The sequence below is a fragment of the Candidatus Stoquefichus massiliensis AP9 genome, from assembly GCF_000455285.1.
Classification (GTDB): Bacteria; Bacillota_I; Bacilli_A; order Erysipelotrichales; family Coprobacillaceae; genus Stoquefichus; species Stoquefichus massiliensis.
In genome coordinates this window covers 225,814-282,053 of the sequence record NZ_HG005290.1, presented here as the reverse complement: position 1 = coordinate 282,053, position 56,240 = coordinate 225,814, and the positions used below count along the sequence as shown (strand labels likewise).

The 56,240-nt window shown below is 31.3% G+C and carries 56 protein-coding genes, 2 tRNA genes, 1 pseudogene and 1 other annotated feature; of the genes and pseudogenes, 51 read left to right on the top strand and 8 right to left on the bottom strand.

Annotation, left to right across the window (positions count from 1 at the left end):
* From BN350_RS19180 to BN350_RS12590, 3 genes are all read left to right on the top strand, one after another.
* The coding region (locus BN350_RS19180) for a homoserine O-succinyltransferase (protein WP_044600306.1) at positions 1-833 on the top strand (833 nt) is incomplete at its 5' end.
* Between the two features lie 145 nt (positions 834-978).
* On the top strand, positions 979-2,748 hold the full coding sequence (locus tag BN350_RS19175; protein ID WP_049945570.1) for a glucosaminidase domain-containing protein: 1,770 nt from the start codon (positions 979-981) through the stop codon (positions 2,746-2,748).
* Positions 2,749-2,760: 12 nt separating this feature from the next.
* Entirely contained in the window at positions 2,761-4,116 is a 1,356-nt protein-coding gene (locus BN350_RS12590) for a cadherin-like beta sandwich domain-containing protein (protein ID WP_028043928.1), read from the top strand.
* Here BN350_RS12590 and BN350_RS12585 read toward each other — a convergent pair.
* Both BN350_RS12585 and BN350_RS12580 read right to left on the bottom strand, forming a co-directional pair.
* Positions 4,113-4,382 (bottom strand): TfoX/Sxy family protein, encoded by a 270-nt coding sequence (locus tag BN350_RS12585; protein WP_028043927.1) that lies wholly within the window; start codon positions 4,380-4,382, stop codon positions 4,113-4,115. The genes BN350_RS12590 and BN350_RS12585 overlap by 4 nt on opposite strands.
* Complete coding sequence (locus BN350_RS12580) at positions 4,379-4,807, bottom strand: NUDIX hydrolase (RefSeq protein ID WP_028043926.1); 429 nt, start codon at positions 4,805-4,807, stop codon at positions 4,379-4,381. Before BN350_RS12580 ends, BN350_RS12585 begins: the two co-directional genes overlap by 4 nt.
* A gap of 97 nt (positions 4,808-4,904) precedes the next feature.
* Between BN350_RS12580 and pepV the strand changes: the two genes are divergently transcribed.
* The 14 genes from pepV to BN350_RS12510 all read left to right on the top strand — a co-directional run bounded on the left by pepV (position 4,905) and on the right by BN350_RS12510 (position 18,695).
* Entirely contained in the window at positions 4,905-6,275 is a 1,371-nt protein-coding gene (pepV, locus tag BN350_RS12575) for a dipeptidase PepV (protein ID WP_028043925.1), read from the top strand.
* A gap of 63 nt (positions 6,276-6,338) precedes the next feature.
* A tRNA-Leu gene (locus tag BN350_RS12570) sits at positions 6,339-6,424 on the top strand.
* A 10-nt stretch (positions 6,425-6,434) separates the two neighbouring features.
* Positions 6,435-6,520 (top strand) — tRNA-Leu (locus BN350_RS12565).
* Positions 6,521-6,569: 49 nt separating this feature from the next.
* A complete protein-coding gene (locus BN350_RS12560) occupies positions 6,570-8,714 on the top strand; it encodes a Tex family protein (RefSeq protein ID WP_028043924.1) in 2,145 nt (714 codons plus the stop codon).
* 23 nt (positions 8,715-8,737) lie between these two features.
* Positions 8,738-9,940, top strand: coding sequence for a C39 family peptidase (locus BN350_RS12555; RefSeq protein WP_028043923.1), 1,203 nt, complete (start codon positions 8,738-8,740; stop codon positions 9,938-9,940).
* Between the two features lie 10 nt (positions 9,941-9,950).
* Entirely contained in the window at positions 9,951-10,298 is a 348-nt protein-coding gene (locus BN350_RS12550; protein ID WP_044600305.1) for a Spx/MgsR family RNA polymerase-binding regulatory protein, read from the top strand.
* 101 nt (positions 10,299-10,399) lie between these two features.
* On the top strand, positions 10,400-10,852 hold the full coding sequence (locus BN350_RS12545; protein WP_028043921.1) for a LytTR family DNA-binding domain-containing protein: 453 nt from the start codon (positions 10,400-10,402) through the stop codon (positions 10,850-10,852).
* Positions 10,849-11,259 carry a hypothetical protein gene (locus BN350_RS12540; RefSeq protein ID WP_028043920.1) on the top strand — a complete coding sequence of 137 codons (411 nt, stop codon included), beginning with the start codon at positions 10,849-10,851 and terminating at the stop codon, positions 11,257-11,259. The genes BN350_RS12545 and BN350_RS12540 overlap by 4 nt, the downstream gene beginning before the upstream one ends.
* 79 nt (positions 11,260-11,338) lie before the next feature.
* On the top strand, positions 11,339-12,277 hold the full coding sequence (locus BN350_RS12535; RefSeq protein ID WP_028043919.1) for an ABC transporter ATP-binding protein: 939 nt from the start codon (positions 11,339-11,341) through the stop codon (positions 12,275-12,277).
* Between the two features lies 1 nt (position 12,278).
* Positions 12,279-13,394 carry an ABC transporter permease gene (locus BN350_RS12530; RefSeq protein WP_028043918.1) on the top strand — a complete coding sequence of 372 codons (1,116 nt, stop codon included), beginning with the start codon at positions 12,279-12,281 and terminating at the stop codon, positions 13,392-13,394.
* On the top strand, positions 13,381-14,532 hold the full coding sequence (locus tag BN350_RS12525; protein WP_028043917.1) for an ABC transporter permease: 1,152 nt from the start codon (positions 13,381-13,383) through the stop codon (positions 14,530-14,532). The genes BN350_RS12530 and BN350_RS12525 overlap by 14 nt, the downstream gene beginning before the upstream one ends.
* Positions 14,533-14,638: 106 nt before the next feature.
* Positions 14,639-15,571, top strand: a complete 933-nt coding sequence (locus BN350_RS12520) for an AAA family ATPase (RefSeq protein ID WP_028043916.1) — start codon at positions 14,639-14,641, stop codon at positions 15,569-15,571.
* Entirely contained in the window at positions 15,568-16,539 is a 972-nt protein-coding gene (locus BN350_RS12515; protein WP_028043915.1) for a DUF58 domain-containing protein, read from the top strand. Before BN350_RS12520 ends, BN350_RS12515 begins: the two co-directional genes overlap by 4 nt.
* Positions 16,536-18,695: a transglutaminase-like domain-containing protein gene (locus BN350_RS12510; RefSeq protein WP_028043914.1), complete on the top strand. Its 2,160-nt coding sequence runs from the start codon at positions 16,536-16,538 to the stop codon at positions 18,693-18,695. The genes BN350_RS12515 and BN350_RS12510 overlap by 4 nt, the downstream gene beginning before the upstream one ends.
* Before the next feature lie 19 nt (positions 18,696-18,714).
* On the opposite strand, the gene BN350_RS12505 is transcribed toward BN350_RS12510, so the two are convergent.
* Positions 18,715-19,956 carry a 6-phosphofructokinase gene (locus BN350_RS12505; RefSeq protein ID WP_028043913.1) on the bottom strand — a complete coding sequence of 414 codons (1,242 nt, stop codon included), beginning with the start codon at positions 19,954-19,956 and terminating at the stop codon, positions 18,715-18,717.
* Positions 19,957-20,151: 195 nt separating this feature from the next.
* On the opposite strand from BN350_RS12505, the gene nifJ reads away from it, so the two are divergent.
* From nifJ to BN350_RS12390, 22 genes and pseudogenes are all read left to right on the top strand, one after another.
* On the top strand, positions 20,152-23,670 hold the full coding sequence (gene nifJ, locus BN350_RS12500) for a pyruvate:ferredoxin (flavodoxin) oxidoreductase (RefSeq protein ID WP_028043912.1): 3,519 nt from the start codon (positions 20,152-20,154) through the stop codon (positions 23,668-23,670).
* A gap of 147 nt (positions 23,671-23,817) precedes the next feature.
* Positions 23,818-24,579, top strand: coding sequence for an ABC transporter ATP-binding protein (locus tag BN350_RS12495; protein ID WP_028043911.1), 762 nt, complete (start codon positions 23,818-23,820; stop codon positions 24,577-24,579).
* Between the two features lie 2 nt (positions 24,580-24,581).
* Complete coding sequence (locus tag BN350_RS12490) at positions 24,582-26,210, top strand: ABC transporter permease subunit (protein WP_028043910.1); 1,629 nt, start codon at positions 24,582-24,584, stop codon at positions 26,208-26,210.
* A complete protein-coding gene (locus BN350_RS12485) occupies positions 26,207-27,193 on the top strand; it encodes an extracellular solute-binding protein (protein ID WP_028043909.1) in 987 nt (328 codons plus the stop codon). The genes BN350_RS12490 and BN350_RS12485 overlap by 4 nt, the downstream gene beginning before the upstream one ends.
* Before the next feature lie 2 nt (positions 27,194-27,195).
* A complete protein-coding gene (gene phnW, locus BN350_RS21005) occupies positions 27,196-28,287 on the top strand; it encodes a 2-aminoethylphosphonate--pyruvate transaminase (RefSeq protein WP_028043908.1) in 1,092 nt (363 codons plus the stop codon).
* Positions 28,288-28,290: 3 nt separating this feature from the next.
* Complete coding sequence (phnX, locus tag BN350_RS21000) at positions 28,291-29,082, top strand: phosphonoacetaldehyde hydrolase (RefSeq protein ID WP_028043907.1); 792 nt, start codon at positions 28,291-28,293, stop codon at positions 29,080-29,082.
* Positions 29,083-29,182: 100 nt separating this feature from the next.
* On the top strand, positions 29,183-29,536 hold the full coding sequence (locus BN350_RS12470; RefSeq protein ID WP_028043906.1) for a VOC family protein: 354 nt from the start codon (positions 29,183-29,185) through the stop codon (positions 29,534-29,536).
* A 13-nt stretch (positions 29,537-29,549) separates the two neighbouring features.
* Positions 29,550-30,215: a hypothetical protein gene (locus BN350_RS12465; RefSeq protein ID WP_028043905.1), complete on the top strand. Its 666-nt coding sequence runs from the start codon at positions 29,550-29,552 to the stop codon at positions 30,213-30,215.
* Positions 30,216-30,230: 15 nt separating this feature from the next.
* Positions 30,231-30,674, top strand: coding sequence for a hypothetical protein (locus tag BN350_RS12460; RefSeq protein ID WP_028043904.1), 444 nt, complete (start codon positions 30,231-30,233; stop codon positions 30,672-30,674).
* Positions 30,667-30,915: a helix-hairpin-helix domain-containing protein gene (locus BN350_RS12455; protein ID WP_028043903.1), complete on the top strand. Its 249-nt coding sequence runs from the start codon at positions 30,667-30,669 to the stop codon at positions 30,913-30,915. Before BN350_RS12460 ends, BN350_RS12455 begins: the two co-directional genes overlap by 8 nt.
* Before the next feature lie 135 nt (positions 30,916-31,050).
* Complete coding sequence (locus BN350_RS12450; RefSeq protein WP_028043902.1) at positions 31,051-31,773, top strand: hypothetical protein; 723 nt, start codon at positions 31,051-31,053, stop codon at positions 31,771-31,773.
* Positions 31,770-32,462 carry an RNA polymerase sporulation sigma factor SigK gene (gene sigK, locus BN350_RS12445; protein WP_028043901.1) on the top strand — a complete coding sequence of 231 codons (693 nt, stop codon included), beginning with the start codon at positions 31,770-31,772 and terminating at the stop codon, positions 32,460-32,462. Before BN350_RS12450 ends, sigK begins: the two co-directional genes overlap by 4 nt.
* A gap of 43 nt (positions 32,463-32,505) precedes the next feature.
* On the top strand, positions 32,506-33,285 hold the full coding sequence (locus BN350_RS12440; RefSeq protein ID WP_028043900.1) for a sigma-70 family RNA polymerase sigma factor: 780 nt from the start codon (positions 32,506-32,508) through the stop codon (positions 33,283-33,285).
* 27 nt (positions 33,286-33,312) lie between these two features.
* Complete coding sequence (locus tag BN350_RS12435; protein WP_028043899.1) at positions 33,313-33,558, top strand: YlmC/YmxH family sporulation protein; 246 nt, start codon at positions 33,313-33,315, stop codon at positions 33,556-33,558.
* Positions 33,559-33,805: 247 nt separating this feature from the next.
* Positions 33,806-34,294, top strand: a pseudogene (locus tag BN350_RS21860) (DUF7309 domain-containing protein).
* A gap of 60 nt (positions 34,295-34,354) precedes the next feature.
* Positions 34,355-34,627, top strand: a complete 273-nt coding sequence (locus BN350_RS12420; protein WP_420885239.1) for a DUF6930 domain-containing protein — start codon at positions 34,355-34,357, stop codon at positions 34,625-34,627.
* Between the two features lie 83 nt (positions 34,628-34,710).
* On the top strand, positions 34,711-35,154 hold the full coding sequence (locus tag BN350_RS12415) for a cell division protein SepF (protein ID WP_028043896.1): 444 nt from the start codon (positions 34,711-34,713) through the stop codon (positions 35,152-35,154).
* 38 nt (positions 35,155-35,192) lie between these two features.
* On the top strand, positions 35,193-35,945 hold the full coding sequence (locus BN350_RS12410) for a YlmH family RNA-binding protein (protein WP_028043895.1): 753 nt from the start codon (positions 35,193-35,195) through the stop codon (positions 35,943-35,945).
* 10 nt (positions 35,946-35,955) lie between these two features.
* Positions 35,956-36,408, top strand: coding sequence for a DivIVA domain-containing protein (locus tag BN350_RS12405; protein ID WP_028043894.1), 453 nt, complete (start codon positions 35,956-35,958; stop codon positions 36,406-36,408).
* Positions 36,380-36,579, top strand: a binding site (T-box leader). (Overlaps the previous gene by 29 nt.)
* A 37-nt stretch (positions 36,580-36,616) precedes the next feature.
* Entirely contained in the window at positions 36,617-39,349 is a 2,733-nt protein-coding gene (ileS, locus tag BN350_RS12400) for an isoleucine--tRNA ligase (RefSeq protein ID WP_028043893.1), read from the top strand.
* Positions 39,350-39,396: 47 nt separating this feature from the next.
* On the top strand, positions 39,397-40,293 hold the full coding sequence (locus BN350_RS12395) for a DMT family transporter (protein WP_028043892.1): 897 nt from the start codon (positions 39,397-39,399) through the stop codon (positions 40,291-40,293).
* Positions 40,277-41,488, top strand: a complete 1,212-nt coding sequence (locus BN350_RS12390; protein ID WP_028043891.1) for a D-alanyl-D-alanine carboxypeptidase family protein — start codon at positions 40,277-40,279, stop codon at positions 41,486-41,488. The genes BN350_RS12395 and BN350_RS12390 overlap by 17 nt, the downstream gene beginning before the upstream one ends.
* Here the strand turns inward: BN350_RS12390 and BN350_RS12385 are convergent, their stop codons facing one another.
* The gene (locus tag BN350_RS12385; protein WP_028043890.1) at positions 41,489-41,695 is read right to left on the bottom strand and encodes a hypothetical protein; all 207 of its coding nucleotides are present in this window, start codon (positions 41,693-41,695) and stop codon (positions 41,489-41,491) included. It lies immediately after the preceding gene.
* Between the two features lie 89 nt (positions 41,696-41,784).
* Between BN350_RS12385 and BN350_RS12380 the strand changes: the two genes are divergently transcribed.
* From BN350_RS12380 to BN350_RS12360, 5 genes are all read left to right on the top strand, one after another.
* Positions 41,785-42,441 carry an HAD family hydrolase gene (locus BN350_RS12380; protein ID WP_028043889.1) on the top strand — a complete coding sequence of 219 codons (657 nt, stop codon included), beginning with the start codon at positions 41,785-41,787 and terminating at the stop codon, positions 42,439-42,441.
* Positions 42,425-42,916, top strand: coding sequence for a 2-thiouracil desulfurase family protein (locus tag BN350_RS12375; RefSeq protein WP_028043888.1), 492 nt, complete (start codon positions 42,425-42,427; stop codon positions 42,914-42,916). The genes BN350_RS12380 and BN350_RS12375 overlap by 17 nt, the downstream gene beginning before the upstream one ends.
* Complete coding sequence (locus tag BN350_RS12370) at positions 42,882-43,817, top strand: type I phosphomannose isomerase catalytic subunit (RefSeq protein ID WP_028043887.1); 936 nt, start codon at positions 42,882-42,884, stop codon at positions 43,815-43,817. The genes BN350_RS12375 and BN350_RS12370 overlap by 35 nt, the downstream gene beginning before the upstream one ends.
* Positions 43,818-43,828: 11 nt before the next feature.
* The gene (locus BN350_RS12365; RefSeq protein ID WP_028043886.1) at positions 43,829-44,905 is read left to right on the top strand and encodes a DUF4261 domain-containing protein; all 1,077 of its coding nucleotides are present in this window, start codon (positions 43,829-43,831) and stop codon (positions 44,903-44,905) included.
* Positions 44,906-44,985: 80 nt separating this feature from the next.
* Positions 44,986-46,164 carry an NAD(P)-dependent malic enzyme gene (locus BN350_RS12360; protein ID WP_028043885.1) on the top strand — a complete coding sequence of 393 codons (1,179 nt, stop codon included), beginning with the start codon at positions 44,986-44,988 and terminating at the stop codon, positions 46,162-46,164.
* A gap of 168 nt (positions 46,165-46,332) precedes the next feature.
* On the opposite strand, the gene groL is transcribed toward BN350_RS12360, so the two are convergent.
* Both groL and BN350_RS12350 read right to left on the bottom strand, forming a co-directional pair.
* A complete protein-coding gene (groL, locus tag BN350_RS12355; protein WP_028043884.1) occupies positions 46,333-47,952 on the bottom strand; it encodes a chaperonin GroEL in 1,620 nt (539 codons plus the stop codon).
* 12 nt (positions 47,953-47,964) lie between these two features.
* A complete protein-coding gene (locus BN350_RS12350) occupies positions 47,965-48,225 on the bottom strand; it encodes a co-chaperone GroES (protein WP_028043883.1) in 261 nt (86 codons plus the stop codon).
* Positions 48,226-48,395: 170 nt separating this feature from the next.
* Here BN350_RS12350 and BN350_RS12345 point away from each other — a divergent pair, with 170 nt between their 5' ends.
* Positions 48,396-48,752 (top strand): MmcQ/YjbR family DNA-binding protein, encoded by a 357-nt coding sequence (locus BN350_RS12345; RefSeq protein ID WP_028043882.1) that lies wholly within the window; start codon positions 48,396-48,398, stop codon positions 48,750-48,752.
* Between the two features lie 42 nt (positions 48,753-48,794).
* Entirely contained in the window at positions 48,795-49,163 is a 369-nt protein-coding gene (locus BN350_RS12340; protein ID WP_028043881.1) for a VOC family protein, read from the top strand.
* Between the two features lie 77 nt (positions 49,164-49,240).
* Here BN350_RS12340 and BN350_RS12335 read toward each other — a convergent pair whose 3' ends face one another.
* Together BN350_RS12335 and BN350_RS12330 are read right to left on the bottom strand one after the other, a co-directional pair.
* Positions 49,241-49,906 carry an MBL fold metallo-hydrolase gene (locus BN350_RS12335; protein WP_028043880.1) on the bottom strand — a complete coding sequence of 222 codons (666 nt, stop codon included), beginning with the start codon at positions 49,904-49,906 and terminating at the stop codon, positions 49,241-49,243.
* A gap of 27 nt (positions 49,907-49,933) precedes the next feature.
* Positions 49,934-50,674, bottom strand: a complete 741-nt coding sequence (locus tag BN350_RS12330) for a YebC/PmpR family DNA-binding transcriptional regulator (protein ID WP_028043879.1) — start codon at positions 50,672-50,674, stop codon at positions 49,934-49,936.
* A gap of 313 nt (positions 50,675-50,987) precedes the next feature.
* Between BN350_RS12330 and BN350_RS12325 the strand changes: the two genes are divergently transcribed.
* The 5 genes from BN350_RS12325 to BN350_RS12305 all read left to right on the top strand — a co-directional run.
* On the top strand, positions 50,988-51,251 hold the full coding sequence (locus BN350_RS12325; protein ID WP_028043878.1) for a hypothetical protein: 264 nt from the start codon (positions 50,988-50,990) through the stop codon (positions 51,249-51,251).
* A gap of 375 nt (positions 51,252-51,626) precedes the next feature.
* Positions 51,627-52,793 (top strand): aminoacetone oxidase family FAD-binding enzyme, encoded by a 1,167-nt coding sequence (locus BN350_RS12320; protein WP_028043877.1) that lies wholly within the window; start codon positions 51,627-51,629, stop codon positions 52,791-52,793.
* Positions 52,777-54,354 (top strand): NAD(P)/FAD-dependent oxidoreductase, encoded by a 1,578-nt coding sequence (locus BN350_RS12315; RefSeq protein ID WP_028043876.1) that lies wholly within the window; start codon positions 52,777-52,779, stop codon positions 54,352-54,354. Before BN350_RS12320 ends, BN350_RS12315 begins: the two co-directional genes overlap by 17 nt.
* Entirely contained in the window at positions 54,341-55,741 is a 1,401-nt protein-coding gene (locus BN350_RS12310) for a TrkH family potassium uptake protein (protein ID WP_028043875.1), read from the top strand. Before BN350_RS12315 ends, BN350_RS12310 begins: the two co-directional genes overlap by 14 nt.
* A gap of 4 nt (positions 55,742-55,745) precedes the next feature.
* Positions 55,746-56,240, top strand: a 495-nt coding sequence (locus tag BN350_RS12305) for a potassium channel family protein (RefSeq protein ID WP_028043874.1), incomplete at its 3' end; no start/stop codon positions are given.

Genomic DNA, 56,240 nt, shown 5'->3' with positions numbered 1-56,240 from the left:
GACCATTAAAATTATTAATTCTTAATATTATGCCAACAAAAATTGTAACAGAAACACAATTATTAAGATTATTGTCTAACTCACCATTACAAATGGAAGTAGATTGGATTCATATGGCAAGTCATGATTCTAAAAATGTTTCTAAAGAACATCTATTAGCATTTTATAAAACATTTGATGAAATTAAAGAAAACCGTTATGATGGTTTGATTATTACTGGGGCTCCAGTAGAAAAACTTCCTTTTGAAGAAGTTGATTACTGGGATGAATTAACTGAATTATTAGAGTGGTCGAAAACTCATGTTTTTAGCAGTCTTTTTATATGCTGGGCTGCTCAAGCAGCATTACATTATTTTTATGGTGTATCTAAACAATTATTATCACATAAGCTTACAGGTGTTTATCTGCATCATACAAATGTAGATAAAATGAAAAGAAAAATATTAAGAGGATTTGACTATCAGTTTTATGCTCCACATTCTCGTTATACGACAGTATCTAAAGAGGATATACAAAAAATTAATGAATTAGATATTTTAGCTGAATCAGATGAAGCAGGAGTCTATATAGTTGCATCTCAATCCGGTTCACGATTCTTTATTACTGGACATCCTGAATATGATCCAGATACGCTTGATAAAGAATATAGACGTGATCTTGCAAATCCAGATATCATTAGTGAAATGCCTAAAAATTATTATTTAAATGATGATATTCATCAGGAAATACAAGTAAAGTGGCGTTCTCATGCCTATTTAATTTTTGCTAACTGGTTAAATTATTATGTCTATCAAGAAACACCATATGATTTGGAAGAACTGAAGGAAAGATAGGGTGACCTATCTTTTATTATGTGATAAATATGTGATAGAAATTTATCGTTATCAGTCAGAAAATAAGGGTATTTGATTGAATGAATAATAAAAATAATGTATAATTACTAATGACATAACTTATGGGTGTGTAAGGAGGTAAAACATGAATAAATATTTTAAATTTAGGAAAATTATTCCATTACTTATGGTGTTAATATTATTATTAAATGTGATTTATTATCAAGTAAAGATATTTGCTGAAGAAACAGATGATGGTAGTGTTGCTACTGAAACTCTAGGAGAGAATGCAATTTTTACAAATATTGATGAAAATGGCAATGTTATTGAAGTTTCAGATGATGAATTGAATCAATCTGGTATTATTGAATCAAATAAATTAAAATACTATCGTTCTGCACGAAGTGTGTCAATTGAAAATGGTGTTGTTAATTTTCGTACAAAAGATGCAAGTGTGAATACAAAATATACTGAATTAAACAGTGGTAGAGATGGTTATATCAATGGAACATATGGGGCTGATGCGGCATATATAGGGCATAATGATGATGGTTCGAAAGTATATTTTATGATGGCAGGAGTCATTGGAGCAGTTTCAAAGAATGATGTTGAAGTATTATCGTATGATGATAATAGAGTTCAAAAATTTAGTGAGTATTATGTTTCTGATGGACGTTTATATCATGGAATTGTTACAAATTTAAAAAATAGCGATTATTCATCTAGGTTGGATTGTGGTCCTAAGCCTTCCTATCTCAAAGAGGGAGCATCATATTTTAGTTATGATGGACATTATTTTTATTTAGATGATGGTTCAGATAATGGATATGTGAAAATGCTAAAGGATTATCGAAATAATACAAGAGCAAACTCAATTAATCCTAACAATCCATATTATAATTATTATCAATATCTTCCACATCGTAGTAAAACTATTTATACGGCTGATGATATAAACAAGTATTTAAATTACAAAACAAAGTCCTCTTCGAAGATGAGAGGAATGGGAAGTGCCTTTATTTCTAATCAAGATAAATATGGAGTCAATGCTTTATTAATGATTGGTGTTGCTGCAAATGAAAGTGCATGGGGAACGAGCCAAATAGCTCAAAATAAGAATAATTTGTTTGGACATAGCGCATATGACAGTGATCCAAGCGGAAGTAGTAATGCATATTCAACACCAGCATTTAGCATTTACTATCATGCAAGTACGTTCCTTTCTAAAGGATATTGCAATCCTAATGATTGGAGATATGGTGGAAGTTTTTTAGGCGATAAGGCAAGTGGTGTTGGTGTGAAATATGCATCAGATCCATATTGGGCAGAAAAGGCAGCGGCTCATATTTGGGGCATGGATTCATGGCTTGGAGGTAAAGATTCATATAAGTATACTCTAGGAATTAAAGATCCTTTGAATTATCATTTTACCAATTCAGCAATTCGCAATTCATCAAGTAATTCTGGGACTGAGTTGTATAGAACAATTAATAGAAACGGTGGGAAATATGTTATTTCTAACTATGCATTTATCAATTTAGATAATTATAGCAATAATGGGTATTATAAGATTCAGACTGATGCTACTCTTAATTCAACACGAACTGCTATACTAAAACAAGAGGAGTATTCATTTTCAAATAGCTATGGGTACATAGAATCAAAGAATACTATCATATTACAAAAAGGAAGTAACTCTTCTACTGCTGATACAACTTATTTAAAGGGTGATGTCAACGGAGATGGAAAGGTTTCTACCTTAGATTATATCGCAATTGAAAATCATATTATGAATAGAAGTCGATTAACTGGGGATAAAATTACAAGAGCTGATGTCAATGGGGATGGAAAAGTCTCAACATTAGATTATATTGCAATAGAAAATCATATAATGGGAAGAAAACCATTGTTTTAAAGGAGTAAACAAGTGAAAAAAAAGATATATTCAAAATTTATTGCAGTCTTACTAGTTGCTTTGACTGTGTGTTCTTTAAATTTTAAGTCAAGTGTGGCGCTTGGCATGACTGGATCTACTTCTGTAAGTCCAAATCAAAGTTTTAAAGTTACTGTTACAGGGTTATCTAATATACGTGGTAAATTTTTTGTAACTGTTTCAAACGGAACAGCAGATATAAACAGTTTTTTTGCAAATGGAATTTCATCACAAATTATAACAGTCAAAGCAGGAGCGAGTGGAAGTGTAAACGTTGTTGTTTCTCCAGACACTGATTCTGATACAGCAACAATTGATGGGGATTTGATTAAAAATAGCGTATCACATAAAGTTTCGATTAAAATTCCTTCTTCTGGTGGAAGTTCAGATGGTTCTTCTGGAAACAGTGGTTCGTCTGGAAATAGTGGAACGACCCAAACACCAGATGATACAAGATCAAAAATAAACACATTATCTTTATTAACAGTATCTGAAGGTGAACTTTCACCAAAGTTTGATGCTAACAAAACAACATATAACATAAGTTTGGCAGGTACTGTGAAAGAAGTTACAATTTCTGCTAAAGCTAAAGATACAAAGGCAAGTGTACAAGGAACTGGAAAAAAGTCTTTGAAAGCGGGAGAGAATACATTTAAAGTGATATGTAAGGCAGAAAATGGGACAACTAAAACATATACTTTGGTATTTCATGTAGATGAGACTCCACTGGTTTACACAAAATTAGGTGATGTTAATTTAGGTGTTGTACGAAATATGGAAGGTATAAAAGCACCTACTGGATTCAAAGAGACAACAACAAGATTAGAAAAACAAGATGTTGAAGGGTATATAAATGAAAAACTGAATCTTACAATTGTTTATTTGGTGAATGAAGCTGGAGAAAAGGCGTTTTATATAGTTAATGATGAAAAAGTTATACGTAAATATGAAACTATCGAAATTAATGGAAAAACATATGTTTTGCTGGATAGTCTAGATTCAAAAATTACTGATAGCTTAAAAAAGGATAAAGTTAAAATTGGAGATATTGAATTAAATGGATGGACTTTTGAAGATAAAGAACATGCGAATTATTCGGTTGTCTATTTAATGAATGATGCAGGAGAAAAAAATCTTTATTCGTATGAAAGTACTGAAGGAACATTGCAAAAATATATTCCTAGTGTAGAAAAAAATGATATGAATATGATGACATATATTTTCATTGGTACAACTGCTGTATTTGCTGTATCTACTGCTACTGTTGCATATTTGTATATGAGTTTTAAAAAGAAATCTATTTCTGCTATTAGAGATTATTATGCATCAAAAAATCAGGATTTTGATTAATCCTGATTTTTTATTTTATGTTGATTATAAAAATCTTTTAAATATTGTTTATCTTGTTGACTTAAATCTTTTTTCTTTATTCCTTGAATAGCTGCTTCTAACGAATATAATCTATGTATACAAGCAGATGCATCGATGTTTTGTATTTTTAACCATGCTTCTTGACTTCCTATTTCTTGTAATTGATCCATTGTGTCTATTCCTACTTGATGGAGTTGTTCTTCAACTGCTGATCCAATATTTGGATATTCTGATAATTTTTTCATATGTTATTCTCCATATTCATTTTTTCATATTCTTGTAACGTTAAAATAATATCACTATAGATTTTATCATCTAGATATTTTTTTAGATCTTGAATTGTTACAAATTGATAATCGGTATGCTCTTCAGAAATAATAACATGATTATTTGTTGGGATAGTTAAAAAGCCGATACCTACTGTTTGGTATGTAGGTCTAATTGCAGTAAAAGTATAAACAGGTTTAATGATTTTAATATCCAAATTTGTTTCTTCTTTAAGTTCTCTTATTAAGGCTTCATGAGGAGTCTCTCCGTATTCAAGACCACCGCCTGGTAATTCCCAATAACCTAATCCATCACTTGATGGTCGTATTCTTTTTAATATAAGAATTTTATGACGATAAATGACAATTGCTTTCACAGTAATATGAAATGTGATATTTTCCATAGATTTCCATCCTCCATTTATCAATATCATACCACTTTTTCATAAAAAAGTATCGTTTTATCAAAATGTTTGATATAATAGTTCACGAGGTGATTTTATGATCGATTTTTTAGAAGAAGTTAATAAAAGAAAAGAAGATATGATTGCTGATATCGAGAGACTTTGTCGAATTCCATCTGTACTGGATGAAGCGACTGCTAATGATAGACAACCATTTGGTAAAAAGTGTCGTGAAGCTTTAGATGAAATGCTTGAAATTGGTAGAAGAGATGGTTTTGAATGTGAAGATGTTGACGGATATGCTGGTCATATTGATATTGGTGAACAAGAAGAGATATTTGGAATATTAGGCCATTTAGATGTTGTTCCTTGTAATAAAGAAGGCTGGAATACTGATCCATATGAATTAACAATTAAAGATGGAAAACTCTATGGAAGAGGTGTTGCTGATGATAAAGGACCATTAATTGCTGGATACTATGCAGCAAAAATTATTCACGAATTAGAATTACCAGTCAAAATGAAAATGCGTATTATTTTTGGATGCAATGAAGAAAGTGGTTCTCATTGTGTAAAATATTATTTTACAAAAAAACCTTATCCTGCTATGGGATTTACACCTGATGCTGAGTTTCCTGTGGTTTATGGAGAAAAGGCTGGGGTGAATTTTGAAATAACTGGTGAAATTGAGAAAGATAATATTATTGGTATCTATGCTGGAACAAGATCAAACATTGTTCCTGAAGTTTGTGAGGTTTACGTTGTTGGTCATTACAAACAATATAAAGATTCATTTATGCAGTATTTAAGTAGTCATGGATTAAAAGGGTCATTGGAAGAAGAAGGAAATCATACAAAATTAATTTTAATTGGTCGCTCTGCGCATGCTTCAACGCCAGAACTTGGCATTAATGCTGCAACTTATATGTGTCATTATCTAGCAACAATTTCACAAAATAAATTAGTTCAATTTGTTGATCAATGTTTTTATAAAGATCATAATGGTGAAAAATTAGATGTTGCTTATAAAGGGTTGATGGGTGATTTAACAGTTAATTTAGGTGTTTTAAATTATAAGGATGGGCATGTTAAAATGACAGTTGATATGCGTGTTCCTCATGAAGTGACAGATGAACAGTTAACATCTGCAGTTGTAAAGCACTTGAAAGAATATGGATTGATAGAAACACATAAATTAGGGAAAGCATTATATATTGATCCACAAAGTCATTTTGTACAGTCATTACACAATGCATATGTTGAGTTTACAGGTGATCATGAAAATCAACCACAAGCAATCGGTGGGGGAACATATGCTAAAGCAATGCCTAATTGTGTTGCATTTGGAGTTCAGTTCCCTGGTACTGACAATAAAATTCATCAAAACAATGAAGAAATTGCTATTGATGATTTATTAAAAGCAACTGCGATTTTTGCAAAAGCTATCTATGATTTAATCAAGAAATAGGGTGAAGTCCCTATTTCTTATTGCTTAATAATATCAATTTATGTTATAATATATAAGCAATCTGCGGACGTGGTGGAATGGTAGACACGCTATCTTGAGGGGGTAGTAGATGTAAATCTGTGTGAGTTCAAATCTCATCGTCCGCACCATTATATATTTGCAGCTGTGGTGGAACTGGTAGACACGCTATCTTCAGGCGGTAGTGGATTATATCCATGTGAGTTCGAGTCTCATCAGCTGCACCAGTTTATGCAACATTGTTTAACAATGTTTTTTTGTTTTATGGAGGATAAGATGAAAATAGAAATTATAAAAACCATGACAGTAGATCTATCTATTAGTCAGAAACAAATTGAAAATGTATTATCAATGTTAGAAGATGGTGCAACTGTTCCATTTATTGCACGTTATCGTAAAGAAAAGACTGGTGGTCTTAATGAAGATCAAATTAGAGAAATTTCTAAAGTCTATGAATACCAAGTTAATTTACAAGAGAGAAAAGATGATGTTATTCGACTCATTGATGAGAAAGGGCTTCTCACGGAAGAACTTAAAAAAAATATTTTAGCCGCTCACAAATTAAGCGAAGTGGAAGATTATTATCGCCCATTTAAAGAAAAGAAGAAAACGAAAGCTTCTATAGCTAAGGCAAGAGGGTTAGAACCTTTTGCATTAAGTATTCTAAAATTATCAAGAGAATTTTCATTAGAAAAAGAAGCTCTGCAATATATAACTGAAGAAGTTAAAACAGTTGAAGAAGCAATCCAAGGAGCCAAAGATATTATTGCTGAACAAATTAGTGATGAACCTAGGTATCGTAAATTTACTAAAGATATGATCTATAAAACAGGTGTTTTAACATCTACAGTTAAAAAGAAAAATCCAGATGAAAATCATGTTTATGAGATGTATTATGATTATCATGAAAAGATTCAATATATAGCATCACATAGAATACTGGCTATAAATCGTGCTGAAAAAGAAAAAGTTTTAAGTGTTTCTATTCATATTAATGAGGATAAATTTGAAACTTACATACATAATGGTATGATGCGCCGTCGCGAATCAAATTTAAAAGATTTTATATTAGATTGTGTTAAAGATGCATTCAAACGTCTCATTTTTCCATCAGTAGAAAGAGAAATCAGAAGTGAATTGACTGATAAAGCTCAAGAACAGGCATTAAAAGTTTTTTCAATTAATTTAGAAAAATTATTATTACAAGCTCCATTAAAAGATCGTTATGTTTTAGGAATTGATCCTGCCTTTAGAACAGGTTGTAAATTAGCAGCTATAGATCCAACCGGTAAAGTTCTAGATATTGATAAAGTCTATATTACATTGCCAAAAGCAGATTACTCTAAAGATGAAAAAGTGTTATTATCAATGATTCAAAAATATCACATTGAAATTATTGCGATTGGAAATGGAACAGCAAGTCGGGAGACTGAAAGTTTTATAGCACAATTTATTAAGAAAAATCATTTAGATGTACAGTATGTGATTGTTTCAGAAGCAGGTGCAAGTGTCTATTCAGCTAGTTCCATAGCAAAAGATGAATTTCCAACATATCAAGTTGAAGAACGTTCAGCCGTATCTATTGCAAGACGTTTACAAGATCCTTTAGCAGAACTTGTCAAGATAGAACCAAAGGCAATTTCAGTCGGACAATATCAACATGATATGAATCAGAAAAAACTTACAGATCAATTAGATTTCGTCGTTGAGAAGGTTGTTAATCAAGTTGGCGTCAATATCAATACTGCATCACCTTCATTATTACAATATGTTTCAGGTCTTTCTATGACTTTAGCGAAAAACATAGTCAAATATAGAGAAGAAAATGGAAAATTTACTGATCGGGAACAAATCAAGAATGTAAGTAAATTAGGAAATAAAACCTATGAATTATCAGTTGGTTTCTTAAGAATATTATCTGGACAAGAAAAATTTGATGAAACAAGTATTCATCCAGACAATTATCAAGATGCAAGACGACTTTTAGAATATCTCCATTTAACTAAAGAAGATATTGGCACATCTCATGCTCATGAAGTCATCACTAATATCAATCGTCAACAAATTCAACAGGATTTAAATATAGATGGTTATTTAGTGGACGATTTGCTGGATGCCTTTGTTTCACCACATCGTTCACCGAGAGATGAATATAGTGCACCGATTTTAAGACAGGATGTCTTAAAAATAGAAGATTTACAAATAGGTATGGAATTACAGGGTGTTGTCAGAAATGTTGTGGATTTTGGTGCTTTTGTTGATATTGGTCTTAAAAATGATGGGCTTGTTCATATTTCAAAGATGTCTCATCAAAAAGTCAAACATCCTTTAGATGTATGTAATGTTGGAGATATTGTTACTGTCTTTGTTCATGATTTAGATATGGACAGAAAAAGAGTTGGATTAACAATGATTCAATAGCATACAAATAAAGAAAGGTTATTATGAAAAAGAAATCATATATTATTATTTCTATATGTTGCTTAATTGCTTTTGGTATTGGAGTCTATATTTATTTTCAAGAATATCTACTTTTAAAAAATGAGACATTAATTTTAGAATATGGAGAAACAACCTCTTTAAAATTAGAAGATTTATTAGAATTAAAAGATATCAATAAAGAAAGAAAAGAAGATATATTGGCACATACCATTATCAACACAGATTTTGAAAATGAAGAAGCGAAAGATTATCCAGCAGTGGGGGAATATAATGTTTCATTAACATATTTTCGTGAACAAAAAAAGATGAAAATAAAAGTTGAGGATACTATTAAGCCGAAGATTATCAAACCTCAGCATATTCAAGTTCTTGCTGAGGAGACTTTAGATGAGAAAACTTTGCTTTCCTATTTTAAAGTTCAAGACTTAGCGCCTTCAAAAGTTACTTTTGATTTTTCACAATATAATCATCAGAAAAGTGGCTTGCAAAATATTCAAGTTATAGCAATAGATCAAAATGGGAATGAAACAAAAGAAGATTATACAATTGAAACATTGAGTAAACCTGATTTGAGTCGCTATAAGGTTGAAACAGTTATTGAAAAAGATAAAACAGGAAATATTTCCAATGTAAAAATAAAAATGACTGAGAAAAAAGTTGTTTTAGATGTCAAAATTTATTCTCATCATTCTGTTGGAGCGTCAAGAGGTTGTGATCCAGTAGCATTGTATCAGGCGATGAAATATAAAGGGTATTGCCAAAACATAGGGTTGCGTGCCTTTATAGATGATATGCCTCGTTCAAATTCTAATCCATATAAAGGATTTGCTGGTAATCCAAATGGGCCCGATGATCCTGATGTATTAGAGGCTATTTTTCCTTCATCGATGGTTCCATGGGCTAAAAAATATGGTCGAGTTGAAGACTTTTCTGGACATAGTGTTGATGATATCATTGAAGAAATTAGAAAAGGAAATCCAGTTATGGTTTATACGACTTATAATTTTAAACTGCCAAAGTGGAAGAACTGGACCTTTGGGCGAATGTATTCTAATTTGCATTGTTTAACAATTAGTGGATTTGATATAGAAACACAACAAATACGTTATACAGATGCAGGTGGAAACAGAGAGTCATCGTGGGTTTCATTCGCTAAATTCAAAAAGAGTTATGACTATAAAAAATTTGCAATCGTTGTGAAATAAAGGAGATAAAATGATACAATTTATATATTATCCAAAATGCAGTACATGCATGAAAGCATTAAAACATCTTAAAGAAAAAGAATTATCATTTCAGTCACGTGACATTGTTCTTGAAACACCAACAAAAGAAGAATTGAAACAGTGGATTGAAAGAAAAAACGAAGGGATTAAACCTTTCTTTAATACGGCTGGGCAAGTTTATAAGACATTGAAACTGAAAGAAAAAATCAATGAATTATCAATAGATGAAGCAGTAGAATTACTTTCAACTTATGGAATGTTAATCAAAAGACCTTTGTTAGTATTAGATAATCAAATTATTCTAGGCTATAAAAAAGAAATTTATGAGAAATTATAAATTTCTTTTTTTGCATTTGAGAGGGTTATTCATGCATTTGACCTATAGAGCATAGATAATTTAAATGAGAGTTGTTATAATGTGACAAAAGGGGTGGAATGATGAAAATTAAGGTTGAGGAAGATGCAATCAATGATGATATTGAAGTTATTATTCGTTGTCAGTCATATGACGAAAGAGTTCAAAAAATAATTAATCAATTAGGTTATGTTCAAAAGAAATTGAACTGTAAAAAAGATAAAGAACATTGTTCAATATTTTTATCTGATATCTTTTATATTGAATCAATAGATGAAAAAACCTTTATATATGCAATAGATAATGTTTATGAAAGTCAAGAAAAATTATATATGTTAGAAAATCAATTAAGTGATGATGGGTTTATAAGAATATCAAAATCCTGTTTAATGAATCTAGATACGTTAAAAAGTGTAAAGGCTATGCTTAATGGAAAATATGAAGCAACACTTATTAATGATGAAAAATTGATAATTAATAGAAGTTATATGAGGTCATTTAAGAAAGTCTTTGGTATTGAGAGGGGGATTCTATGAAAAATTTAAAGATAGTTTTAGCAACAACATGTTTTTCATTTACCTTAGTTGTTTTGATTAATTGTATTTTTGATATTTTCATATCAATGAATAGATTGAATACAGTTGATATTCTTCAAATAGCGTTAACATGTTTAATGGTTTCTATTGGAATTTATTTAGGTGCATGTCATCCATTTCTAAAAGAACATTTTTATATGATGGGATATATTATGATGTTGATGATTGTTTTTACAATGGAATGGATATTTCGTGGTGTATTTTCTTTAGAGAGTTGTTTGATTGAGACAATTGCGTTGACCTTTGTATATGGTGGAGTTTGTTTCTTGCTTTACCATGAAAACGAAAAAGATGCTTATATCATTAATCAAAAAATTCGAAATAATTATAAGAGAAACCAAAAGTAGTCAATTTGCTACAATTGGTTGGTAGTATAAATGAAGTGAATAAAGGATAATAGAGATATTAATAAATGGAGGATATATGATGAAGAATATAATAGAAATACATGATTTAACAAAACATTATGGGGATTTAGTTGCATTAAATCACTTTGAATTAACTGTGAGAGAAGGAGAAATATTAGGACTGTTAGGACCTAATGGAAGTGGGAAATCAACTTGTATTAATACAATCCTATCGCTTCTTTCTTTTGATCAGGGAAGTATTCAACTTTTTGGAAAGGAAATGACACCTAGTGCATATGATATCAAATCACAAATTGGAGTTGTTTTTCAGGATGTCGCTGTTTTTGAAGAATTAAACGTTTATGAAAATATTGATTATTTCTGTGGACTTTATATCAAAGATAAACAAACAAGAAAACAATATATTCAGGATGCACTTACACTAACTGGATTAGAAGAATTCACGAAGTTTAAGCCAAAGGCATTAAGTGGAGGGCTACTGAGAAGATTAAATATAGCTTGCGGGATTGCTCATAAACCTAAACTTATCTTTTTAGATGAACCAACAGTTGCTGTTGATCCACAGAGTCGAAATCATATTTTAGAGGGAATTAAAAAATTAAATGAAGATGGAGCAACTATTGTTTATACAACTCATTATATGGAGGAGGTAGAACAACTGTGTGATGATATTGTTATTATGGATAAAGGGAAAGTAATTGCAAAAGGAACAAAAGATGAATTGAAAAATATGATTTCTTTAGGAGAAAAAGTGACACTTGTTGTGGAACAAGATGAGAAGGAATTTGTTGAAAAATTAAGGAAAGAAGAGGCAATTATGAGTGTTCATCAAGAAATGGATATTATTCATATTGCATATCAAGGACAAGATAATCATTTGGGACAATTAATTGATATGTTAAGAAGTCATCAAATTCAATATACAAGTTTATTTAGTGAAAGACCTACTTTAAATGATGTCTTTTTAGAACTAACTGGGAAGGAATTAAGGGATTAAAATGCAAATATTTATATATCAATTAAAATTATTATTAAGAAATAAACCTATGTTATTTTGGACATTTGCTTTTCCTTTGATTTTAGCAACATTCTTTAATCTGGCTTTTTCAAAATTAAATAGTGCTGATAGTTTTGATCCTATTGATGTTGCTGTTGTTATCCAAAAAGAAGATCAATCTTTTCAATCACTATTAGATGAATTATCAAAGGAAAACAAAGATCAATTACTCAATATACAATATGTATCTGTTTCTAAAGCTCAAGAAATGCTTAAAGATAAAGTAATTACAGGTTATATGCTTGTTGATGAAGAACTTGAATTAGTAGTTAATGATAATGGCATATCACAAACGATTGTTCAAAGTGTTATGGATACATATTTACAGACCAAACAATCAATGAAAAATATTGCTTCATTCAATCCTCAAGTTATGGGTCAACTTATCCAGCATAATATTCAACAGGACTTCTTTCAAAGTCAAAGAATTTCATCTTTAGATGTTACAGTCGTTTACTTTTATACTCTTATAGGGATGACGTGTATGTATGGTGGATTTTGGGGACTTCGTGTATCAACAAATCAAGAAGCTAATTTATCAAGACAGGGAACACGCGTTCAAGTTTCACCGATATCTAAAATTCGTATAATGTTGACAGGTGTTATTGCTGCTTTTCTATGTCAATATTGTGCAATGATTATTTTGTTTGCATATCTTTATTACGGTTTAAATATAGCATTTGGAGATCATTCACTTTATATATTTATTCTAATGGCAATTGGTAGTTTACTTGGAATTATAATAGGTCAGCTGATTGGAACTTTGTTGAAATGTAAAGAAAATACGAAGATTTCTATATTAACTTCAGTTTCATTGTTTTGTTCATTCTTATCTGGAATGATGATAGTTGATTTAAAATATTTGATTCAGGAATATGTTCCGATTTTAAGTTATATGAATCCTGTTAGTCTCATCACAGATGCATTGTATGCTTTATATTACTATCCAACTTATGAAAGATTCTTTTTTAATATTGCTTTACTAATCGTTATGGTCTTTATTTTAGGAATAACTTCAATACTCATATCAAGGAGGAAAAAATATGATAGTCTTTAAAAATTATCTAAAGGTTACACGTTCTTTTCTTTCTACAATTATTCTTTATACACTTATATTTATAGCGATTGCTATCATGACAACAGTAAGTGGATCACAACAAAGTCAGAGTTTTGTGACAAGTCAAAGTTCTATTGCTCTTATTAATCATGACCAGGATACAGAACTTATTCAGACTTTTCAAAAGTATGTTCAAACCCATGCTCAATATGTTGAATTAGAAGATTCTGATGATCAATTACGGGATGCACTCTTCTTTAGAAAAGTTGATTATATTATGATTATTCCTAAGAATTTTACAGATGATTTTTTAAATGGGAAGGATATTAAAATTCAAACAATGGAAGTTCCTGATTCTACTTCAGCAACTTATTCAAAGACACTCATGAATAGATTCTTGAATACAGCACAACTCTATTTATCTGCTGGTATAAGCAGTCATGATTTAACTCATTATATTCAAGATGATTTGAATATTCATACTCAAGTAACAATGCTTAATGAAAATCATGATGGACAAATAAGTCAAGCAAGATATTTTTATAATTTTTCAAATTATAGCCTTCTTGCGATTATTATTGTTGTCATATCAATGGTCATGATATCTTTTTGTGAGGATAAAATACATCGTCGCCATCTCATATCATGTGTTTCATATCAAAGTTTTAACCGTCAATTATTATTAGGAAATGTTGTTGTTACACTTGGTATCTGGTTGTTCTATGTTATGATAAGTTTTCTATTATATCAAAAAGCAATGTGTTCAATACCTGGTTTACTACTTGTTCTCAATTCATTTGTTTTTACTATATTTGTTTTGATATTTAGTTTTTTCTTAACAAAACTGACTCATGAAAGAGAAGCAATAAGTATGATTTCTACTGTTGTGAGTTTAGGAACAAGCTTTATTGCTGGCGTTTTTGTTCCTCAAGAATTTCTTGCTCCGTTTGTTTTAAATATTGCAAAGTTAACACCAACGTATTGGTTCATAACTGGTAATAATCAGATTGCACAGTTATCACAATATACTATGACTGATCTATTTCCAGTCTTTATGAATATGGGAATAATTGTTTTATTTGGGATAGGTTTTTATTTCTTTACACAATTCATTAGTCGTTTTCAGTTGAAAAAGTAATTTATTTTGAAACCAGAGTGCTCTGGTTTCTTTTGTATTAATTTTCACATAACTATTTTCAAAGCTCCTATTATCGGTTATACTTAAAAGTGTAGGAGTTGAAATTATGGAAGAAATTAAAAATGTTATCAATGAAATAAAAAAAGCAGTTATAGGAAAAGATGAAGTGGTTGAAAAAGTTATAATGACAATGCTTGCAAGAGGACATATTTTATTAGAAGATATTCCTGGTGTGGGAAAAACAAATCTTGCTTTAGCATTATCTAAAAGTGTACAGTTAGATTATCATCGTGTTCAGCTGACAACTGATGTTATGCCTAGTGATATTGTTGGCTTTACTATGTATAATCCGCAAAAAAACGTTTTTGAGTATAAACCTGGAATTGCAATGTGTCATCTTTTGTTAGCAGATGAAATCAATAGAACATCAAGTAAAACACAGGCAGCATTACTAGAACTCATGGAAGAAGGAAAGATGACAGTTGATGGGGTAACTTATGAACTACCGCAACCATTTTTTGTTATTGCAACACAGAATCCGTTTGGGTCAGCAGGGACACAATTATTGCCAGATTCTCAATTAGATCGTTTTATGACTCGTTTAAGTTTAGGTTATCCTTCTATCAATGATGAAGTGGAGATTATGAAGTCTCGACAAACAACTAATCCATTAAATCTCATTCATGCTATTTTGACACCTGAGCGTGTTATAGAATATCAAAAACAAATAGATCAAGTTTATATAAGTGATGAAATCTATTACTACATTGTTGCATTAATTGATGCCACACGCCATCATGAACTTGTTTTACAAGGAGCATCACCAAGAGGATCTTTATCTTTAATGAAATTATCAAAAGTTTGTGCTTTTATGAAATCAAGAGATTACGTTGTTCCAGAAGATGTTAAGGCGGTTGCTGTTATGACTATTGCCCATCGATTAATCTTAAATTACGATGCTAAACTCAAAGAATCATCTGCAGAAGCTATAGTACAAGATATTCTTGAGAGAATCCCAGCACCAGGTATAAAGATATGATCAAAAGTCTTTTGAAATATGTTTGTGTTTGTCTACTTTTATTTGGTTTATGGAGTTTAACACTAGGATATTTTCCGTTTTTATTATTTTTTCTATTTTGTTTCATGATTCTCTTTTTATGGCTAGTTAGTTTAAATGCAATGTATCACACACAAGTGAGTTTACATTGTGATGAACATATTGTGAATCGCAATGAACATATTTATTTAACTTTTCGAAGATTGGATGACTTATATATTCACTGTGGTCAAATTAATGTCGAATATGAAATTATAGATATTTTTCATCAATGTGTTAGTGTAAAGAAAGTAACTTTATTGGATGAAATGGCAATGGATATGCTCACTTTACCACATTGTGGCTATTATACAATTCGTCTTAAAGTTCTTCATTGTTATGATATTTTACGTTGCTTTTCTCATCAGTCTATATCTCATGAATCTTTCTCGCTTTATGTATTTCCAAACTATAAGCAAGTCTCACTATCTTTATTAGAAACTTTTCAGGAACATTATGATGCAGTAGAATATGCTCCGCATCATGGTGGTGATGATTATTCAGAAATTTATGAATTGAGAAATTATAATGAAGATGATTCTTTAAGACATATTCATTGGAAAGCATCTTTAAAGAAGAATGAATTATTAGTGAAAGTGGGAAGTCAGCCAATTATTAAACGTATTACAATTGCTGTACTTTATCAAGAAAATGATGATTATAATGATCAGCAATTTGATCTTTTCTACTCATTATGTCAAGATTTATTGAAACGACATGTGCCATTTGAAGTTCTTATACCTCAATATTTAGATTTGCCAGTACATAATGAATATATAGCACATATAGATCAATTGAAGGATGTATTGAAAAAGATAATGAAAACACCAGTAGATCATTTTGATTTCGTTGAAAAACATCAGAATATTTATATGATTCAAGGAAAGAAAATAGAGGTGTATCAGTCATGAAAACATTGATGATAAAAAAATATCAAACGTCTTTTTTTCAATGCTTTGATTGTTTAATGATTATATTAGGAACAGTTGGAGTCGTAGGAGGTCTTATTCATTCTCTTTATTTTCCACCTCAGTCAATTTTTGCTGTAGGGTTATTATCATTATTAGGTATTTTTTTCTATTTTCATTTTGATAAAGGCATGATTTGGATACGTCGTTCTCTTTTGATGTGTTTTCTATTATTAATGTTTCTTTCTATTCTTTTATTTTCTTCATCAATTCAAGGCGTTATTGATCAGTTAATCACAACGATTAAATATGATTATTTTCTTGAATTTCATATTATTTTTCAGAATGTTCAAGAATTAAATAGTATTCTACCAATGATTATTGCTTTCTTATTAGGCATACCAATTATTTATCTGATCATTTCTTTAATTTGTCAAAGACATCATTCCTTAATAAAAATTTGTATATTGTTATTTCTATTTTTCTTTCCTGTTTTCATTAGACATTCTTTAGAACGTTATACAAGCTATTGTTTTCTTTTATTTATTCTTTATCAGTTTGTTTTTTCATGGATATTACAGTACCAAAAAGGTCAATTGATGCTTAGAGGATTATTATTAGTTGTATTAAGTATTGTTTTACTTTTCTCAAGTATCTTTTTAGAACCTAACCCCATATTTAATCAGAGTTCTGTTTCAGTTTTATCACAAATTAATAATTGGATCAATAATGGAGCCTTGGATTCTTTATTTCATAATCAAAATGTTACTGGAACAAGTTCCAGTGTGGATGGATCTTTACCAACGAATAGCGTTCAAACCAATCAGGGAATTGCTATGACGGTGAAAGCTAGCAAACCTTTTAGTTCATATATAAGAGGATATTCATTAGCTTATTATGAAAATAACAAATGGCATTCTGTTGAAAATGCACCCGAAAATTCAACATCTCTTATTGATTATACAAATTATTTGAAATCGTTTGGAACATTTATGGAACAATCTGTTGAAATAGAGACAACAAAAAATACAGAGTATCAATTCGTGCCGTATTTTCCATCTTTTCAAAGAGAAATTGTTAATGACTCTTATTATCAGAAATTTACAGGCATTATGAATATCTTGACAACTGAACCAACTCAAGTTTATTTGAGAGATGCATCATATCAGCATTCTTCTTATGAAGATTATGTTCGTCGTGAATATTTAGATGTTTCTGATGAATTAAAAGATGATTTAAAAGCATTTTTAGGAAAACATTCTGTAGAAGAACCTTATGCTCCAAGAGGAGAATTGTTAACTGATTATCATAAGAACATTGAGCAAGTCAAAGAGGCTATTTTTAAAGAAGCAAAGTATGATTTAGATGCTGGTGCATTACCTGCTAATACAGATTTTGTTCGATATTTTCTTTTTGAGAATCATCGTGGCAGTTGTACTCATTTTTCAACAGCAGGAGCTTTATTGTTAAGATGTTTAGGGATTCCAACGCGTTATGTGCGTGGATATATCTTAAAAGACAGCGATTTTGAAGATGGTGTTGCAACAATTCGTAATTATCGTTCTCATGCTTGGATTGAAGTCTATGAAAGTGGTAAGGGATGGATTCCTTATGAAATGACACCTAGTGATGGTCAGTCTAATCTCAATGAAGTTGGAACAATGTTAGATCGTATTGTGAACAATGATGGACCACGGTCATCTCAACAGACAAATCCTAATACTCCAGAGGAGGAGACAACATCAACAACGACTACCACAACAAATGAAGGAGAAAGAAAAACTGTCAAAACAGTTCCTTGGTATCAAAAGTTTCTCAAGTATCAAGATGCAATGATTATGCTAGGAATTATTTTTGTTAGTATTTCTTGTTATCGTTTTATAACAAAACATTGGTTGTCTTTAAGATTAAAAAGATATGATAATAATAAAAAAGTTATCTTTTATTATCATCGTATGACGAAAATTTTGAGGTTTGGAGGGATAACTGATTCTACTATTTTAAATATGGCAAATAAAGCACAGTTTTCTCAGTATCATATTCAAGATGATGAAGTAGATCAAATAAAACAAGTCTATCAGATTTTTGTTAAAGATGTGTATCAAAATTTACCATTGTATAAAAAATTAATTTTCAAATATATTTTTGGTTATAAATAAAAGACTGCCCTGCAGTCTTTTAATCTTGTTTAAGATGATTGATATTGGCATATTGAGGAATGCCATTTTCATAACGGATTGTTACTTCACCCTGAATGAGTGGAAAAAGATACTCATAAAGTTCCTGAGTAATATCATTATGTGCACTATTAATCCATTGTACTGGAATCCGCTGTTCTTGATTGGCAATTTCTGTAACATCCTGATACTCGCATTCGATCTGATAAGGATAATTATTCGTACGTTTAAAGACCATCATTACACCTGTTTGACCACTCATTGATGTGTGAACAGCACAACGTCCAATGTCAAATGACTCATCCAAATCAACTGCCGATGCAATATGCATAGCACAACGCTGTAAGACATTTAATTCGATGCTTCTCACTTTACATTTAAATTCCTGATAAACCATTGTTTCTAAAACTTTCCCTGTTCCAGAATGAAGAATATGGCCAAAAGCATCACGTTTTGCATATTTAGAATCAGAATCTAAAAATTGACCATTTTCATTTTTTATACCTTCACTTACAGCAATAATGACACTACGTTTCTTTTTAAAGACTTCACGAATATCATTAAGAAAGTTTTCTTGATTAAAAGGAACTTCAGGTAAATAGATAAGATCAGGAGCGTCATTATACGCTGTTCTTGCAAGTGCACTTGCAGCTGTTAACCAGCCAGCATTACGCCCCATGATTTCAACAATTGTAACAGCATTAAGTTTGTAGATAGAACTATCATAGGCTATTTCTAACATTGAAGTTGCGACATACTTTGCTGCTGAACCAAAACCAGGTGTATGATCAGTTCCCATTAAATCATTATCAATTGTTTTAGGGATACCAATGAAACGTATAGTTGAATGAATTGTACTAGCATAAACAGAAAGCTTAGCAACGGTATCCATTGAATCATTTCCACCAATATAATAAAAATCAGTAATATTTAATTTTTCAAAAGTGTGAAATAAAGATTCATAAGTTTGTGGATCTTCTTGATATGTAGGTAATTTATAGCGACAAGATCCTAAATACATAGCTGGTGAATGTTTGAGATGACGAATTTGTTCCTCTGTATTAAAAACATCTAACAAATCCATGTATTTATGTTCTAATAAGCCTTTGATTCCATTAATCATTCCATAAACATGTTCAAATTGATTACTATCAATACATTCAGCAATAATTCCAGCTAAAGATGCATTAATAGCAGCAGTTGGACCACCAGATTGTCCAATAAAACAGTTTCTTTTTTTCATGAGTTGACTCCTTCGCTTAATTTCCATCATATTCTAACATTTTTTGATATATAAAAAAAGTCTATAATGTAAATTCTTATGATATGTTAGGAAGGTTATGATTTTCAACATATATTTCCAATGGAAAATAAAGAATAGATATGGAAATTTTATTGAAAGAAGAGTATACTATAAGATATAGGAGGAAAGAAAATTATGTCTAAAAAGTATTTATCTATGGATGGGAATACTGCTGCTGCTCATGTAGCATATGCATTTAGTGAAGTTGCAAGTATCTATCCAATTACCCCATCTTCTCCAATGGCTGAAAATGCCGAAACTTGGGCTGCTCAAGGGATGAAGAATATTTTTGGGTCTGCTGTAAATGTTATTGAAATGCAATCTGAAGCTGGGGCTGCTGGAGCTGTTCATGGGGCTTTACAAGGTGGTGCTTTAGCAACAACATTTACTGCATCACAAGGTTTGTTATTGATGATTCCAAACCTATACAAAATTCAAGGTGAATTGTTACCTGGTGTATTCCACGTGGCAGCAAGAGCGCTTGCAACACGTGCGTTAAATATTTTTGGTGATCATCAAGACGTTTATGCTTGTCGCCAAGTTGGAGCACCTATGATTTGTTCTCATAGTGTTCAAGAAGTTATGGATTTAGGTGGTATTGCTCACTTAACTGCAATTAAAGCAAGTGTGCCTGTTATTCATTTCTTCGATGGATTTAGAACATCTCATGAAATTCAAAAAGTTGAGGTTATGGATTATGAAGTTCTTGAAAGTTTACTTGATAAAGAAGCTTTAAAGAAATTTAAAGCAAATGCTTTAAATCCTCACACAAATCCAGTAGAACGTGGTGGTGCTGAAAATGATGATATCTACTTCCAAGGTAGAGAAGCCCAAAATAAACATTATGAAGCTGTTGTAGAAATTGCTGCTGATTACATGAAAAAGGTTTCTGATATCACAGGTAGAGAATATGCTCCATTTACATATTATGGTGCTCATGATGCCGATAGAATTATTGTTGCTATGGGATCAGTGACTGAAACAATTAAAGAAACAATTGATGAATTAGTGAAACACGGAGAAAAAGTGGGATTAGTGAAAGTTCATTTATATCGTCCATTCTCTCCAAAGTATTTATTGAATGTATTACCAGAAACAGTAAAGAAAGTTGCTGTTTTAGATCGTACTAAAGAAATGGGAGCAACTGGTGAACCATTATACTTAGATGTTGTTTCTGTCTTAAAAGATAAAGACATTGAAGTGATTGGTGGACGTTATGGTATGGGTTCTAAAGATACAACACCACGTCAAATTAAAGCTGTTTACGATCATTTAAATGAAGAGAAACCATTTACTTCATTCACAATTGGTATTAATGATGATGTCACTCATTTATCATTAAAAGAAGATCCAGATTTCACAGTGGATGCTGATTATACATCTTGTTTATTCTATGGATTAGGATCAGATGGTACTGTATCTGCTAATAAATCTGCAATTAAGATTATTGGTGATAACACTGATTTATATTCACAAGCCTATTTTGCTTATGATAGTAAAAAAGCTGGTGGAGCAACACGTTCTAATTTAAGATTTGGACATACACCAATTCGTGCAACTTATTATGTTAATAATGCTGATTTCGTTTCATGTTCATTAGACAACTATGTTGTGAAATTTGATATGTTAAAGAATCTTAAAAAAGGTGGAACATTCTTATTAAATACTGAATTTGATGAAAAAGATATTGTTGATTATTTACCAAATCGTTTGAAAAAACAATTGGCTGATAAAAATGCAAAATTCTATATTATCAATGCTAATAAGATTGCTGCTGAAATTGGTATGGGAAGAAGAACAAACACAATTCTTCAATCTGCATTCTTTGCATTAAATCCTCAAATCTTACCAATTGAAAAATCAGTTGAATATATGAAAGCAATGGCTAAGAAAACTTATGGTAAAAAAGGTGATGCTATTGTTGAATTAAACTATAAAGCTATTGATGCTGGTAAAGATGCAATTGTTGAAGTACCAGTAGATGCTGCTTGGTCTCAATTAACTGTTAATGAAACACGTCAACGTACTGGCGATGATCATTTTGATAACTTCGTTTCACCAATTAATTCATTAGATGGATATGATTTACCTGTATCTGCATTCATGGACAAACTTGATGGTACTATGCAATCAGGTGTTGCATTAAAAGAAAAACGTGCGATAGCAGTGGAAGTTCCTCGTTGGGAAAAAGAAAACTGTATTCAATGTAATAACTGCGTGATGGTATGTCCTCATGCAACAATTCGTGCATTCTTATTAAATGATGAAGAAATGAATGCTTTACCAGAAGATATCCATGATGATGTTTTAAAACCAATTGGTAAAAATGTTGAAGGATTGGTATACCGTATTCAAGTTTCTCCTGATAACTGTGTGGGTTGTGGTCTTTGTGTGACTGAATGTCCAGGTAAAGCAGGAAAGAAAGCTTTAACTATGGTACCAGTGAAAGAAGAATTAGATCATGCACCATTGGCTGATTATATGTATACAAAAGTCTCTTATAAAGCTGATCGTTATCCATTAACAACTGTTAAAGGTGTTGGATTCATGAGACCATACTTTGAAGTTTCTGGTGCTTGTGGCGGATGTGGTGAAACACCATATTATCGTTTAGTATCTCAATTATTTGGACAGGATATGAGAATTGCTAATGCAACAGGATGTAGTTCAATCTATTCTGGTTCTACACCATCAACTCCATGTACTGTTGATGAAAATGGACAAGGTCCTGCGTGGGCGAATTCATTATTTGAAGATAATGCTGAATATGGATATGGTATGAAATTAGCTGAAAATTATATGGCTAAACGTATCTTAGAAATTATTAGAGATAATAAAGCAGATTGTGAAGCTGAACTTCAAGAAGTCTTAACACAATATGAAGGTGTTAAAGGACAACGTGTGGAAGAAAGAAAACTTTATGATCAATTGGTATCATTAGTAGAAGCTTCAAAATGTGAAGGTATTAAAGAATTATTAGATATGAAAGGTGAATTAATCACGAAATCTCAATGGATCATCGGTGGAGATGGTTGGGCATATGACATCGGATACGGTGGAGTTGACCATGTTTTAGCAAATGATCAAAATGTTAATATCTTAGTTCTTGATACTGAAGTTTATTCAAATACTGGTGGACAATCTTCTAAATCATCTCAAGCAGGTTCTATTGCTAAGTTTACTGCTGGTGGTAAAGCTGCATCTAAGAAAGATTTAGCTCAAATTGCTATGGCATATGGACATGTTTATGTAGCACAAGTGGCTATGGGTGCAAATCCAATGCAAACAATTAAAGCTATTAAAGAAGCTGAAGCATATGATGGACCATCATTAATTATTGCTTATGCTCCATGTATTGAACATGGTATTAAAGGTGGTTTAGCAAATCATCAACAAGAACAAAAACGTGCTGTTGAATGTGGATATTTCAACTTATTAAGATATGATCCACGTTTAGAAGATCAAGGAAAGAATCCTTTACAAGTTGATTCTAAAGAACCTGATTTTACTAAATTCAAAGACTTCTTGTTAAATGAAAATAGATTTGCTATGTTATCAAAAGTCAATCCAGAACATGCTGAAGAATTAATGGAAAAATGTGAAAAGGATGCTAAAAAACGTCGTGCTCGTTTAGATGTCATGGTAGCTGAATAAAAATATATTGAAGAACATATTTTCGTAAAAGAGAATATGTTCTTTTTTGCGTTTACATATCTTTAACAAACTATTAAAACAAACTGTGTAGATACAAATGTCAAAACTTGGGATAATGTATATGTCGATAAAGACAGGAGGTTAAAAATGTTAAAACTAGAACATATAAAAAAATCATTTGATGGAGTCAATATTTTAAATGATTTATCATTAGACATTCCTAATGGCGAAATTGTTTCTATATTAGGACCATCGGGAAGTGGAAAAACAACATTACTCAATCTTATTTTAGGAATGAGTGATGTTGATAGTGGGCGTATTATCTTTAATAATGAAGATATAACACATGTTCCAATGGAACAAAGAGGTTTCAATATTGTTTTTCAGGATTATGCTTTATTCCCTAATTTAAATGCTTATGAAAATATCATTTATGGATTACAGAATAAACCAAATATTTCCTCAAAAGAAGAAGTTAATGAATTGATTCATTTACTTGGCTTAGAAAAACATTTAGAGAAACGTATTGATCAATTATCTGGTGGACAAAAACAACGTGTAGCCTTGGCTAGAACACTGGTTATGAAACCTCAGATTTTATTACTGGATGAACCATTAAGTGCATTAGATGGTGTCATAAAGGAATCTATTAAAGAAAGAATTAAGATGATTGCTAAAGAATATAACTTAACAACAATCATTGTTACACATGATCCAGAAGAAGCCTTGACATTATCAGATCGTGTCTTAATTATTAATGAAGGTCAAATTTCTCAATATGGAAAGCCAGAAGATATTATGAATCAGCCAAGTTGTGATTTCGTACAAGACTTTATTTTAAATCAATTGGAAATCAAAAGAAGAAATATCTTTGCGCTGTTTCATCCTATGCAAGAACAAATGGTATAAATATGAAAAAGAACTTTGAAATCAAAGCAATCTACTGGTTTATTATTGTTCTCTTTGCTTGTTTCCTTGTTCTTCCACTTGGCTCATTACTTATACAATCTTTTCAGAGTCAAGGAAACTTCTCCTTTGCAAATTACATTCAGGTTATTGGTGAAAAAGGATTTTTAACAGCATTACAAAATAGTTTCCTTGTCTCAGGATTAAGTGCGTTGATCACAACATTTTTAGCTTTTATGATGGCTTATGCTATTCATTATACCAATATTCCTCTTCTCTTAAAAAAGTTTATGAAGAATATGACAATGCTTCCTATGTTGTTGCCAACAATCACTTATGGATTTGCGATTATATATTCATTTGGAAAACAGGGATTATGGACAAAAGTCTTTGGTCATCAGCTCTTTGATATTTATGGCATGAGTGGTTTATTACTGGGATATGTTATTTATACACTTCCTATTGCCTTTATGCTTATTCATAATGCTATGGAATATATTGACAAAAAGTTTATTATTGTTTCTAAGTTGATGGATGATAACTCATTCAAAACTTTTGTCATAACACTCTTAAAACCTATGTTAGGGACTTTGGCAGCAGCTTTTATTCAGGCTTTCTTTCTGAGTTTTACTGATTTTGGGATTCCAGCATCAGTAGGCGGACAGTTTGAAGTGGTTGCGAGTGTCTTATATAATCAAATGTTAGGAAGTATTCCTAACTTTGCCAATGGTGCAGTTGTTGCAATGATTATGTTATTGCCATCAGTCTTAAGTATTGCATTGCTTCATTACTTAGAAAGGTATAACATTCGCTATAACAAAATTTCAACAATTGAATTTAAGAAAAATGCTTTGAGAGACGTTTTCTGGAGTTTGATTGGACTGATGATCAATGTATTTGTATTGGCTATATTCATGGCTATTTTCATTGTTCCATTTATTCAAATGTGGCCTTACGATATGTCATTAACGTTGAATCATGTAGAAGCTGTCTTAATGGACCCCGCGCTTATAGGGGTTATAGAAAATTCGCTGATTGTTGCTATTTTGACAGCAATCACTGGAACATTTGTAGTTTATGGAGCTGCTTTGGCTGTTGCCAGAAGTTCTATTCATCCTAAATTGAAGAAAGTGATTGAAACAATTGCTTTGGTTACAAATACAGTTCCAGGAATGGTTATTGGTATTGCTTATTTATTGATATTTTCAGGATCACCCATTCAAAATACTTTTGTCATTATCATTGTTTGCAATATCGTTCATTTTTTCTCATCACCTTATTTAATGATGAAGAATTCATTAATGAAAATGAATGCTGGCTATGAAACAACAGCAAGATTAATGGGTGATAGTTGGTTCAAGACTATTCTGAGAGTTGTTACACCCAATGCATTATCATCTCTTTTAGAGGTTTTTAGCTATTATTTTATGAATGCTATGGTGACAGTCAGTGCAGTTATCTTTATTGCTGGAGCAAGAACAATGGTTATGACAACAAAAATCAAGGAACTTCAACACTTTGCAAAATTCAATGAAATCTTTGTGTTATCAATCTTTATTTTCATCATTAATTTTATTGCAAAAGGATTGTTCTATTATTTCACACATCGAAAGAAAAGGGAGAAAACAAAATGAAATCAAAATTATTAAAAGGGATATTAGCTTCTGCACTTTTATGTGCAACATTATTGACAGGGTGTCAGTCAGCTACAAATCAGGTGGTTATTTATTCTAATGCGGATGATGAGGCTGTTACAGCAATGAAAAATGCTTTAGATAAAAATGGTTATGAAGGTCAATATATATTTCAAACTTTTGGAACAAGTGAATTAGGAGGGAAACTATTAGCTGAAGGAACAAATATTGAAGCTGATTTGGTCACAATGAGTTCTTTCTATTTAGAGAGTGCACAAGACCAAAATGATATGTTTGTTGATTTGGATTTTGATACAAAATCAATAGAAGAGTATCCAAATTTTTATACACCAATCACTTCACAAGAAGGGGCAATTATTGTCAATACTGAAGAGTTAAAAACAAATCAATTAACTGCTCCAAAAAGTATGAAGGATTTAGCAAAACCAGAATATAAAGATATGATATCTGTGACTGATATTTCATCTTCATCAACAGCGTGGTTACTGATTCAAGGCATTGTGAGTGAATATGGTGAAGAGGGAGCAAAGGATATTTTAAAAGGTATCTACAGTAACGCAGGAGCACATATTGAAGAATCTGGCTCAGGACCTATTAAAAAAGTTAGAACTGGAGAAGTTGCGATTGGATTTGGTTTAAGACACCAAGCAGTCAGAGATAAAACATCAGGATTACCAATTGATTATATTGATCCAACTGAAGGGAATTTTAGTTTGACTGAGTCAGTTGCAGTTGTTAATAAAAAAGGAAGTGACCATCAAAAATTAGCAATGAAGATGGCTCAATGTATTATAGATCATGGCAGAAAAGAATTATTAGAAACTTATCCAAATCCATTATATGATGGAGAAACATCTTCATCAGCATATAAATCTGCCTATCCAAAAGTTTTTAAAGAAAAATTAACAGCTGATTTATTAAAGAAACATCAACAATTATCAGAAGAATGCAAGGAGAAATAAGAATGAAGAACTATAAGTTATTAACACCAGGACCTTTAACGACAACATCTACAGTGAAACAGGAAATGTTATTTGATCATTGTACATGGGATGATGACTATAAAAAAATCACTTTAAAAATAAGAAAGCAACTCTTAGAATTAGCACATGTTTCTCAAGATGATTATACAGTTGTTTTGATGCAGGGAAGTGGAACTTTTGGAGTAGAATCAGTTATCACAAGTGTGGTTGGCAATGATGAAAAACTCTTGATTATAGCTAATGGAGCATATGGTGATAGAATGAGGGATATTTGTGAACATGCACATGTTGCATATGAATTTATATCATTTTCTGAGAACGAAAGTCCAGATGCAAAGAAAGTGAATCAAATATTAGGAGAAGATTCTTCGATTACACATGTTGCTATGGTGCATAGCGAAACAACATCCGGCATTTTAAATGACATTGAAAGTATTGCGAAAGTTGTGAAAGAACATCAAAAAGTCTTTATTGTTGATGCGATGAGTAGTTTTGGTGGCGTTGATATAGAAGTTGGAAAATTAGGCATTGATTTTCTCATTAGTAGTGCAAATAAATGTATTCAGGGTGTTCCAGGATTTTCATTTATTATTGCAAATAAACAATTGTTAATAGAAAGTCAAGGTAAGGCAAGAAGTTTATCATTGGATTTGTATGATCAATGGAAAACAATGGAAAAAGATGGGAAATGGCGTTTTACTTCACCAACTCATGTTGTTCTGGCTTTCTCAAAGGCTCTTGAAGAATTGTTGGCAGAAGGTGGCATTGCAGCCAGATCAAAACGTTATTATAACAACAATCGTTTATTAATTCAAAAAATGGCTGAGATGGGTATGGCAAGTTATGTTGATATGGAATATCAGGGACCAATTATTACAACTTTCTACTACCCAGAAAACAAACAGTTTGCTTTTCCTGATATGTATCGATATATTAAAAAAAGAGGATATGCCATTTATCCTGGGAAGTTAACAACAGCAGAAACTTTTAGAATTGGAAATATTGGAGAAATCTATGAAGAAGATATCTTAAACCTATGTGATATTATTCGTGATTTCTTAGCGGAGGTATAGAAAATGAAAATAGAGGCAGTGATTTTTGATTGGGCAGGAACAACAGTCGATTATGGTTGTTTTGCACCAGTGCAGGCATTTCATGATGCTTTTGAGGCTTATGGATTGCATCCAACTTTTGATGAAATTAGACAACCTATGGGGATGTTAAAGATTGATCATATCAAAACAATGTTAGAAATGGATTCATTAGAAAAAGAATTTCAAGATGTTTATCAGCGTTCATATACTGATGAAGATGTTCATCATATTTATGATATTTTTGAAAAAACATTAATGGAAGGGATAACACAACACACAAGAATCAAACCATACGTCGTGGAGACAGTCCAAAAATTACGTATAAAAGGACTAAAGATTGGATCGACAACTGGTTATACTGATATGATGATGGAACCTGTTTTAAAGAGTGCAAAAGAACAAGGTTATGAACCAGATTGCTGGTATTCACCTGATGCAACTGAACATTTTGGTCGTCCATATCCTTATATGATATTTAAGAATATGATGACACTCAATATTACCAGTGTACATCATGTTATCAAAGTTGGAGATACAGTTTCAGATATACAAGAGGCTGTGAATGCTGGGGTCTATGCTATAGGGGTTATAGAAGGCAGTTCACTTTTGGGGTATAGTGAACATGAATATAAATGTCTCGATTTGAATGAAAAAATGCGTGCAATTGCAAGAGTAAAGAAAACTTATTTCAATCATGGAGCAGATGCAGTTATTATGAACTTTAGTGAATTGCCTCAACTGATTGAAAGATTATTGCTTGAAGAAGACCATTAGGTCTTTTTCTTGTGTTATTCAATATATATTTACTGTTTCTTCATTATCATGTATACTATCTATATAACAATATTGAATAGAAAATGTGAGGAAGTTTATGATGAATTGTTCAATAAAGTCAATGTACTTATGTGTGGATAATATGGAACGAGCGATTTCTTTTTATGAACATTTTTTTGAAAAAAGTGTTCTTGTTCGTGATGATATTTATAGCGTTTTAGATATTAATGATTTTCATTTAGGATTGTTTGCTTATCAACTGATGGGTGAAAGCCATATCTTTGGCAGTAACTGTTTGCCAAGTATAGAGGTTGATTCTCTTGAAATTTTGAAAACTAAAACAAAGGATTTACAAATATGTTTTCCTTTGACACAAATAGGTGAAAACTGGGTTATAGAATTTGTTGACAGTGAGGGGAATCACATTGAACTGACGACCCCTATTCAGCAGTAGGGAGGGAGAGAAAATGAATATAAAATGGAACCGTTATTTGATAATGGCTATCATTTCTTTTTTTGCTTTTATGTTAGAATACTTTTCTATATTTGTGATAGAAAAAATGATATTACATGTTGATATTTGGAATTATACAGCTAATCAAAGAAGTTTGCATTGTTTAATTATGGTTGTATTATGGGGAATTGTGATTGTTAGTCTTTTGACATACACTTATCATCAATATCATTTTCCTCATCAAAACGAACAGTTAAAAAGAATGTCATATCAAGATTATATGATTATAGGTCTATGTCTGATACTTTGTAAAGTCATGACTTTTATCGATTGGCATACTTTAAAAGTCATTGGTGAACTACAGGGAAAAAGCCTTTATCAGTTCTTTGCTCAATATATGTATTATATTTTTGAAGTAGGATTGGTCTGTTTGATTATAATTTATGGACAAAAAGCAATTGAAACTTTACTTAAGAAAGAAACAGAAATTCCATTTGGCGGTTTTCTTTTGGCTTTTACATGGGGTGTTTTTCATTTTGTATCAAGAGGTCAGGGAATAGAAATATGGAATGGGATTTCTTGTATGTTTTTTTCTGTTCTTAGTGGAATAATGTATTTGAAAGTCAAAAGAAAAATAGGATGGAGTTACATTCTCATAGCAATTGGATATTTACTATAGGAAGGAGTGCAGATGATGTGTCAAGAATGTTATAGTGATGATTCAAGAATCACACCATTATTAAATCCGTTAGAATGCTTACAAAATCATACACAATATATTTGTGGAATATGTGGACGATGTATTTGTATTGAAAAAGATCCTAAAAGGGGATTGCAAAGATGGAATTTTCCATTTAAAACTTTAGAAATTGCTAAATTATATTTAAGAACTGCTGATTACACAGTGAAAACAAATTGTGCTATCTATGAAATAGTCAATGAAAAAGGACGGAAATCATATAAAATATTTGTTAATCATGATGAATTGATTAACTATTTAAGTAAGAATAAAGATAAGCAGTGTTTACAAATGAAACCAATATTTCAACAAAATTGTTATCAGGAATTTACCAATACACAAATAAGAAAACTTACATCAAAAGAAATAAGTAAATATATGGAAGAAAGACATGAGTGATTTGCAAAAGATTCCAGGAATAGGCAAGTCTATTGAACAAGGTTTATTTCGCATTGGTATTCATTGCATGGAAGACTTAAAAGATAAAGATCCTGAATTGATGTTCTCACAATCCTGCGATGTGAAAGGTTATCAGGAAGATAGATGTTTACTATATGTTTATCGTCTAGCGGTTTATTATGCGAATAATCAGCAACATGATCGCGATAAGTTAAAATGGTGGTATTGGAAAGATAAATAAAATGATTTAACAGATGGTTTATATCATCTGTTTTTATTTTTGTTGTTTTTCATAAAATAAGATTTATATGTTTGTCATCTTTTCTTTGACATAATTTTCATGAGCTATTTTCTATAATGGAAGAGGGGTGAAATCATGGAGGTCTATTTAGAGGTTACGTATATCGTCAACACATTAATAATTTTATTATCGTTTGAGTTATTATGTTTTTTATTGAATCTACAAATGACAAAAAGAGAATTATTTAAATATGTGCTTACCTATAACATATCTGTCATTTTTCTCTTTGTAGATTTCTTTGATGGGTTCCTCTTGTTATATGACTTATTGCTGACTCTTTTTTATTTTAAACGATTAACGTATATCTATTATCCGCTTTATCTATTTATTTATATTTCTTTAATATCTTTTATGGAATGGGTTTTACCTTCTTCGGTTATTTTTCAAGGTATTCTATTGGTTGAAGGAGTCCATTTTATATCTTTGATGATTATCTCAATGCTTGTTATTTTCATTTTTTATTTTTATATTTCATTTTGTCAACAGCGTATTCATAATGACGAGTATGTAGATGTAAGATTTTTAGATAAGACTTGTCTAGGGTTTGTAGATAATGGGAATAAGGTGTTTTATAAAGGATATCCAGTTATTTTTATTAGAAGGACTTTATTAGAAAATTATGAAAAAATAGATAGTATTGATATAGAGACTGCGAATCAAAAAGAATCAATTGATATTATAATGATGGATGATATTGAAGTAAATCATCAGACATTACATCATGTTTACGTAGGAGTCATGTCATCTAGTGCATATGATTGTATTTTAAATTCTCAGTTATTAGGAGGCTTATTATGATTTTACAAAAGTTAAAAGCAATATTTTTTAAAAAGAAGGTTCTTTTTTATATTGGGAGACATGATGTTCTTAAGGCACCTTTGAAAGGTAAAGAAGAAGAGGCAGCATTGATTCAATTACAAAATGGCGATGAACAGGCAAGAGATTTGTTAATTGAACATAATTTAAGATTGGTTGTATATGTTGCAAAAAAGTATGATTCTGTACAGAATGGAAACATTGAAGATCTTATTAGTATTGGAACAATAGGGTTGGTGAAAGCAGTGAATACTTTTAATATGGATAAAAATATAAAATTAGCAACTTATGCTTCACGTTGTATTGAAAATGAAATCTTAATGTTTTTGAGAAAAAACAATAAATTACGTCAGGAAATTTCTTTGGATGAACCTTTAAATGTTGATTATGATGGAAATGAATTGCTTTTATCTGATATTATTGGAACGGATAAAGATATTGTGCAAGATGAAATTGAACTTAATGATCAAAAAGAAAAATTCTATCGAGCATTACACCATTTAAATGAACGAGAACAAGAAATTTTAATGATGCGTTATGGTCTTATTGGGCATGAAGAACTTACCCAAAAGGATGTGGCAGAAATTTTAGGTATTTCACAATCTTATATTTCTAGATTAGAAAAAAAGATTATAAAAAAGTTAAGGAATAAATTGAATGATGATGAATAATGTCAAATAAAATGGTGAGACTTTATTTGAAGGAGTCGAAACTATGTCAAAGTACAAAGTTGAAATGAATGGTTTACTTAATCAAGAATATGATAAACTATCGCATCAGCAGATGATGCAAATGTTAGATCAATATCATCAAACAAAAGATGAAAACATCAAGGAAAAACTGGTTTTATCTAATTTAAAACTTGTTCTCTCATTGGTTCAAAAATATCATCAAAGAGTCTCTAATTTAGATGATTTATTCCAAGTTGGTGTTATTGGCTTGATCAAAGCAATAGATAACTTTGATACCTCTTTAGATGTTAGATTTTCAACCTATGCAGTTCCACTTATTCTAGGAGAAATCAAACGTTATATTCGAGATAATTCACCAATGAGAATACCACGTTCAATGCGTGATTTAGCATATAAAGCATTGCTGGCAAATGAAGAATATACTAAAAAACACAATCGGGAAGCAACAATGGCTGAACTCTCAAAAATATTAAATGTTGATGAATATCAGTTAGTTGAAGCGTTATCGTCAACAAATGGCGTGACTTCATTATCACAGGAAGTCCAAAATGATGGGAATGGTCCAATTGATTTAGAAAGTCAAATACCTGATCGAAAAAATCAGATGGAAAACATGCAAAACAATATCGATTTATATGAAGCAATGAATTATTTAGATGATAAAGAATTACAAATTATACAAGAAAGATATTTTAAAGGACATACGCAAAGTGAAATTGCAAAAGAACTTTTTATTTCACAGGCACAGGTTTCCAGAATAGAGAAACAAGCATTATCACAATTAAAGAAATATATGAGTTAAAAATGCATATAATGAATTGGTGATATTATGCGTTTTGTAACTTTACAAAGTAAAGATGTCGTGAATGCGGCTACTGGAACAAAGATTGGATATGTTGTAGATGTGGAAATAGATCCATATTGTCGAACAATTCAAGCTTTAATTGTTGAAAGATTTTCAGCATTTAAATTGATTTGTGTTATTAAGGGACCTCCAGCATTCATTATTCCAATAGAAAATATTTTAACAATAGGAGAGGATGTTATTTTAGTCAATGTTGATTGTGAACAATGAGGAGAAATTCCTCTTTTTTCTATATCATAAAATCTTCTATTTTATTTCATTGGAAATCATCATATTATAAAATTTTTTTCTTTGAGAATGAGAGATAATACATAGTAAGATGATTAGATAAAATAATTATAGGGAGAAGAATATGGAAAACAACAAATGGTTAAAGCTATATAATTTAATAAATGAATGGAATCAATGATAATCATAGAGTGGATTATATTGCTGTTGAATTTTCTTGTGAAGAAATATACTATTATTCAGTCATGGGAAACTTGGTAATTGTGTAGGATTATCAATCTATCAAGACCATGAAGAACATGCGATTTTATGTAGTATTGCAAAAGAAGATGATGATATGGCAGTGAGGCAATATATGATGTACGATCAAAATTGTTTGACACTCTCTATGGGTGATAGGGATGAAGTTCCATTCCAACAAAAACAGATAATCAAAGAATTAGGATTAAAATATAGAGGTAGGGGAAAGTGATCATATTTTGTGTCTTTTAAGAAAAAATTTTATCCATATCATATCAACAACGATGAACTGAATGTTTTTATTAAAGCCGTAGAAAGACTGATAGATATTATGCAAAACTATTGTCAACATAATATAGATGTTGATTATGATAAAGAAGAAATGATTTATGAGGCGTGTATTCGAAATGATACCAGTAGAATTCGTGAATCAGTAATATCTTCAAACACTTATAAAACAGTCATAAACACAAAATAGCTCATCGTTGATTTGACTTATCTCTCTAATGGACTGTATGATTAAGATTATTCTAGACCGATGAATCCGTTGGTGTTTATTGTTATGGATTTACAATCACAAACACTATTGGCAATGAATTTATTAAAACCAAAAGAAGATGAAACTCACCACTGTATTCGATTTTTATGTGAATATATTGAAGTTCATGGAAGACCAGATGCCTTATTTATTGGGAACCCAATAATATATTCTGCTATAGTGGATATTTGCAAGAAATGTGATATTGATTTGTATCAAACAAAATTAAATAGGATTAATAATATTTTAGATGATTTAGAAAATAATATTTAATGTTTATAATGAAGATAATTTTCTCTTTTTTTCATAAAGATGTTATGGTATAATAAGAAAAGGAAATATAAGGAGGTTGCCTCATGGGATATGGACAAAAAGTAAAAAAGTGGTTTTTTGAAGAAGAAGATGACGATGATGACGTTTATGAAGATGTAGAAATAGATGCTGAAGAAGAGCCTGTGAAATCAACAAGTATGTTTGAAAAGGCAAAATCAACAAAGACAAGTGATGCAGTAAAAGCTCTTAGTGCAAATAAAGATAGTCATTTGGTATTATTTGAACCTAGAGCATATAGCGAAACACAAGAGATAGCTATTTATTTAAAACAAAAAAGAGCAGCTGTTGTGAATTTACATCGTTTACAAAAAGAACAATCTAAACGTGTGATTGATTTCTTAAGTGGGGTCATCTTTGCAATTGAAGGAGATATTCAACAGATTGGACCAAAGATTTTCTTATGTACACCTAAAAATATTGGTGTTACTGGAAATATTACAATGGATCCAACTGAAGAACAGGAATAATATGAGTATTAGCTAATGCTAATACTTTCTTTTTGATTATGTTAGAACATTATAAAGGCGATGAAATCTTTGTTAAAAAGATTTTAGATTATAAATTTCAAGCCCAGAATCATCAAAGAATGATTTTAACTCCTTTTTTTAATCCCCACGAACAGGATATTGTTAAACAGGTTATTGGACATGAACTTGATATTCATTCATTTGGAGGTTTTATAAATGCGGAAAATCAAAGAATGATTATATGTCCGGATTTTTATGATATTGTCAATGATGATTTTCAGATTATTGTTGTTGAGATTAAATATAATCAGCAGTTTGGTAAACTTCTACATAAAGATGTTTTAGGTGCACTTATGAATTTAGGGATAAAGAGAGAGTGTATAGGTGATATATATGACGATTCTTCTCATTTGTATTTTTCATGTACAACACAAACTTATCCATTTATTAAAGAACAGTTTCATCAAATCAAAAGATCAAAGATTCATTTGAGTGAAACGACAAAAAGTATTGAGATTCAACATCAATATATTTCAAAATCATTGATTTTATCAAGTTTACGCTTAGACAAAGTTGTTTCAGCATTATTCAATGTATCTCGACAAAAAGCTAGTGAGGCTATTCGTGCAGGAAATGTCAAAGTCAATCATAAAGATGTTGAAGAAGTCAGTTTTTTGTGTCATAATAATGATATGATATCCTTCAAACGACATGGAAGAGTAAAGATTGTTGATGAAAATCGACAAACAAGACAAGGGAATATTGTTGTGACTGGATATTTTTATAAGTGAGGTGGAAACTGTGGAAGATTTTGATAAGCAATTTCGAGGGTATAATATTCTTGAAGTTAATGATCGCATTAATGAATTAAAAGAACTTATACAGCAACAAAAGGATACAATACTTTCATTAGAAGATGAAATAGAAATGCTTAAAGAACAAAACACCCTACTGACGAAACAAGTGACAGTACATGAAAAAACAAATGAAGAAATTGCTAGATTAGCACTTAAAGAGGCTAGTGAACTGATTGAAAAAGCAAAAAAGAATGCAAATATGATTCTTAAAGAATCAATGGAGTATGTTCGAGGTTTATCTAAAGATATGGATGTATTTAAGCAAGAAGCTATTGATTTTAGAGCAAATGTAGTAAAAATGAGTGAAGATATGATAGAAACTATTGACAAATCTGAAATTTTTAGTTTAATAAGAGAAGAACAAGAAAATAAATACGATGATAGAGACAGTATATAAGGATAACTTTCAGAGAGTTTGTGGCTGGTGAAAACAAACAAGGGAACTTATATAGAATCACTCTGGAGTAGCACCCTGAAATGAGTAGGGAAGGCCGTTGATCGCGTTAAGATATGAAGTGCATATCGCAAGATATGAATAAAGGTGGTACCGCGTCATCACGTCCTTTAATAGGACGTTTTTTTATTGAGAAAGGAAAGGGATAAGAATGAATTATAAAGATACGTTATTAATGCCAAAAACAGAATTCGAAATGAGAGGTAATTTACCTAAAAAAGAACCTAGTTATGTTGCTCGCTGGCAAGATGCAAACATGTATGAAAAGGTATATCAGCAAAACAAAGGAAAAGATCAATTTGTCTTTCATGATGGGCCTCCATATGCGAATGGCAATATGCATGTGGGTCATATGCTCAATAAAATCATCAAAGATGTTATTTGTCGTTATAAAAATATGGAAGGCTATTACACACCCTATATTCCAGGATGGGATACTCATGGTTTACCAATTGAGAATGCTATTCAAAAATTAGGAGTTAACCGTAAAGAATTAAGTACTGCTGAATTTAGAAAAAAATGTTATGAATATGCTTTAAAACAAGTTGAAATTCAAAAAGAGCAATGTATTCGCGTAGGGACATTTGCTGATTATGATCATCCATATTTAACATTATTGCCTGAATTTGAAGCCAATCAAATTGATGTGTTTGCAAAAATGGCAATGGATGGTTTGATTTATAAAGGATTAAAACCTGTTTATTGGTCACCGTCTAGTGAATCAGCATTAGCAGAAGCTGAAGTTGAATATCATGATGTGAAGAGTCCAACAATCTTTGTGAAGTTTGCTGTTAAAGATGGAAAAGGTATTTTAGATACAGATACAAGTTTTGTCATTTGGACAACAACACCTTGGACAATTCCTGCTAACTTAGCTATCTGTTTAAATCCGGATTATACTTATGCTCTTGTCCAAAGTGAAAAAGGGAAGCTATTAGTTCTTGAAGAGTTAATTGATTCTTTATGGGAAAAATTTGATTTACAGCAAAAAGAAATCTTACAAAGATTTAATGGTAAAGAATTAGAAATGATTACATGTCAACATCCTTTATATGATCGTGAATCATTAGTTATCTTAGGGGATCATGTTACTGCTGATGCTGGAACAGGATGTGTTCATACTGCTCCTGGATTTGGTATGGATGACTTTATTGTAGGTCAAAAATATGGTTTAGATATTTACTGTAATGTAGATGAACATGGAAATATGATGGAAGACTGTGGAGAATGGTTAGCTGGTCAATATGTTGATGATGCTAATAAAACAGTGACAATGAAGTTAGATGAATTAGGAGTCTTATTGAAATTAGAATTTATTACACATAGTTATCCTCATGACTGGCGCACAAAGAAACCTATTATCTTTAGAGCAACTGATCAATGGTTCTGTTCAATTGATAAAATCAGAGAGAAACTATTAAGTGAAATTGATAAAGTGAATTGGTTAAATGAATGGGGACACATTAGAATTTATAACATGATTAAAGATCGTGGAGACTGGTGTATTTCTAGACAAAGAAGTTGGGGTGTACCAATTCCTATTATTTATTGCGAAGATGGAACACCAATTATGGAAGAAGACGTATTTGCTCATATTTCAAAACTATTTAGAGAATATGGTTCAAATATTTGGTTTGAAAAGGATGAAAAATTCTTATTACCAGAAGGATACACAAATGAACATTCACCAAATGGAATCTTTAGAAAAGAAAAAGATATCATGGATGTATGGTTTGACTCTGGATCATCTCATACAGGATGTATGAAGGAAAGAGGATATCCATATCCTGTTGATTTATATTTTGAAGGTAGTGATCAATATCGTGGATGGTTTAACTCTTCATTAATTATTGGAACTGCTGCTCATGGACAAGCTCCTTATAAAACTGTTTTATCACATGGATTTGTATTAGATGGTAAAGGGAATAAGATGTCTAAATCTTTAGGAAATACTGTTGATCCAATTAAAATGGTTAATCAGTATGGTGCAGATATTTTAAGATTATGGGCAACATCAGTAGCATATCAGTCTGATGTTCGTATCTCTGATGAAATTATGAAACAAGTTGCTGAAAATTACCGTAAGATGAGAAATACAATGCGTTTTGTGTTGGGAAATCTATCTGATTTTACATCTCATGATCTTATTGAAACTTCAAAACTTGAAGGTGTAGATCAATATATGATTGTTGAATTAAATAACTTAATGAAAGGATATCATGAAGCCTTTGAACGTTATGACTTTGCAGAAGCGAATCAATTGATTTTAAACTGTTTTACTAATACTTTAAGTGCTTTCTATATGGATTTCACAAAAGATATTCTTTATATTGAAAAAGCTGATAGTTTAAGAAGAAGACAAGTTCAAACTGTTCTTTATCATTATGCAAAAACAATGATGAAATTATTATCACCTGTATTAGTCTTTACAACTGAAGAATTACATGATCATTTCCATTGTGATGATAACAAACAAGAATCTATTTTCTTAGAAGAAAAACCAGAATTATTAGATGTCGAAAATGCTGACGATGTGAAAGCTTATTATGATCGTTTCTTGACATTGAGAAAAGATGTTATGAAATCATTAGAAGATTTAAGAAATGAAAAAGTTATTAAATCAAACATGGAAGCCAAATTAACCATTTGTCTAAAAGATGGTTATCAGGATATGTCAGCTTTAGCAGAAGAATTAAAACAATTATTTATTGTTGCTAAAGTAAGACTTGTAGATAGTCAAGAAGGTTTAACAGAATATGATACAGCTTATATCAAGGCTGAAAAATTCAATGGTGTACAATGTCCAAGATGCTGGAACTATTTTGATGCAGATGAAATGGAAGAGGAATTGTGTCATCGTTGTCATGATGTAATTCATGGATAAAAGAGAAAATGGTACATTTGTACCATTTCTTTTTGGAAAGGAAGCGTATGAGTCAAAAAATGAAAGGTGGCTTGCTGTTATTAACTGCAGCAATGATCTGGGGAAGTTCTTTTATTGTTATGAAAAGTGCAGTAGATTTCTTGACACCAGCGGTTTTATTGCTTGTCAGATTTACTTTAGCTGCTATTTTCTTAAGTATTTTATTTTTAAAAAAAATAAAAACATTTCCTAAACAAAAAATAATAGGAGGGTTATTAACAGGATGTTGTTTGTTTGGAGCTTATTATGTTCAAACATGGGGATTGAATTTTACAACACCTGGAAAGAATGCTTTTCTAACAGCTGTCTATTGTGCTATTGTTCCTTTTTTAGTATGGTTATTTTATCATAAAAGACCTGATGTTTATAATTTTATTGCTGCTTTTATTTGTGTGCTGGGTATTGGATGTGTTTCCATAGACGGAAATTTGACAGTAAATATTGGAGATTTCTTAACTTTATGTGGTGGATTTCTTTATGCTATTCATATCCTTATGATTAAAAAGTTTTCAGAGGGTGTTGATGGTGGAGCATTTACTGCTTATCAATTTGTTGGAGGAGCTATTGTTGCAGGAATCTTTGCTTTCATCGGTGAAGATATAACCTTAGTCACTCAAATAGATTCATCTATCTTTTTACAAATTTTCTATTTAGCATTCTTTGCAACAGCAGTAACAATGGTTTGTCAAACAATTGGTCAAAAATACACAAGTGAATGCAATGCTTCATTGATACTTTCTTTAGAATCTGTTTTTGGAGTGGCTTTTTCTGTTTTGTTTTATGGAGAAGTTTTAACATTGAAAGTTGTGCTGGGATTTGTTTTGATTTTTATTGCAATTATTATTTCTGAGACAAAACTTTCTTTTTTAAAGAGAGGAGTTATTTTAGATGAAGAAAATAATTAGTTGTTTATTAATAACTGTTATTTGTATGTTTCAAATGCAAAGTGTATCTGCTCAATCTATTCAGATTCAATTACACTCAAAATATGCTTATTTGTATGATCGTGAAACATCGCTTGTTTATTATGAGAAAAAAAGTGATGAGAAAATTTTTCCAGCAAGTATGACTAAAATTGTCACTGTTTCATTAGCTCTTGAAAAGATTGATGATCTTTCAGAAACAGTGACAATTCAAGCATCGGATTTAAAAGGTCTAGCAGAATCACATGCAACAGTTGCAGGCTTTTATGTGGGAGAAAGGGTCACTTATGAAGATTTAATTTATGGAGCGTTGTTGCCATCAGGGGCTGATGCATGCAATGCACTTGCAAGAGTAACATATGGATCACTTTCAAACCTGGTTGATGCAATGAATCAAAGAGTAACTGATTTAAATCTTAAAAATACACATTTTATGAATGTAACAGGATTACATGATGATCATCATTATACGACCGTTCATGAAATGGCCATTCTTTTAAATTCAGCTTTATCAAACTCTGAATTTGTTAAAGTATTTGAAACTAGAAAACATACGAGTTCAAAAGGTAATCATCAATGGACTTCATCGTTACAAAGAGGGAAAGATTATAAAAATATAGATATTCAAAAAATCGATGGTGGGAAGAGTGGATTTACAGACGAAGCACAACTGACATTTGCAAGTACGATGACAATAGATCATCACCAGTTCATTCTTGTTACAGCATATGCAAAAGGACAATATACACAAAATCATGTACAGGATGCAGTCACAGTATGTCAATATATGAATGATCATTTTCATCAAATTGTGTTTTACAAAAAAGATGAGGAGATAGAAAGTTATTGGATAACAAAATCATTGAAAATTCAATATAAACTCAATGCTCCTCAAGATATAACTATACTGTGTGATAAAAATATAACAAAATCTGATATTGATATAACTATTGATTCTCCAACATTTATTGAATCACCTATTCAAAAAGGAGATTCATTAGGAACGATAACTTTCTATTATGAAAATCAAGTATTGTATAAATATTCTTTAGAAGCTACAAAAACAATAGAGAGTTCAATCATTGAAGTATTACTTTATTATTTGATATTATTTGGATTTCCATTAATCATTGTTGGAATTATCATAACAAGATTCAAAAGAAAAAGAAGAACTTAATTATGAGTTCTTCTTTTCATCTTTTAATTCAACTACTCTGTCTAATCCGTAACCAATTGCACGACCAAGAAAAATAATAATGACTCCTATTACAGGAAGTAATGCATTGTTTCTAGAAATAATATACCAAATAATAAGTCCAAAACCAAGGACATATCCAATATTGGTAAATATGTTCATATATTTTGTTGTTTTTAATTTGTTCATATCCTTCACCTCATTTTACACATATTTCATTATAACATCTTTCATTATTTTTTCAATACTGTTATAATGATACATAGTAGGAGGAATGTATGAAAAAAGGATGTCTTTTTGATTTGGATGGAACTTTGGTTAATTCGTTGGCAGATTTAGCTATTTCAGTAAACAAAGTACTACAGATTCATCATCTCCCTACATATGAATTATCTGAGTATAATCAATTTGTAGGAAATGGTGTAAAGAAACTTATGGAAAGAGCATTGGGACAGGATCATATTGATATGCTAGATGAATGCTTAGAGGAATTTCATAAAGTGTATGAAGAACAGTGTTTAGATCAGACTGAGCCATATCCAGGCATCTATGAACTGATTCAATTACTTCGTCAATCTGGAGTTCAATTAGGTGTTGTAACAAATAAGCCACATTATTTAGCAGTGCGTATTGTAGAACATTGTTTTCCAGGATGTTTTCAATCTATTATTGGTCAACAGACAATTTATCCATTGAAACCCCATCCTGAATCAACTTGTATAGCGCTGATGAATCTTAAAGTATCACATCAGGAATGTTATTTTATTGGTGATAGTCAAGTAGATATTGATACAGGTTATAATGCGAATATGGAGACCATTGGTGTAACATGGGGATTTAGAGGTCGTCATGAGTTAGAGACGGCTGGGGCAACTTATATTGTTGAAAATGCTGATGAATTAAAGGAGTTAATCTTAAATGATAGGTGTGAGTAAATGTCTGTTGGGTGAAAATTGTACTTATAGTGGTCATCATCATTTGATAGAAGAATTGATGACATTATATCAGCAAGGGAAAATGATTGCTGTTTGTCCAGAAGTATTGGGAGGATTACCAATTCCTCGAGATCCAGCAGAGATACAAAACACAGATCCGTTGTTCATTCAAACAAATCAGGGTCAAAATGTGACTCAAGAATATATCAGTGGAGCTAAAAAAGCATTGAAAGTGTTTCTTGACAATGATGTCAAGGTTGCTATTTTAAAATTTAGAAGTCCAAGTTGTGGCTGTGATGGTATCTATGATGGTACATTTAGTCACACTTTGGTAGATGGACAAGGTGTTTTTGCAAAAATGTGTCAGGAACACGATATAAAGTTATTTCACGAGAATCAAATAGAAGAATTATTAAAATATATAGGAAAGGATGAAGAGTATGGGACATATTTTAAAGATTCAACCAGTATTTAAAGAAATGATTTGGGGAGGACATAAATTAAGAGATATTTATGGTTATGACATCCCAAGTGATCAAACAGGAGAATGTTGGGCTATTTCGGGCCACAAAAATGGAGATTGTATTATTGCAGATGGTGAGTTTCAAGGAAAAAGCGTTTCTTGGCTTTGGCAAAACCATAGAGAATTATTTGGCAATGTAGAAGGAGAACAATTTCCATTGCTTGCAAAAATTATTGATGCAAAAAATGATTTATCTGTACAGGTTCATCCTAATGATGAATATGCCGCAAAATATGAAAATTCTTTAGGAAAGACAGAATGCTGGTATGTGTTACAGGCAGATGAAGGAACAAAGATGGTTATGGGGCATCATGCAAAAACAAAAGATGAATTTGTAAAAGCAATTGAAAATGATGATTATGATCATTTATTAAATTCATTTGAAATTAATAAAGGTGATTTTTTCTACATCCCTTCAGGAACATTGCATGCTATATGTAGCGGTTCATTAATTTATGAAGCGCAGCAGTCATCAGATATTACTTATCGTGTTTATGACTATCATCGTAAAGATAAAGATGGCAATGAAAGACAATTACATGTTCAGCAATCAATTGATGTGACAACAGTACCATCAAATAATGATTCTAATAAATTGTTTACAAATACACATTTAGATCATGGTTCAAAGACGCGTTATGTTGAAGGTGAATTTTTTACTGTTGACTGTTATAGAATGGATGGAGAAAATATTGTTGTTAATGATAAACCTTTCCAAATGGTCAGTGTTTTAGAAGGAGAAGGAACAATAGAAGGACAAGCAGTGAAAAAGGGAGATCATTTTATTATTTGCAGTGATCAAAAAGAAGTGACTTATGATGGTGTTATGACTATAATGATAACTACATTATAAAAGGAGAAACGATGGAACAAAGAGAGAATGCTGAATTATGTATGATTGAGTGGTTAAGTCATGAAAATGAATTAGGGAAGAATCCCTATCAAATAGAACTGACTGAGGAATTTGATCTGCATGATTTACATTATTATATATTTAAATTTAAAGAAAATATGTTTGGAAAATGGAAAGTTGCTGTTTGTGGGGGATATCATGAAGATGAGTTAGGACATTGTGGACATATCTTTAGTGAATATGAACTTTATGATCCTCTTAATGCTAAAGAAAAATGTATTCAAATGGTAGAAAACATAAGAGCATATTGGATGGATCAGGCCAATAGTCAGGTTCCTCCTGAATCTCGAAGTACTTTCGTGAACTTTGTATTATTAGAAAACGCAAATATAGATTTTCATAAAATACTTAATTATTTAAAACATCATTGGAATATTGAGTTAGATCTTTCAGAAAATAACGATGATAGTATTTTGGTTGGAAATATTGGCGAATCAATAATTGCTTTTTCTTTAATGGATGGACCTGTTCCAGAAGGTGAAGCAGAATACTATGCACAGGGATGTTATATGTGGGAAGATGCTGTTAGTCATGTCAAGAAACATCAGGCACATATTATTGTTTCAATGATAGCTCATGATATATCAACAAAAGAAGCTATGTTAATACAAAGTCAATGCATAGATGCTTGTTTACATTTTGATCAGGCAATTGCTGTTTATGGTGATGAGATTGTCTGGCCAAAACATATTTATACTGATATTATGCAAGATTATGCAAAGGATGCTAGTTTACCAATCTTTTTGTGGGTGTATTTAGGTATTGTGACAAATGAAGATGGAAATCATATGTATACCCTAGGATTAAAAACTTTTGGACATTATGAAATTGAGACCTTAACTTCAAATGTTCCTTTGGCACAACTTCACGAGTTCCTATTTAATATTGTTTGTTATATCATCGAACAAGATGCAGTATTAAGAGATGGAGAAACAATTGGAATGAGTGAAAATCAAAAATGTCAATTGTCTTTATCCCAAGGATTGTTTTTAAATGAACAGACTCTTAAATTGGATGTTCAAGAATAATTGCTCAAATCAAATGATTTGGGCTTTTCATTTGCTTTGTTTTATGGCATAATAAACAAGTTGAAAAGGGGATGAGGGAGATGTCTGATATTTATCAGGAAGCATTACAATTACATAAAGAGGTTAAAGGAAAATTAGGAATTCAAATGAAGGTTCCTTTGAATGAAAGTCATGATTTATCTCTTGCGTACACACCAGGTGTTGCTCAGCCATGTCGGGAGATTGCAAAAAACAAAGATAATGTCTATCAATATACATGGAAACAAAATAGTGTTGCAGTTGTCAGTGATGGGACAGCTGTTTTAGGACTTGGAGATATTGGTCCGGAGGCAGCTATGCCAGTGATGGAAGGAAAGGCTATTTTATTTAAAAAATTTGGTGATATTGATGCTGTTCCTATTTGTTTAGATACAAAGGATCCACAGGAAATCATTCAAATTGTGAAAGCTATAGCTCCAACATTTGGTGGTATTAATTTAGAGGATATTAGTGCACCACGTTGTGTAGAAATAGAGAGAACATTAATTAATGAATTGGATATACCTGTATTTCATGATGATCAGCATGGAACGGCAATTGTTGTCACAGCAGGGTTGCTGAATGCTTTAAAGGTTGTTCATAAAAAAGTTGAAGATATTACTGTTGTTGTCAGTGGAACAGGTGCAGCAGGTAGTTCAATTATCAAAATGATACATGCTTTAGGTGTCAAAGAAATTTATGGATTCAATATTCATGGAATTGTGACAAAAGAAGATTATCATCAATATGATTTTCTGACTCAGGAATTAACAGAGATCACAAATTCTCAAGCTAAAAGAATAACAATGGATGAAGCTTTAAAAGAAGCAGATGTTTTCATTGGTGTTTCTGCACCTGGTGTTTTAACTTCAAAAATGGTAAGTCATATGAAAGAAAAGCCAATTGTCTTTGCAATGGCAAATCCAGAACCTGAAATCAAATACGAAGATGCTATTACAGCAGGTGTTGCAGTCATGGGAACTGGACGTTCTGATTTTCCTAATCAGATTAATAATGTTTTAGCCTTTCCTGGTTTATTTAGAGGAGCTTTAGATGTGAGAGCACGTAAAATAACAGAAGAAATGAAATTGGCGGCGGCGTATGGGTTAGCATCATTGGTCAGTGATGAAGAATTATCACCAACATATGTTATTCCTCAGGCTCTTGATCCACGTGTTGCAAAAGTGGTTGCAGAAGCAGTTGCTAAAAAAGCTCAGGAAACAGATATTGCAAGACTTTAAACAAACAAAAAACACATAAACCTTTTTTTGGTTCTTTCTTACTTTGGGATGTAAATGAAAAAGAGGATTTAAATGTTATTGATAAATTCAATAATTTTAAATCCTCTAATTTTATGATTACCCATAACTGAGTAAGAATCTTTTTTTGTCTATGTGTTTTTATTCATTTTAATACATTCCTGGAGCACCCATTGGAGCAGGAGCAGGCGTATCTTCTTTAATTGGAGCAACACCGGCTTCAGTTGTAATGAATAAAGCAGAAATACTAGCCGCATTTAATAAAGCACTACGTGCAACTTTTGTTGGATCGATAATACCTTTATCAAACATATCAACCCATTCACCATCTTTAGCATCAAAACCTTGTCCTTCAGCTGATTTCATTTGTTGTTCAACAATTTCATCACTGTTAAATCCAGCATTTTCAGCAATTTGACCCATAGGAGCTAACAAGGCATCTAATACAACTTTAATACCTTTTTGTTTATCTACAACTTCATCTTTTAATTGATCTTTTAAAGCAACATAGGCATTCACAAGAGTAACACCGCCACCCATAACAATTCCTTCGCTAACAGCAGCTTTTGTAGCATTTAAAGCATCTTCAATACGTAATTTCTTTTCTTTTAACTCTGATTCTGTTGCACCACCAACTTTAATAATCGCAACACCATTGCTCAATTTACCAAGTCTTTCTGCAAAGTTCTTTTTGTCATAATCACTTTTTGCATTATTCATTTGCTGTGTGATTTCATGAACACGAGCATCAATATCTTCTTTGCTTCCAGCACCACCAATCATTGTTGTATGGTCTTTTGTGATATGCACTTTTTTAGCTGTTCCTAAATCTTCCATTTGCATATCTTTCAAATTCATATTAAGATCTTTACTATAGAACTTTGCATTTGTTAAAATAGCAATATCTTGTAAGATTTCTTTTTGGTTATCACCAAAACCAGGAGCTTTAGTTGCAACAACATTAAATGTTCCTCTTAATTTATTAACAACTAATGTTGAAATCACTTCTTGTTCAAAATCATCAGCAATCAACAATAAAGGTTTATTAGATTGCATCACTTGTTCAAGAATTGGTAAGATTTCCTGAATAGTATTAATTTTTTGATCAGTTACCATAATGAATGGATTATCTAAGTCAACAGTCATTTTTTCACGATCAGAGACCATATATGGTGATACATATCCTTTATCATATTGCATACCTTCAGCGACTTCTAATTCAGTATCAAAACTATTTGATTCATCAACACTGATAACACCATCACGTCCTACTTTTTCCATTGCTTCCGCAATAATTTTTCCAATTGCTGAATCACCAGCAGAAATAGTTGCAACACTTTCAATATCATTGCTTGTTTCTACAATATGTGATTTATCTAAAATATATTTTGCAACTTCCTTACTTGCATAATCAATACCTTCACGCATTAAAACAGGATTTGCTCCTTTTTCAACTGCTTTTAAACCACTTTGAATCATGCTTTGAGCAAGAATTGTTGCAGTTGTTGTTCCATCACCTGCAACATCATTTGTTTTATTGGCAACTTCATAAACAAGTTTTGCTCCCATATTTTCAAAAGCATCTTCTAATTCAATTTCTTTTGCAATAGAAACACCATCATTTGTAATAAGGGGTGAACCATATCCTTTATCTAAAACAACATTACGTCCTTTTGGACCAATTGTTACTTTTACAGCATCTGCAAGAGTATTTACTCCTGTTAACATTGCATCTCTTACATCTTTTGAAAAACGAATTTCTTTACTCATTTTCTTTTCCTCCTATTCAACAATCGCTAAAATATCTTCTTCTTCTAAAATCATATATTCATCATCATTATCTTTAAATTTTGTTCCAGAATATTCTTTAAAAATAACAGTCATACCTTCTTTTAATAATTCGTCACATTTTGGTCCAACTGCAACAACAGTAGCTTGATTACTTGCTTGTTCCTTTGGCGTTGTCAAAATAATTCCACTTGCAGTTGTCTTTTCTGCTTTTTCTTTCTTTAAAATAACATAGTCATGTAATGGCTTTAACATAATATCTTCCTCCTTTATTATTTAGCACTCATAACTATTGATTGCTAACACTGATAATTATAAACTGTTATATGAACTGAATATGAACATTTAGCACTTCTATAAAATTAGTGCTAAAATCATTTTGTTTACTTACAAAATTATGTATAATAAATACAGAAGGTGAAAATATGGAGACAAGAGAAGAGGCTATAAACTATTGCATGACATTTGAAAATGTTTATGAAGATTATCCTTTCTCTGATATCAATTGGACATGTATGAGACATCAAGAAAATAAGAAGGTCTTTGCATGGATATATGAACGTCAGGGAAATATATGGGTGAATGTGAAAGGGACAAGAGGCTGGCTAGATTTCTTTAGAGAAAAATATGAGTCTGTTGTTCCTGGCTACCACTTGAGTAAGGAACATTGGAATTCGATTATATTAGATGGAACTGTTACAACAGAGGATATTAAAACAATGATACAGGAAAGTTATGTACTGACATTACCAAAGAAACGACAAAAGGAACTTGTGGACTGATAGAATTACCGTTATAATTATTCCATAATAAGGAGGAAGTCAATGAAAGCTGTTTTTAACCATTGTAACATTAATGTTACAAATTTAGAAAAGAGTATTGCTTTTTATAAAGAAGCATTAGGTTTAGAGGTTGTTAGAGAAAAAGAATCTAGTGATGGGAGTTTTCAACTTGTTTATTTAAGTGATGGTGTTACACCGTTTCAGTTAGAATTAACATGGTTAAAGGACCATCCACAAGCTTATGAACTTGGAGAAAATGAAAGTCATATTTGCTTTACTGTAGATAAATATGACGAAGCACATGCATTACATGAAAAAATGGGGTGTATTTGTTTTGAAAATAAAGCGATGGGTCTTTATTTTATTCATGATCCTGACGATTATTGGCTAGAAATTATTCCTAGTAAGTAGTATGAAATCATACAACTTACTTTTTATTTGCAATGTTTAAATTTTCAATTTGAACATTGCAAATAAATAAAAGAGATCTAGAAGATCTCAAATGTTTCATTTTGGTGATGAACTGGTATAATTTCAGCCATGTATGGATTATTAAGTTTTTCTTGTTGTAATTGTTTTGTGATTGTATAATCTCCAAAATAATGAATTGGCATAATGTACCGAGCTTTAACGTGATTTAGGAAATATTGTAAACCAAGCAAATAATCTCCTTCTTGTCGTTTGTCTACGACTACAAAGGCTAAATCAATCGTTTCTTTGATTCGATTGATTTCTTGTTTATACGTTATTTCCTGATATTCATTATCTTTACGAGGCTCATCATCCCAATGCCACCAGTTTAAATCTCCAGCATGGTATATGGTTTGATTTTCTACATGAACAATAAAAGCACATCCTTCATCAGTTGATAATAATGTTTTGACATGAATATCATTGAAATCGTATTCCTGATTGATATCTACGTAGTGTGCTTCATGTTTATGACGTAATGTATCAGAAAGAATATATGTGATATGTGGATGAATGATTTTAAAAATTTCAGGATTATAATGATCGAAATGACGATGTGAAACAAAAACATATAAAGGTTTGTTTGGATTGATATGAAGTTCTCCCTGATGATAATCAAAGAGAAGACTATGATGCTCTAATTCGACCAAACAGCCACTATGATAGAGGTGGGTAACTAACATATAAAAAAAGATAACATGAAAAACATGTTATTCTTCTTCTCCGTCATCATAATTAGAAACATTATGGAAAATTTGATCAACATCATCACAATCATTTAATAAATCCATTAATCTTTCAAATAACATCATATCATCACCTTCGAGTTCTACATAATCCTGAGGTGTTGTTGTGATTTCATAAATATCAAATTCAACATCTGGTTTAGCTTCTTCAATAGCTGTTTTGATTTTATATAAATCAGTAGGTTCTCCAGTAACTTTAATACGTCCATCTTCTAAAGTTGTAATATCTTTAGCATCAACTTCAGCCATAATTAAAGCTTCCAATGCATCTTCTTCGTTCATACCATTAAAAATCACAGTACTCTCTACATCATATAAATAAGCAACTGAACCTTCAGCACCTAATTTAGATTTAGATTTTGTAAATGCTGGACGAACTTGAGAAATTGTACGATTAATATTATCAGTTAAACATTTGACAATGATTGTTGAATTGTTAGGACCAAATCCTTCAAATTGAATTGGTTCATAATCTTCTGTCACACCACTTTTGACTTTATCAATAGCACGTTTAATGACATCAGCAGGAACTTGATCTTTCTTGGCTTTTTCAATTAAACGTCTTAGTGTTAAGTTCGCATCAGGTTCAGGTCCACCAGCCTTTGCTGCTAAATAAATTTCTTTTCCATAACGAGAATAGACTTTTGCTTTTTTTGCAGCTGTTTTCGCCATAGCGACTTTACGCACTTCATGTGCTCTACCCATTCGTGATTCCTCCTTTTAAAATTCCTTTTGTATTATAAACATTTTTTCACTATTTTTCAATAAAAAATGGTATAATCCTTATATTTCGTATAAAATAATGAAAGAGATAATATGAAGTGACCTCCCACTTGCCAATACGTGGATTTAGATTCATAATAAGATTAGAATAAATATTATAGAATCGTTACCATAACGACAAAAGGAGGTCACTATAAAAAGTATAATCTATATTGGAATGGATGTCCATAAAAAAAACATACAGTTTATGTGCAATTGATGGAAATACAGGATTGAGATATCCAGGATTATCGAGATGGATTCCATCACTAAAGGCACTAACAGAGGCAGCTCAGACATTGGTAAAAGGAAAGCAGGGCGTAAAAGGAAAGAAAATCAAGTCAAAACAAAAGGACAGGATGTAAAAGTTATAGATTATGCAGATAAGGCAGTCATAAGACTGCAAAAGAAGTATCAACGTAAGATATTAAGAGGAGTCAACAGAAATATTGCTATAACAGCAATAGCACGAGAATTAGCATGCTTTGTATGGAGAGTAGAGACAGGGAATATTGCTTAATGAAAAAATATAAAATTAAAGAAAGGAATGGATGACTTAAAGAGAGATAAATCAGCAGAATATCGATGGCATAGATAGGATTCAAAACCAAGGAACAGGTTCAGCTATCTAAGATCCACCTCTTATAGGAGTAATATTTAAATGGAAAGTTGCGATTTCATTTAAATGAGAAATTGTTGATCCACGCAAAGAGATTATAGAGTTTGTCGACGAACGATTAACCTTTTGGTACCAATCCACGAATAACAGAGTGGTTAACTGTCGAAGAAACTGTATTTTGGAGCCTATGTATGCCCTTGATGATAAAATTGAATAAATTTTATTATGAATTGTAAATTTATCTTGACAAAAGTCACTTCATAATAGGTGGTATAAATGAGAAAAATCGTTATTGTTGGAGCTGGTGCATCGGGAGTTTATTTATCAATTTTATTAAAAAAAGAAATGATAGATTGTGATGTGATTGTCTTAGAACAAAATTCGGCACCTTTAAAAAAATTATTAGCAACAGGAAATGGTCGTTGTAATTTATCTAATCAATATATTAATAAAGAGTGTTACCAAAGTGATCATCCAAATTTAGTATATGATATAGTTCGTCATTTTGATGTTCAAGAAGAGATGAATGAGTTAGGGTTATATTCATATTATCAGGGACAGTTATTATATCCTAAAAGTGAGCAGGCCTTATCGGTGAAACATGTTATGATGCAAAGAGCAGAAGAATTAGGTGTTCTTTTCTTTTATAACCAAGAAGTGATATCAATTAAAGAACATGGAACTTATACACTTTACACACAGCAACAAACATTTCATGCTGATACAGTTATTTGGGCTATGGGAAGTGAAGCAGGAAAACTTTCTGGGATAAATACATCACGTTATGATTTGTTATATAAATTAAATTTGAATGTTGTTAAGCCTCAACCATCACTTGTTCAAATGAAAACAAATCCAATTATGAAACAATGGAAAGGTGTGAGAGTCAAAGGGACTTTTTCATTGTTAGAAAATCATCAATGTATTCATCAGGAAAAAGGAGAATTACTGTTTACAGATTATGGTGTCAGTGGAATTGCTGTTATGCAATTATCAGCATTTTATCAGAGCGGACATCAGTATCAACTCATGATTGACTTTTTTGATGAAATAGATGAAAAGAAATTGTCTGAATATATTGAACTTCGTATCAATAAGGGCTATAATCATTTCTACGATGGATTGCTTCATACAAAGATTGCTTCTTATTTTGAAAAGAAACCCAATGATGTAGTAGAACAAATTGTCAAACAACTAAAACATTTTAGTTTAGATATTGTTGGTTTAAACTCATTTGAGACAGCACAGGTTATGAAAGGTGGTTTATCTTTAAAAGAAGTGAATGATGATTTATCTATTAAAAAGTATCCACATATGTATGCTATTGGAGAAATTCTTAATGTAGCAGGATTGTGTGGTGGCTATAATTTGCATTTTGCTTTTGCAAGTGCATCACATGTTGCAAAGGCAATAGAAAGGGAAGACAATGTTACGAGTACATAATGTCAAAGTTAAATTAGGACAGACAAATTACAGTAAGATCGTTTCACAGATCTTAAATGTTAGAGAAAAAGAAATTAAGAATATTCATTTATCAAAAAGGTCAGTTGATGCAAGACGACAAAACGTTCATTGGATTTGTAGTTTTGATTTTGAAGTAGAAAATGAGAAAGAATTTTTATCTAAACATTCACAGGTTCAAAAAGTGAAACCATATCATTATCAATACTTGCCATCAAATAAGCAAAAAGTTGCAGTTGTAGGCAGTGGCCCAGCAGGTTTATTTTGTGCCTATGTTTTGGCGATGTCTGGAGAAGATGTCACAGTGATTGAAAGAGGCAAAAAAGTCGAAGATAGAGTGAAAGATATAGATTTGCTCTTTCATGAGGGAATTTTGAATCCAAATAGTAATATTGCTTTTGGCGAAGGCGGAGCAGGTACTTTTTCTGATGGTAAACTAACAACTGGAATAAAAAATCCGCGTTTGCAATATATCTTAGAGACTTTTGTTGAACATGGGGCTCCTCGAGATATTTTATACGAATCAAAGCCTCATATAGGAACGGATTATTTACGTCGTGTTTTAATCAATATGAGGAAGACCATGGAAAGTCATGGTGTTCATTTCTTGTTTGAAACACAAATGGTTGATTTTACATACAATCATCAAAGTTATCAAATTCAAATGAAATCGCATGATCAAATGAAAACATTAGAAGCAGATGCCCTTGTTTTAGCAATTGGACATAGTGCTCGGGATACATATGAAATGTTATATCAGAAAGGTTTGCCAATGCAAGCCAAACCATTTGCTGTAGGTTTACGTATAGAACAGTCACAGAAGTGTATTAATGCGATACAGTATAAACAAAGTGCTCATTCTCCACATTTAAAGGCAGCACCTTATAAATTGGCAGTACAGACAAGTGAAGGAAGGGGTGTTTATACATTTTGCATGTGTCCAGGTGGATATGTAGTCCCTTCACAGCATGAAAAAGAAACATTATGTGTTAATGGTATGAGTTATTATGCGCGAAATGCAGATAATGCAAATAGTGCTATTTTGGTTAATGTGATACCTGCTGATTTTGGTGATGATCATCCTCTTGCTGGTATCCAGTTTCAACGTCAATTAGAACATCAGGCATTTTTGCTGGGTGGAGGTCATTATCATGCACCAGTGCAAAGAGTTGTGGATTATTTTGAGGATAGAGTTGGGGAACTAAAAGAGATACAACCGAGTTTTAAGCCAGGTTATCAATTGGCTAATTTAAATAAATTATTTCCTGAATTTATCAATCGAAATTTAAAAGAAGGCTTAAAACTCATGAATCAGAAAATGCCTGGTTTTATTGATGAATCAACACTCCTAACAGGAGTTGAAGCTAGAAGCAGTGCACCGGTTAGAATTTTACGAAACAATCAATATACATCTGAATATTGTGATGCACTTTATCCAATCGGCGAAGGTGCGGGCTATGCTGGCGGAATTATGTCAGCAGCCGTGGATGGCATCATGTGTGCGGAAATGATTTTAGGGGAGGACAAACATGGAAGCAATTGATATTCATAAAGATAAAAAGAAAAAGTCATTCTCACCAACGCGAAGAATAGCTTTTAGTTTCTTTATGGTTATTATTATCGGATCATTATTATTATCATTATCTATTTCAAATCAAGGGACAGTTATTCCTTATTTAGATCATCTTTTTATAGCAACTTCTGCAACCTGTGTTACTGGTTTGGTTCCTGTTGTTGTTTCAGAACAATATTCTGTTTTTGGACAACTTGTTATCCTATCATTAATCCAAATAGGTGGATTAGGTTTTTTAACGCTTTTAAATATGATGCTTGTGGCTTTTAAACGAAAACTATCATATACCAATAAGATTATTATGCAAGAAGCATTGAACCAGACTTCCATGCGTGCTATGAGTATTTATATTAAAAGGGTTATTAAATATACAATTGTTTTTGAACTTTTAGGTGCTTTATTTTTAAGTTTTGTGTTTATTCCTGAATTTGGTTTAATCAAAGGCATATATTATTCTTTATTTCATTCTATTTCAGCTTTTTGTAATGCAGGATTTGATATTTTAGGGGCCAACTCCTTGATGAATTATCATAGTGATGTTTTGGTTAATCTTGTCATTTCAGCACTGATTATTGCTGGTGGATTAGGTTTTGTTGTTTGGGTTGACTTAAGAATGGCATGGCAGCACTATAAAGATAATTTTAAAGTCTTTAAATTAAGAAAATTTATAACATCTTTATCGCTTCATACTAAGATTGTTTTCTTGATCACTATATTCTTGTTGATTTCAGGTACTGTGATTATCTTAGGATTAGAGTTTGATAATATGAAAACACTGGGGACAATGCCTTGGCCCAAAAAAATTCTTGCTAGTTTTTTTCAGTCAACAACATTAAGAACAGCAGGCTTTGCAACTGTTGATATTGGTGCTTTGCATGTTTCTACAAAACTAATTATGTCTATGTTTATGTTTGTCGGAGGATCTCCAGCAGGAACTGCTGGTGGTATCAAAACTGTTACTTTCGCAATTATGTTATTATATATTCATTCTTTAGTTATTGGGAGTGATCGTATTAAACTTATGAAACGTTCGATTTCCGATCAGGTTGTAAAGCGTTCTTTAACAATTGCTATGGTGAGTTTCTTTATTTGTATTATAGGTCTTATTGTTTTAGCAGTAAGTGAAGTCATTCCATTTATTGATTTAGTATTTGAGGTCTTTTCTGCCTTTGCAACAGTGGGATTAACTGCTGGAGTGACACCGCTCTTGACAAGCGTTGGAAAAATTGTCATTATTATATTAATGTATATTGGTCGTATTGGACCAATTACAATGGTTTTAATCTTTGCAAAACGTTATAATCAAATGAAAGGGAAAGACATTGTTTATCCAGAAGCAAATGTCTTGATAGGTTAGAAGTATGAAAAACAGACAGTATGTTGTTTTAGGTCTTGGCGTTTTTGGTTCTACAATTACAAAAACATTATCACAATTTGGATGCGAGGTCCTTGCAGTTGATAAAGATCCTGAATGCGTACAAAGGGTTTCTGAATTTGCAACAAAGGCTGTTATTGGAGATATTACAGATCAGCAGTTTTTAATTGATTTAGGTGTTGAAGAATTTGATGTTGGTATTGTTGCGATTGGGAATCATTTAGAAGAAAGTTTATTAGGAGTTCTTAATCTTAAAGAAATAGGTGTTCCTTATATTATTGCAAAAGCGAAAAACAAACGTTTTAAAGTTGTTTTAGAAAAAATTGGTGCTGATCGTGTTTGTCGCCCTGAAAAAGAAATGGGAGAAAGAGTTGCGCGTTCATTATTAAGAAAGAACATTACTGATTTAATTGAATTAGATGATAATTATAGTGTTGTGGAAATGAAAGTTCCTCAGGCATGGGTAGGTCATTCTTTAACA

Bases quoted from the DNA above. Each gene is read 5' to 3' on its own strand.
- BN350_RS19175 (WP_049945570.1), top strand. From the start codon at position 979: ATGAATAAATATTTTAAATTTAGGAAAATTATTCCATTACTTATGGTG.
- BN350_RS12585 (WP_028043927.1), bottom strand. From the start codon at position 4,382: ATGAAAAAATTATCAGAATATCCAAATATTGGATCAGCAGTTGAAGAA.
- BN350_RS12580 (WP_028043926.1), bottom strand. From the start codon at position 4,807: ATGGAAAATATCACATTTCATATTACTGTGAAAGCAATTGTCATTTAT.
- pepV (WP_028043925.1), top strand. From the start codon at position 4,905: ATGATCGATTTTTTAGAAGAAGTTAATAAAAGAAAAGAAGATATGATT.
- BN350_RS12560 (WP_028043924.1), top strand. From the start codon at position 6,570: ATGAAAATAGAAATTATAAAAACCATGACAGTAGATCTATCTATTAGT.
- BN350_RS12555 (WP_028043923.1), top strand. From the start codon at position 8,738: ATGAAAAAGAAATCATATATTATTATTTCTATATGTTGCTTAATTGCT.
- BN350_RS12550 (WP_044600305.1), top strand. From the start codon at position 9,951: ATGATACAATTTATATATTATCCAAAATGCAGTACATGCATGAAAGCA.
- BN350_RS12545 (WP_028043921.1), top strand. From the start codon at position 10,400: ATGAAAATTAAGGTTGAGGAAGATGCAATCAATGATGATATTGAAGTT.
- BN350_RS12540 (WP_028043920.1), top strand. From the start codon at position 10,849: ATGAAAAATTTAAAGATAGTTTTAGCAACAACATGTTTTTCATTTACC.
- BN350_RS12535 (WP_028043919.1), top strand. From the start codon at position 11,339: ATGAAGAATATAATAGAAATACATGATTTAACAAAACATTATGGGGAT.
- BN350_RS12530 (WP_028043918.1), top strand. From the start codon at position 12,279: ATGCAAATATTTATATATCAATTAAAATTATTATTAAGAAATAAACCT.
- BN350_RS12525 (WP_028043917.1), top strand. From the start codon at position 13,381: ATGATAGTCTTTAAAAATTATCTAAAGGTTACACGTTCTTTTCTTTCT.
- BN350_RS12520 (WP_028043916.1), top strand. From the start codon at position 14,639: ATGGAAGAAATTAAAAATGTTATCAATGAAATAAAAAAAGCAGTTATA.
- BN350_RS12515 (WP_028043915.1), top strand. From the start codon at position 15,568: ATGATCAAAAGTCTTTTGAAATATGTTTGTGTTTGTCTACTTTTATTT.
- BN350_RS12510 (WP_028043914.1), top strand. From the start codon at position 16,536: ATGAAAACATTGATGATAAAAAAATATCAAACGTCTTTTTTTCAATGC.
- BN350_RS12505 (WP_028043913.1), bottom strand. From the start codon at position 19,956: ATGAAAAAAAGAAACTGTTTTATTGGACAATCTGGTGGTCCAACTGCT.
- nifJ (WP_028043912.1), top strand. From the start codon at position 20,152: ATGTCTAAAAAGTATTTATCTATGGATGGGAATACTGCTGCTGCTCAT.
- BN350_RS12495 (WP_028043911.1), top strand. From the start codon at position 23,818: ATGTTAAAACTAGAACATATAAAAAAATCATTTGATGGAGTCAATATT.
- BN350_RS12490 (WP_028043910.1), top strand. From the start codon at position 24,582: ATGAAAAAGAACTTTGAAATCAAAGCAATCTACTGGTTTATTATTGTT.
- BN350_RS12485 (WP_028043909.1), top strand. From the start codon at position 26,207: ATGAAATCAAAATTATTAAAAGGGATATTAGCTTCTGCACTTTTATGT.
- phnW (WP_028043908.1), top strand. From the start codon at position 27,196: ATGAAGAACTATAAGTTATTAACACCAGGACCTTTAACGACAACATCT.
- phnX (WP_028043907.1), top strand. From the start codon at position 28,291: ATGAAAATAGAGGCAGTGATTTTTGATTGGGCAGGAACAACAGTCGAT.
- BN350_RS12470 (WP_028043906.1), top strand. From the start codon at position 29,183: ATGAATTGTTCAATAAAGTCAATGTACTTATGTGTGGATAATATGGAA.
- BN350_RS12465 (WP_028043905.1), top strand. From the start codon at position 29,550: ATGAATATAAAATGGAACCGTTATTTGATAATGGCTATCATTTCTTTT.
- BN350_RS12460 (WP_028043904.1), top strand. From the start codon at position 30,231: ATGTGTCAAGAATGTTATAGTGATGATTCAAGAATCACACCATTATTA.
- BN350_RS12455 (WP_028043903.1), top strand. From the start codon at position 30,667: ATGAGTGATTTGCAAAAGATTCCAGGAATAGGCAAGTCTATTGAACAA.
- BN350_RS12450 (WP_028043902.1), top strand. From the start codon at position 31,051: ATGGAGGTCTATTTAGAGGTTACGTATATCGTCAACACATTAATAATT.
- sigK (WP_028043901.1), top strand. From the start codon at position 31,770: ATGATTTTACAAAAGTTAAAAGCAATATTTTTTAAAAAGAAGGTTCTT.
- BN350_RS12440 (WP_028043900.1), top strand. From the start codon at position 32,506: ATGTCAAAGTACAAAGTTGAAATGAATGGTTTACTTAATCAAGAATAT.
- BN350_RS12435 (WP_028043899.1), top strand. From the start codon at position 33,313: ATGCGTTTTGTAACTTTACAAAGTAAAGATGTCGTGAATGCGGCTACT.
- BN350_RS12420 (WP_420885239.1), top strand. From the start codon at position 34,355: ATGAATCCGTTGGTGTTTATTGTTATGGATTTACAATCACAAACACTA.
- BN350_RS12415 (WP_028043896.1), top strand. From the start codon at position 34,711: ATGGGATATGGACAAAAAGTAAAAAAGTGGTTTTTTGAAGAAGAAGAT.
- BN350_RS12410 (WP_028043895.1), top strand. From the start codon at position 35,193: ATGTTAGAACATTATAAAGGCGATGAAATCTTTGTTAAAAAGATTTTA.
- ileS (WP_028043893.1), top strand. From the start codon at position 36,617: ATGAATTATAAAGATACGTTATTAATGCCAAAAACAGAATTCGAAATG.
- BN350_RS12395 (WP_028043892.1), top strand. From the start codon at position 39,397: ATGAGTCAAAAAATGAAAGGTGGCTTGCTGTTATTAACTGCAGCAATG.
- BN350_RS12390 (WP_028043891.1), top strand. From the start codon at position 40,277: ATGAAGAAAATAATTAGTTGTTTATTAATAACTGTTATTTGTATGTTT.
- BN350_RS12385 (WP_028043890.1), bottom strand. From the start codon at position 41,695: ATGAACAAATTAAAAACAACAAAATATATGAACATATTTACCAATATT.
- BN350_RS12380 (WP_028043889.1), top strand. From the start codon at position 41,785: ATGAAAAAAGGATGTCTTTTTGATTTGGATGGAACTTTGGTTAATTCG.
- BN350_RS12375 (WP_028043888.1), top strand. From the start codon at position 42,425: ATGATAGGTGTGAGTAAATGTCTGTTGGGTGAAAATTGTACTTATAGT.
- BN350_RS12370 (WP_028043887.1), top strand. From the start codon at position 42,882: ATGGGACATATTTTAAAGATTCAACCAGTATTTAAAGAAATGATTTGG.
- BN350_RS12365 (WP_028043886.1), top strand. From the start codon at position 43,829: ATGGAACAAAGAGAGAATGCTGAATTATGTATGATTGAGTGGTTAAGT.
- BN350_RS12360 (WP_028043885.1), top strand. From the start codon at position 44,986: ATGTCTGATATTTATCAGGAAGCATTACAATTACATAAAGAGGTTAAA.
- groL (WP_028043884.1), bottom strand. From the start codon at position 47,952: ATGAGTAAAGAAATTCGTTTTTCAAAAGATGTAAGAGATGCAATGTTA.
- BN350_RS12350 (WP_028043883.1), bottom strand. From the start codon at position 48,225: ATGTTAAAGCCATTACATGACTATGTTATTTTAAAGAAAGAAAAAGCA.
- BN350_RS12345 (WP_028043882.1), top strand. From the start codon at position 48,396: ATGGAGACAAGAGAAGAGGCTATAAACTATTGCATGACATTTGAAAAT.
- BN350_RS12340 (WP_028043881.1), top strand. From the start codon at position 48,795: ATGAAAGCTGTTTTTAACCATTGTAACATTAATGTTACAAATTTAGAA.
- BN350_RS12335 (WP_028043880.1), bottom strand. From the start codon at position 49,906: ATGTTAGTTACCCACCTCTATCATAGTGGCTGTTTGGTCGAATTAGAG.
- BN350_RS12330 (WP_028043879.1), bottom strand. From the start codon at position 50,674: ATGGGTAGAGCACATGAAGTGCGTAAAGTCGCTATGGCGAAAACAGCT.
- BN350_RS12325 (WP_028043878.1), top strand. From the start codon at position 50,988: ATGGATTCCATCACTAAAGGCACTAACAGAGGCAGCTCAGACATTGGT.
- BN350_RS12320 (WP_028043877.1), top strand. From the start codon at position 51,627: ATGAGAAAAATCGTTATTGTTGGAGCTGGTGCATCGGGAGTTTATTTA.
- BN350_RS12315 (WP_028043876.1), top strand. From the start codon at position 52,777: ATGTTACGAGTACATAATGTCAAAGTTAAATTAGGACAGACAAATTAC.
- BN350_RS12310 (WP_028043875.1), top strand. From the start codon at position 54,341: ATGGAAGCAATTGATATTCATAAAGATAAAAAGAAAAAGTCATTCTCA.